43 protein-coding genes (2 of these 43 cut by a window edge) are annotated in these 57671 nt (G+C 64.3%); 15 read left to right on the top strand and 28 right to left on the bottom strand.

Going from position 1 to position 57671, the window contains the following annotated elements; translation table 11 throughout:
* The 8 genes from GSQ89_RS09755 to GSQ89_RS09720 all read right to left on the bottom strand — a co-directional run.
* Positions 1-921, bottom strand: partial view of an LLM class flavin-dependent oxidoreductase gene (locus GSQ89_RS09755; RefSeq protein WP_158924450.1) — the 5' portion only. The gene continues 174 nt to the left of window position 1, outside the view; only the first 921 of its 1095 coding nucleotides appear in the window; it begins with the start codon at positions 919-921; its stop codon lies beyond the left edge, outside the window.
* An 85-nt stretch (positions 922-1006) separates the two neighbouring features.
* Complete coding sequence (locus tag GSQ89_RS09750) at positions 1007-2626, bottom strand: AMP-binding protein (protein WP_158924448.1); 1620 nt, start codon at positions 2624-2626, stop codon at positions 1007-1009.
* 42 nt (positions 2627-2668) lie between these two features.
* Positions 2669-3547 (bottom strand): enoyl-CoA hydratase, encoded by an 879-nt coding sequence (locus tag GSQ89_RS09745; protein WP_158924446.1) that lies wholly within the window; start codon positions 3545-3547, stop codon positions 2669-2671.
* A 213-nt stretch (positions 3548-3760) separates the two neighbouring features.
* On the bottom strand, positions 3761-4255 hold the full coding sequence (locus GSQ89_RS09740; RefSeq protein ID WP_216856086.1) for a hypothetical protein: 495 nt from the start codon (positions 4253-4255) through the stop codon (positions 3761-3763).
* Positions 4252-4641, bottom strand: a complete 390-nt coding sequence (locus GSQ89_RS09735; RefSeq protein ID WP_254073138.1) for a hypothetical protein — start codon at positions 4639-4641, stop codon at positions 4252-4254. The genes GSQ89_RS09740 and GSQ89_RS09735 overlap by 4 nt, the downstream gene beginning before the upstream one ends.
* Before the next feature lie 334 nt (positions 4642-4975).
* The gene (locus tag GSQ89_RS09730; RefSeq protein WP_158924440.1) at positions 4976-8695 is read right to left on the bottom strand and encodes a hydantoinase B/oxoprolinase family protein; all 3720 of its coding nucleotides are present in this window, start codon (positions 8693-8695) and stop codon (positions 4976-4978) included.
* Positions 8680-10401, bottom strand: a complete 1722-nt coding sequence (locus GSQ89_RS09725; RefSeq protein WP_254073137.1) for a M28 family peptidase — start codon at positions 10399-10401, stop codon at positions 8680-8682. The genes GSQ89_RS09730 and GSQ89_RS09725 overlap by 16 nt, the downstream gene beginning before the upstream one ends.
* A 50-nt stretch (positions 10402-10451) precedes the next feature.
* The gene (locus GSQ89_RS09720) at positions 10452-11420 is read right to left on the bottom strand and encodes a hypothetical protein (RefSeq protein ID WP_158924438.1); all 969 of its coding nucleotides are present in this window, start codon (positions 11418-11420) and stop codon (positions 10452-10454) included.
* A 402-nt stretch (positions 11421-11822) separates the two neighbouring features.
* Here GSQ89_RS09720 and GSQ89_RS09715 point away from each other — a divergent pair, with 402 nt between their 5' ends.
* Entirely contained in the window at positions 11823-13088 is a 1266-nt protein-coding gene (locus GSQ89_RS09715; RefSeq protein ID WP_158924436.1) for an MFS transporter, read from the top strand.
* A 26-nt stretch (positions 13089-13114) separates the two neighbouring features.
* Here GSQ89_RS09715 and GSQ89_RS09710 read toward each other — a convergent pair whose 3' ends face one another.
* From GSQ89_RS09710 to GSQ89_RS09700, 3 genes are all read right to left on the bottom strand, one after another.
* On the bottom strand, positions 13115-13867 hold the full coding sequence (locus GSQ89_RS09710) for a molybdopterin-dependent oxidoreductase (RefSeq protein WP_158924434.1): 753 nt from the start codon (positions 13865-13867) through the stop codon (positions 13115-13117).
* The gene (locus GSQ89_RS09705) at positions 13864-14496 is read right to left on the bottom strand and encodes a cytochrome b/b6 domain-containing protein (RefSeq protein WP_158924432.1); all 633 of its coding nucleotides are present in this window, start codon (positions 14494-14496) and stop codon (positions 13864-13866) included. Before GSQ89_RS09705 ends, GSQ89_RS09710 begins: the two co-directional genes overlap by 4 nt.
* A 69-nt stretch (positions 14497-14565) precedes the next feature.
* Entirely contained in the window at positions 14566-15171 is a 606-nt protein-coding gene (locus GSQ89_RS09700; protein ID WP_216856085.1) for a hypothetical protein, read from the bottom strand.
* Between the two features lie 181 nt (positions 15172-15352).
* Between GSQ89_RS09700 and GSQ89_RS09695 the strand changes: the two genes are divergently transcribed.
* On the top strand, positions 15353-15862 hold the full coding sequence (locus tag GSQ89_RS09695; RefSeq protein WP_158924430.1) for an RNA polymerase sigma factor: 510 nt from the start codon (positions 15353-15355) through the stop codon (positions 15860-15862).
* Positions 15859-16644 carry an anti-sigma factor gene (locus GSQ89_RS09690; RefSeq protein ID WP_158924428.1) on the top strand — a complete coding sequence of 262 codons (786 nt, stop codon included), beginning with the start codon at positions 15859-15861 and terminating at the stop codon, positions 16642-16644. Before GSQ89_RS09695 ends, GSQ89_RS09690 begins: the two co-directional genes overlap by 4 nt.
* A gap of 365 nt (positions 16645-17009) precedes the next feature.
* Here GSQ89_RS09690 and GSQ89_RS39885 read toward each other — a convergent pair whose 3' ends face one another.
* The 4 genes from GSQ89_RS39885 to GSQ89_RS09670 form a co-directional block, all read right to left on the bottom strand.
* Positions 17010-17660: a hypothetical protein gene (locus tag GSQ89_RS39885; protein WP_158924426.1), complete on the bottom strand. Its 651-nt coding sequence runs from the start codon at positions 17658-17660 to the stop codon at positions 17010-17012.
* Positions 17661-18001: 341 nt separating this feature from the next.
* A complete protein-coding gene (locus GSQ89_RS09680; protein ID WP_158924424.1) occupies positions 18002-19603 on the bottom strand; it encodes an ABC transporter substrate-binding protein in 1602 nt (533 codons plus the stop codon).
* Positions 19604-19618: 15 nt separating this feature from the next.
* Entirely contained in the window at positions 19619-21223 is a 1605-nt protein-coding gene (locus tag GSQ89_RS09675) for an ABC transporter substrate-binding protein (protein ID WP_158924422.1), read from the bottom strand.
* A gap of 43 nt (positions 21224-21266) precedes the next feature.
* A complete protein-coding gene (locus GSQ89_RS09670) occupies positions 21267-21872 on the bottom strand; it encodes an isochorismatase family cysteine hydrolase (RefSeq protein WP_158924420.1) in 606 nt (201 codons plus the stop codon).
* Between the two features lie 286 nt (positions 21873-22158).
* On the opposite strand from GSQ89_RS09670, the gene GSQ89_RS09665 reads away from it, so the two are divergent.
* The 6 genes from GSQ89_RS09665 to GSQ89_RS09640 all read left to right on the top strand — a co-directional run bounded on the left by GSQ89_RS09665 (position 22159) and on the right by GSQ89_RS09640 (position 27684).
* Positions 22159-23097, top strand: coding sequence for an ABC transporter permease (locus GSQ89_RS09665; protein ID WP_158924418.1), 939 nt, complete (start codon positions 22159-22161; stop codon positions 23095-23097).
* A 14-nt stretch (positions 23098-23111) separates the two neighbouring features.
* The gene (locus tag GSQ89_RS09660; protein ID WP_158924416.1) at positions 23112-24017 is read left to right on the top strand and encodes an ABC transporter permease; all 906 of its coding nucleotides are present in this window, start codon (positions 23112-23114) and stop codon (positions 24015-24017) included.
* The gene (locus GSQ89_RS09655) at positions 24014-25054 is read left to right on the top strand and encodes an ABC transporter ATP-binding protein (RefSeq protein WP_158924414.1); all 1041 of its coding nucleotides are present in this window, start codon (positions 24014-24016) and stop codon (positions 25052-25054) included. The genes GSQ89_RS09660 and GSQ89_RS09655 overlap by 4 nt, the downstream gene beginning before the upstream one ends.
* A complete protein-coding gene (locus tag GSQ89_RS09650; RefSeq protein WP_158924412.1) occupies positions 25047-26027 on the top strand; it encodes an ABC transporter ATP-binding protein in 981 nt (326 codons plus the stop codon). Before GSQ89_RS09655 ends, GSQ89_RS09650 begins: the two co-directional genes overlap by 8 nt.
* A gap of 77 nt (positions 26028-26104) precedes the next feature.
* Complete coding sequence (locus GSQ89_RS09645; RefSeq protein WP_158924410.1) at positions 26105-26281, top strand: hypothetical protein; 177 nt, start codon at positions 26105-26107, stop codon at positions 26279-26281.
* Entirely contained in the window at positions 26281-27684 is a 1404-nt protein-coding gene (locus GSQ89_RS09640; protein ID WP_158924408.1) for an amidase, read from the top strand. Before GSQ89_RS09645 ends, GSQ89_RS09640 begins: the two co-directional genes overlap by 1 nt.
* An 83-nt stretch (positions 27685-27767) precedes the next feature.
* Here GSQ89_RS09640 and GSQ89_RS09635 read toward each other — a convergent pair whose 3' ends face one another.
* Positions 27768-28856 (bottom strand): mandelate racemase/muconate lactonizing enzyme family protein, encoded by a 1089-nt coding sequence (locus tag GSQ89_RS09635; RefSeq protein WP_158924406.1) that lies wholly within the window; start codon positions 28854-28856, stop codon positions 27768-27770.
* Between the two features lie 509 nt (positions 28857-29365).
* Between GSQ89_RS09635 and GSQ89_RS09630 the strand changes: the two genes are divergently transcribed.
* Positions 29366-29539, top strand: a complete 174-nt coding sequence (locus GSQ89_RS09630) for a hypothetical protein (RefSeq protein ID WP_158924404.1) — start codon at positions 29366-29368, stop codon at positions 29537-29539.
* Positions 29540-30210: 671 nt separating this feature from the next.
* Here GSQ89_RS09630 and GSQ89_RS09625 read toward each other — a convergent pair.
* From GSQ89_RS09625 to GSQ89_RS09595, 7 genes are all read right to left on the bottom strand, one after another.
* Positions 30211-33615 carry a carboxyl transferase domain-containing protein gene (locus tag GSQ89_RS09625; RefSeq protein ID WP_158924402.1) on the bottom strand — a complete coding sequence of 1135 codons (3405 nt, stop codon included), beginning with the start codon at positions 33613-33615 and terminating at the stop codon, positions 30211-30213.
* A gap of 151 nt (positions 33616-33766) precedes the next feature.
* Positions 33767-35359 (bottom strand): alpha-N-arabinofuranosidase, encoded by a 1593-nt coding sequence (locus GSQ89_RS09620; RefSeq protein WP_254073147.1) that lies wholly within the window; start codon positions 35357-35359, stop codon positions 33767-33769.
* The gene (locus tag GSQ89_RS09615; protein WP_158924400.1) at positions 35331-36446 is read right to left on the bottom strand and encodes an amidohydrolase family protein; all 1116 of its coding nucleotides are present in this window, start codon (positions 36444-36446) and stop codon (positions 35331-35333) included. Before GSQ89_RS09615 ends, GSQ89_RS09620 begins: the two co-directional genes overlap by 29 nt.
* Positions 36443-37519, bottom strand: a complete 1077-nt coding sequence (locus tag GSQ89_RS09610; RefSeq protein WP_158924398.1) for an amidohydrolase family protein — start codon at positions 37517-37519, stop codon at positions 36443-36445. The genes GSQ89_RS09615 and GSQ89_RS09610 overlap by 4 nt, the downstream gene beginning before the upstream one ends.
* Positions 37516-38370 (bottom strand): carbohydrate ABC transporter permease, encoded by an 855-nt coding sequence (locus tag GSQ89_RS09605; protein WP_158924396.1) that lies wholly within the window; start codon positions 38368-38370, stop codon positions 37516-37518. The genes GSQ89_RS09610 and GSQ89_RS09605 overlap by 4 nt, the downstream gene beginning before the upstream one ends.
* A complete protein-coding gene (locus GSQ89_RS09600; RefSeq protein WP_158924394.1) occupies positions 38370-39194 on the bottom strand; it encodes a carbohydrate ABC transporter permease in 825 nt (274 codons plus the stop codon). The genes GSQ89_RS09605 and GSQ89_RS09600 overlap by 1 nt, the downstream gene beginning before the upstream one ends.
* A gap of 124 nt (positions 39195-39318) precedes the next feature.
* Positions 39319-40560 (bottom strand): extracellular solute-binding protein, encoded by a 1242-nt coding sequence (locus tag GSQ89_RS09595; RefSeq protein WP_158924392.1) that lies wholly within the window; start codon positions 40558-40560, stop codon positions 39319-39321.
* 539 nt (positions 40561-41099) lie between these two features.
* Here GSQ89_RS09595 and GSQ89_RS09590 point away from each other — a divergent pair.
* Both GSQ89_RS09590 and GSQ89_RS39880 read left to right on the top strand, forming a co-directional pair.
* Positions 41100-41876, top strand: coding sequence for a helix-turn-helix transcriptional regulator (locus tag GSQ89_RS09590; RefSeq protein WP_158924390.1), 777 nt, complete (start codon positions 41100-41102; stop codon positions 41874-41876).
* Positions 41877-42221: 345 nt separating this feature from the next.
* Positions 42222-47816, top strand: a complete 5595-nt coding sequence (locus tag GSQ89_RS39880; protein WP_158924388.1) for an AIDA repeat-containing protein — start codon at positions 42222-42224, stop codon at positions 47814-47816.
* Positions 47817-48400: 584 nt separating this feature from the next.
* On the opposite strand, the gene asd is transcribed toward GSQ89_RS39880, so the two are convergent.
* Positions 48401-49261 carry an archaetidylserine decarboxylase gene (gene asd, locus GSQ89_RS09580; protein ID WP_216856084.1) on the bottom strand — a complete coding sequence of 287 codons (861 nt, stop codon included), beginning with the start codon at positions 49259-49261 and terminating at the stop codon, positions 48401-48403.
* 71 nt (positions 49262-49332) lie between these two features.
* Between asd and GSQ89_RS09575 the strand changes: the two genes are divergently transcribed.
* Positions 49333-51024, top strand: a complete 1692-nt coding sequence (locus tag GSQ89_RS09575; RefSeq protein WP_216856083.1) for an aminotransferase class III-fold pyridoxal phosphate-dependent enzyme — start codon at positions 49333-49335, stop codon at positions 51022-51024.
* 496 nt (positions 51025-51520) lie between these two features.
* On the top strand, positions 51521-52795 hold the full coding sequence (gene rho, locus GSQ89_RS09570; RefSeq protein ID WP_158924382.1) for a transcription termination factor Rho: 1275 nt from the start codon (positions 51521-51523) through the stop codon (positions 52793-52795).
* Between the two features lie 558 nt (positions 52796-53353).
* Here the strand turns inward: rho and GSQ89_RS09565 are convergent.
* The 3 genes from GSQ89_RS09565 to GSQ89_RS09555 form a co-directional block, all read right to left on the bottom strand.
* Positions 53354-54079, bottom strand: coding sequence for a hypothetical protein (locus GSQ89_RS09565; RefSeq protein WP_158924380.1), 726 nt, complete (start codon positions 54077-54079; stop codon positions 53354-53356).
* Positions 54080-54199: 120 nt separating this feature from the next.
* Positions 54200-54616: a hypothetical protein gene (locus GSQ89_RS38430; protein ID WP_216856082.1), complete on the bottom strand. Its 417-nt coding sequence runs from the start codon at positions 54614-54616 to the stop codon at positions 54200-54202.
* A 194-nt stretch (positions 54617-54810) separates the two neighbouring features.
* Positions 54811-56415 (bottom strand): acyl-CoA synthetase, encoded by a 1605-nt coding sequence (locus GSQ89_RS09555; RefSeq protein ID WP_158924378.1) that lies wholly within the window; start codon positions 56413-56415, stop codon positions 54811-54813.
* An 83-nt stretch (positions 56416-56498) separates the two neighbouring features.
* Between GSQ89_RS09555 and GSQ89_RS09550 the strand changes: the two genes are divergently transcribed.
* Positions 56499-57266 carry an enoyl-CoA hydratase/isomerase family protein gene (locus GSQ89_RS09550; RefSeq protein WP_158924376.1) on the top strand — a complete coding sequence of 256 codons (768 nt, stop codon included), beginning with the start codon at positions 56499-56501 and terminating at the stop codon, positions 57264-57266.
* 131 nt (positions 57267-57397) lie between these two features.
* On the opposite strand, the gene GSQ89_RS09545 is transcribed toward GSQ89_RS09550, so the two are convergent.
* A protein-coding gene (locus GSQ89_RS09545; RefSeq protein WP_158924374.1) for an alpha/beta hydrolase crosses the window boundary here: on the bottom strand, positions 57398-57671 show its 3' end. The gene runs 689 nt beyond the window's last position; the window shows 274 of its 963 coding nt (coding positions 690-963); its start codon lies beyond the right edge, outside the window; its stop codon occupies positions 57398-57400.

The raw sequence follows: 57671 nt of genomic DNA, 5'->3' as shown, positions 1-57671 counted from the left end.
CAGGATTTTCTCGGGGGTTCCCCAGCTTGCCGCCTGCATGAACCCGTTCACTGCCCCTTCCAGCCCGCCCTTGCGGGCGATCTCGGCCTTCTGCTGGTAAGAGTCGTATCCTTTCACCGTCTTGAAGTGTTCGCCAAGAAATTCGTAATGATAGAAATTACTCTCGACGAATTTGCCCTGATAGCGGCGGGCTTCTTCCTCGGTTTCGGCCAGGTCGGCGCCGCATACGCAGAATTCCGTCAGCATGACATGCGGCGGTTCGGTGCCGTGGAATTGCCGGTGCAGGTCCTGTCCGTGCTTGATCACGGGCGCTCGCATTTCCCATGGCCGGTCGGCGAACATCACCATGTGGGCACCGAGTTTGGCCGCCGACAGCACGGAATCCTCGCTGGACGCCACGGCGTAGATACGGCCGTCAAATGAATGTTGCGCACGCGGGCGGATTTCGACGCGTGGCTGCTTGTAGAACTGGCCGTCGCCTTCGATGAACCCGGTCTTCAGCGCGTTGACGATCATCGGTGCCGCTTCGTCGAAGCGAGCGCGTGATTCATCCATGCTGAGGCGGAAGGCGGCGAATTCACGGCGTGCGAGGCCGCGCCCCATGCCGAAACGAAACCGGCCCTTCGACAGATTATCCAGCACGGCGGCTTGTTCCGCCACGCGCAGGGGATCGTGCCAGGGCAGAATCACCGCTGCGGTGCCGAGGTCGATGTTCGGGCAGATCCCAGTCATATAGCTCATCAACTGGATATTGTCGGGTACGAACGAATAGTCGTTGAAGTGGTGTTCGGCGGACCACAGACAGTCGAAGCCCAGATCGGCGGCCAGCCTGGCGAGGCGGATCTCCTCCTCCCAAACCCGGCCGTCGGAGCAGTTTTCCCAGCCGTAGCTGGCGAAAACCATCATCATGCCGACATCCATGGACTTTCTCCCTTTTTGCGTGCGCGTTGGCCACGATGGGAAATGCTTCCATGGTCCGGTTGCCGGCGCAAGCCGGACGCCATGTTCACGACGGCGCCGACGCGATATCCAACCGCCCGTCGGCCAGCCACCGCCGCAATTCCTGCTTGTCGAGTTTTCCGGTCGGGCCATGCGGCAACGCATCGACAAACGCGATCGCATCGGGCAACCACCATTTTGGCACCAGTGTGAGCAGATGCGCCTGCAATGCCGCCTGCGTCACCGGGCGTGCGGCGACAACGATCAGCAATGGACGTTCCTGCCAACGCGGGTGAGGCATTGCGATGACGGCGGCCTCACGGACGGCGGGATGGTTCGTGGCGGCATCTTCCAGCGCCTGGCTGCTGATCCACTCGCCGCCGGATTTGATCACGTCCTTACTGCGGTCGACCAGATGCAGCGTATTGTCCGGGTCGATCTTGGCGACATCCCCGGTTCGTAGCCAACCGTCCGCGGTTGTCGCCTCAACCTCGAGCCGCTGGAAATAGCCGGCGGCTGCCCAGTGGCTGCGTACCTCCAGGTGGCCCGGCGTGATGCCGTCGCGCGGCAGTTCGGTGCCATCGTCGCCGCTGATACGAATGGCCGCGCCAAAAACCGGCCGGCCTTGCGTGCGCATCGCCCGCAGCGCCTCGTCGGGCGGCAGGTCACGCGGTGCGAAGGACATCGTGGCACCGCTGGTCGTTTCGGTCATACCCCAGCCATGGATCGTGCGCACGCCATAGTCGCGCAGATAGGCCTCCATCATCGCCAGCGGTGGTGCCGCGCCACCGGAGAAGATGCGATTGAGCCGTCCCAGGCCCCCACCGGTCTCTCGGCAGTGCCGCAACAAATCCAGGAAGATCGTGGGCACGCCGGGTGCGACGGTGACACCGTGCTCAACGATCAACGCGTGCAGGAACGCGCTGTCCGCGCGTCGGCCCGGCAGCACCAATTTTGCCCCGTACATGGGTCCGAAGAACGGCACCCCCCAGCCATTGCAATGGAAGAAGCCGGGAATGGCCAGGATCGCATCATCGGCATTCAGTGCCCAGGCATTGCCGCCGCCGGTGGACAGCGCATTCAGCACCGTGCCGCGATGCGTATACAAGGCGCCCTTCGGCATCCCGGTGGTGCCAGAGGTGAAACACAACAGGCAGGCGGATCGTTCATCCAGCACCGGCCAGGTGAAGCCGGCGTTTCCGCTGGCCAGCAAATCTTCGTAGGACAGCAACGGCAGAGACGTTGGCGGCCATGCGCCGGGCGGTGCCATCATCACATAGCGCTGCACGGTATGAAGTTGCGGCGCCAACTGTTCCGCCAGCGCCAGCGTATCGGTGTCGATGAAGAGTGTCTCGTAGCCGGTGAAGTTGATGGTATAGGCGATCTGTGCCGGCGGCAGCCGCGGATTGGCGGTATGCAGAACGGCGCCGACACCCGTTACGGCATAGAACAATTCCAGATGCCGATGCGTGTTCCACGCCAGGGATCCGATGAAACGATCCGGCCCATAACCCAACCCGAACAACGCCGACGCCAGTTGCCGTGCCCGCACTTCAAGCCGGACGTAGTCATAGTCGATCGCCTCATTGGCATGGCCGCCAATGACCTCTACGGCACCATAGGTCGTCGCACCGTGTTGCAGGACACTGGACAGCAACAACGGCAGATCCTGATTGAGGCCTTGCATGGCTCGACACTTTCTCCCATCACGCCCGACGGGCGATCAGGCTTATTCCGCTGCCCGCTCGATCCGCCGCAGATAGTGCTGCCTGATATTTTCCGGCAGCGTATCGGGATCGACATTGGCGCCCACGGTCAATTTTCGATGGGCATGACCGAGCTGATGCACGGCGAACGCGTACTGCATCGAGCTGCGGCGTCCCTGGGCATCCTGTGCATGATTCACTTGGGACTTCGTCATATTCAGTGTCCACGACGTGTGCTTGGTCAGCCGTTCGGCAAGCTCAAGCGTGTGCTGTTCAAGGTCCGCACGCGGTACCACGTCGTTGACCATGCCGTATTGCTGGGCTTTTTCGACCGATAATTCGCCGGTCAGCAACCACATCTTGGCTTGGCGCGGGCTGATTTCCCACGGGTAGGCGTAATACTCGATTCCCGATCCGCCCATCTTGCCTGATGTGCAGATGAATTGGGCGTCGTCACTCGCGACGATCAGATCGCAACACCAGGCCAGCATCAGCCCGCCGGTGACGCATTTGCCCTGCACCTGCGCGATCAACAGCTTGGAAATGTTCCGCCAGCGTTCGGTCATTTCGAGGTAAATTTCCATCTCGCGGGCGTACAGCCCCTCGGCCCCCGGCTGGTCGAAGTTGGCCCAGGTTCCCAGAACGGGAAAATCCTTCCAGGTCTTGCTGCCATCACCCGAAAGATCGTGACCCGAACTGAAATGCTGGCCCACGGCGGCGAGCACGATGACCTTCACGTGCGGCTGTCGCACAGCATGGTCAAAGGCGCTGTTGATGTCGTAGGTCATCTGCATGTTTTGCGCATTGCGCTTCTCGGGGCGGTTCAGCGTGACACGAGCGACCCCGGGGCGGGGTTCGTCGTAGAGGACGGTCTGGAAGGTGGGGAATTCGACCTGCGACAAGGGTTCCTCCTGGGTGATTATGCGAATGGGTCCGAACCATCGGTGGACCACGGCGCAGTGTTACATCTTTGCCGGCGGACAACCACCTTCGGGGGTTGGCAGACTGCTCGGCGGTCGCCTCGGGCTGGCCCCGCGCGGCCAAAGCGTGTTCCGTGCGTATGCCTGATCCCAGCAGCCAAGAGCGCCGCCAGAACCCTCAGCGGCTACGTCATCCTACTGCAGAAAGCCCCAGCGCTCCACCGCCGGTTCGGCGGCTGCCCACTTCCACCCTTCGGTCTGCTTGCAGATGTCAGTCGTGAACCACGCCCGCTTCAGGTCTTTGCCTTTGCCTTCATCGACCGAAAACGCCACTTCCCTACAATCCGCCAACGGCGAGTCGATCGTGCGGACGATCCGAAGCTGCCCGTGTTCATTGCCAATCGGTATGGTGTGCTCGATTTTCCATGCGGCCTCGGTGCCGATCGGTAAGGCCCCTGCGATCTGGGCGATCGCATCCTGCTCCGCGCCCTGCCGGCTGCGGCCGTAGTAGCGAACGGCGTAGTTGGCGCCGGCGTCGACCGCCACCGCGACGGCGAACCCCACGGCCGGATTGGCGGTCGCCGCCCCAACGGCTCCACCCGTCACGGCCGCAGCGATCTGCGGTGTCGAAGAGCAGCCAGCCAGCAGCAAAGCCGTCACCAGGATGGCAGCCGACGACGGCGTCTTCACTGCAGCGATCCCCATCGCTCCGTCGCCGGTTCGGCCGAGGCCCACTTCCAGGCCTGGCCATCCTGGCAAACGGTCGCTGTATAAAATGCCCGGTCGGGCATTTTCTCTTTCACCGTATCGACCGAGAACACGATCTCCTTGCAGCGAAAATCCGCCGCGCCAATCAGGCGGGTGACGACGAGGTCGCCATGCTCGTCATCCTCGATCGGGATGCGATGCGTGACGCTCCAGCGTCCGATCACACCGGGCGCCAGTGGTCCCGCGGCCTCAGCGATCCGATCCTGTTCGGCCTGGTGAACGTTACGTTCGACGTACTGCAACCCGGCATTGGCACCAGCCGCGACGCCCAGGCCAATTCCCGTGGCGGCCGCAGGGCTTTTGGTCACGGCGCTCGCCACGCCCGCCCCCGCGATACCTGCAACGTCCGCGGTCGAAGCGGTCAAAACAGAGCCACAGCCGGACAAAGCGCCGGCCGACACAAGCAAGAAGAGGAAACGAGTCAACATCGCGACCGACCCTATTCAGGACCTTCGTGACCGGTCCAATCACAGAATTGTTTTTTTGGAGTCGAATCAATAATTTCGGCCAGATCGTCGAGACCCCAGATCGTCGAGACCCCAGATCGTCGAGACCTGGGTCGAAGTGACCTGCGCTGCCGCGATGGCATAGCCATCAGCTACTTTGGCGCGCGCCCACCCACCTCATTGCGTTCGCGGTCGCTCAAGCTGACGGTGCCACGGTCTTCCCGTCCGCCATATCCAGCGCCTCGCGGTCGGCTGTTCGGCGGATCGGATCGCCATACCCGCCGCCGCCCGCGGTCTGCACGACGACCCGGTCACCCCGACCCAGCCGCGTGACGATCTTCGACGGAATCACCACCTTCGTGCCATCCGAACGCAGGATGGTTCCATGGGCCAGCCCGCCATCCCCGCCACCCGCCAGGCCCCTCGCTCGGCTGAAATGGCGCTCGCCGCGATGGGTGAACGCGACATCGCCCACCAGCATCTCATACTCGCGGATCGTCCCCAGGCCGCCGCGGTATTCACCCGAACCACCGGATCCCGAGGCGAGCGCCACGCGGTTCACCCGGATCGGCGTTTCCATCTCCATCGCCTCGGCCGGCAGGTTCATGCAGTTGGTGGCGTCGGTTTCGATCACGTCCACCCCGTCGCCGAACCGCGAGGCGCCACTGCCGCCGGCGACCAGGTCGCCGATGACGAAGGCCTTGCCCTGGTCGGTCTTGCCGCCGAACGCCACCATCAGCATCTCACAGGCCGACGCAGCCGGTGCCCGGTCCGGCAGCGCGGGCGCCAGGGCCGAGATGATCGACCCGGTGACCCGCTTGATCGTGGATGTACGGGCGTTGACCGGCGCGGGTTCGATGGGGTTGAGCAGGCTGCCGGCGGGCAGATGCAGGGAGATCGGCCGGAAACACCCGCCATTCGTCGGAATCGATGGATCCGTCAGCGCTCGTATCGCGAAGCAGGCGGCTGCCATCGACCCGGACGGCACGCAGTTCAGCGGACCGCGCACCTGCTGACTGGTGCCGGTGCAATCGACATGCATCGCGCCGTCGCGGATGGTGACGGCCACCACGATACGAATGTCCTTGTCGAACTCGATCCCGTCATTGTCGAGGAAATCGACGAACCGGTAGGTCCCGTCCGGGATGGCGGACAACGCCTGGCGGGTCATGGTCTCCGATCGGTTCAGCAGTTCTGCGAAGACCTGCGTCAACATGCCGGAGCCGTAACGGCCGGCAATTTCCGTCAGCCGCCGCGTGCCGATGCCGCAGGCGGCGACCTGGGCGTGGATGTCCCCCATCACCGTATCGGGAATGCGCACGTTCTGTCGGATCATCGCCACCAGGGTTTCGTTGATGACGCCCCGGTCGCGAAACTTCAGCAGCGGGATGCGCAGGCCTTCCTGGAAGATCTCGGTGGCGCTGGTGGGCACCGATCCGGGCGTCAGGCCGCCCATGTCCTGGTGATGCGTCATCGCCGCAGCGAAGGCCAGAACCTTGCCCTCGACGATCACCGGCTGGACGATGGCGATGTCCGGCAGATGCGTGCCGCCGCAATACGGGTCGTTCATCAGGAAGATATCACCCGGGTCCATCGTCTCCGGGGGATATGTGTCGATCACCCGGCGCAGCACCGGGATCAAGGTGGCCAGGTGGATCGGGATGGCAACGGCCTGCGCCAGGGTGACCCCGTCGGCGGTGAACAGCCCGGCCGAGGCATCCAGGCCCTCTTTCACGATCGGCGAAAAGGAACTGCGCAGCAGCGTGGACTGCATCTCATTGGCGATGCCTTCCAGCTTGTGACGAATGACCTCCATGGTGATCGGATCGAAGCCGCCCGCGACAGCCGGTGCGGCCACGGCCAAGGGACGTAGCAGCAACTGGCCGTTCTCACCCGGTTCTGCGGTCCATCCGGGTTCCACCAGCGTTGTCGTGTCGGCCTGCTCGATAATCGCCGGCCCCGGCACCGGCCCTCGCAGGTCTTCCCGCTGCCAGATGGATGCCGCCACCGGTTGGTCGGACTGCCTGACGCGGATCATCCGCTGCACCGTTTCCCTGCCTGAACCGGTTGCCAACGCCGCCGCCGTCGCTGGGCGCCCCGTCGTGGCCCGATGCACGGTCCGCAGGTTGACGATACGCGCGGGGTTGTCGGTTTGGTGGCCGTAGACCCGATCATGCGCGATCTGAAAGTCGCGATAGGCTGTCGCCAAGGCGTCGGGGGCGGTCGCGTCCAGCCCGACCTGCAAGTGATAGGACTGGCCGATATAGCAGATGTCGGCATAGTGGCTGATGACGGCGTCAGAAGCGCCTTCCTGCCGCATCAGCTCCGAACATTGGGCGTCGAGCGTCGCCAGGGCCGCCTGCACCTCCGACAGGTCCAGACCCTCCAACGCACGCGGGAAGGCGGCGGCGACCTCGTGCTCGACCGGCGCGCCCAGCAGGCCGGTGGCCGCCAGCACCCCGGGATGCGGCGGCACGACGACGGCCTGGATACCCAGTTCCTCGGCCAGTGCGGTGCCGTGCATTGGACCGGCGCCACCCAGCGGGATCAGCGCATAGCCACGCGGGTCGATGCCGCGCCCGATCGAGACCAGCCGGATCGCCTCCGCCATCTGTGCGTTCAGCACACGGTGGATGCCCAGTGCCGCCGCCTCGACCGACAGGCCCAGCGGTTCGGCGATGTGGAGGGCGATGGCGGCTCGCGCAGCCCGCGGATCGAGTTGCATCGTGCCGCCGGCAAACCGGCCGGCATCGATATAGCCCAGCACGACAGAGGCATCGGTGACCGTCGGCAATTCCCCGCCGCGGCCATAGCAGGCCGGCCCAGGCTCCGACCCGGCGGATTGCGGACCGACCCGTAGCGTGCCGGCGGCGTCCAGCCAGGCGATGCTGCCACCGCCCGATCCGATGGCGGTGACGTCCACCATCGGCACACGGACGGTGAAGCCGTCGATCACGCCTTCCGAACGGATCAGAGGCTGGCCGTCGCTGATCAGCGCGATGTCGCAGGACGTGCCACCGACATCGACGGTGATCTGGTCGCGGAACCCGGCGGCCAGACCTGCCTCCAGCCCGCCGATCACGCCGGCGGCGGGACCGGACAGAAACAGCCGCACCGGCCGCTGCCGGGCAACCGGGGAGGAGGCGAGGCCACCACGCGATTGCATGACCTGAAGCGGCGCGCGCACGCCGATGCGGTCGAGACCGGCCTCCAGGTTGGCGAGATAATCGGACACCACCGGCTTGATGTAGGCGTCGAAGGCGGTGATGCAGGTGCGCTCATACTCACGGAAGGCCGGGTCCACGTCGGAGGACAGCGACACCGGCACGTTCGGCAACACCTCCGCCGCGATCTGCCGGATGCGCTGTTCGTGCGTGGGGTCGAGGAAGGCAAACAGCAGGCACACCGCGATCGCCTGGACGTCCTGGTCCCGCAGTTCCGTCAGGGCGGTGCGGACCGTGGCCTCATCGAGCGGGATGACGACTTCGCCGTTGGCGCCGATGCGCTCTTTGACTTCCTTGCGGAAGCAGCCGGGGGCGAGGAAGACCGGTGTTTCCGGCTTCAGCACCAGGTCGTACATCTGGTGCCGCATCTGGCGGCCGATCTCCAGCACGTCCTTGAAGCCCTGTGTCGTGATCAGGCCGATGCGTGCGCCACGGCGTTCCAGCACCGCGTTCGTGGCGGCGGTGGTGCCATGGGCAAACCGCGTGATACGAGCGAGATCGACGCCCCATTCATTACGGGCGGTTTCCAGCGCCGCCAGCACCGCGAGGCTGGGATTGCCGCGCGTGGTGGGAAGCTTGGCGAGCCGGACGGCGCCGTCGGAGGACCGGCAGACAACATCGGTGAAGGTACCGCCGATATCGATGCCGAATTCATAGGAAGGCGGGGCAGCTTCCATCATGCCGCCAGACATGCGGTCAGGGCCTCGGCCGCCTGATCCAGCGCATGCCCCAACCGGTTGCAGGCTCGGCGTGCCCCGCCCGTCAGGAACAGCGCGTCATCCGAACCAGGTGCGGCCGCGGCCAACTGCCGCACGACGTCGAGCGCGGGATATTTCGACTGCGGCAGCGCCGGATCGTGTTCGAACCGATCGCCCGTCGTGTAGTCCATCGGCACCATCGCTCTGCCGACCGCCATCAGGGCCTGGTTCACGCGGGCCGCCGCGGCGCCATCGGTCAGACGGGTAATCCTCTCCGCCTTGTCCCGCAGCACCTCCGCGCGACCGATCAAGCCTGAGAGGTCGAAGACGCCGCCCAGTGCCTGCTGCACCTTCGTCAGTTCCGCGCTCAGCGCCGATGCGGCCGCCGCGTAGTCCAGCGGCAGGACCCGATCCGTCAGCAGGCGCCCGATCGTATGGACATAGATCTGCGTATCCCGCACCAGCAGGTCAGGATCCATCTTGTCCAGCGTATCGTCAGGTGTATGCCACCACCAGCCGAAGCCGGCCCCCTTCCGAGCGCCGCCGCCAAATACGGAGCGTGTGAAACTTTCCGCCGAACCGGCCGGCTGCTCACCCGTGCCCATGAACATCGACGGCAGGCCGATGCCCCAGAACGACTGGTCCCCTGCCCTGCTCATGCGGTGGCCGTCGTGTTCCTGGCCGCCTCGTTCAGCGATCGCCTCGCGCGCCAGCCCGCACAGTTCCGCCGAACACGGTGCATCCGACAGGACGGTGTTGCCCCTTGCGCCGGTGGAATCGACATTCACGTGCACCACACAGCGTTTCGCGAGTTCGTGCCAATGCGTATCGGCATACCAGGTGGACCCGGCATAGCGCCCATGCGAATGGCCCGACCAGAAGCACAGCCGCAGCCCGCGCCGCCACGCCGCCCGCTGCGGCGCGAACAAGCGAGCAATCTCGAGCATGGTGGCGTTGGCGCCGCCGTTGTCCATAACGCCGTAGTACCAGGTGTCATGATGGCCGGAGAACATCACGAACGGCTCGTCGTCATCCGAACCGGGTAGTTCTGCCACCAGGATGGGGGTCTTGCGCCAACGCGTCTCCACCTCGGCATGGAGCGTCACCTCGACAGGCGCGTTTCCCTGCACCCGCCGCTTCAGCGCCTCGCCATCCGCCTGGCGCAAGGTCAACACCACCGTGGATGGCAGCGCATCCCGCGTCGCCTGCGTCGGGCTGCCCCAGACCGGGGAGACGCACATCTCATGCAGGTGTTCATGCGGGCTGATATGCACCTGCCCGATCGCCCCCGCCAATGACGCCTGGCGGCTCGCGCTAGGGTTGGCCATCCCGTCCAGCAGCACGATCTTGCCGCGCACATCGATCGACGCGAAATCCTCGGCTCGGCCGTTGCCGCCATACACCACGGTGCCACGCAGGCCACCGGCCGGTGAGGACCTGGAGAAAGAATGCGTGATGCAGTCAGGCGTGTCCGCGTCCACCTCGAATTTCGCCTTTCCGGGCAGGCTGATATACGCGTCATGCAGGATAAGGTCGGTTTTGTAACCATATCCGTCCAGCGTCGCCCGCAGATAGCGGAAGCTTTCCAGTTCCTCCGCCGTGCCGGATAGTTTCACGCGCTTCGCAAATTCCTCCAGATGCCGCATCATCGCGCCGGCATCGACAGATGCGCACAAGCCGCCGATCCAGTCTGTTGTCATGGGACGATCCCCTTCCCGTTCAGGAGGACATGATTTCGGTGGTGGACGGTCTACATCGACTCCAGATACTCGGCAAAATAGTCGTCAACCGAAACCAGTTTTGGTGTCAGACCCAGCGCGAAGCCCATCTCGCAGAACAGTTCCATGGTATGGCGGTTCGGCTCCAGCCCATCGGCGTGATAGCCGGTCGCACTGAGCTCGTTTTCCAGGTCGTGCCAGGGGGTCACGTAGGGAAAGTTGCGTTGCTGGGTCTCGAAATATTCGGTGCTGCGGATGAAGGCATCGGTCAGTCGGCGTGCCAGGGACTTGTCACGCTCCCACACCTCGCGGCGCATGACCACAAGGTGCTGCGGCGGATACACACCGGTTTCGGCGAAATAGCGCTGCTCCGTCCCGCGCACATCGGAAACCAGGCGCACGATGGGGCCATTCTTAGGGTGGTACTTGGTCGGCCGCGGCGGGCTGTAGAGTGCATCGATCTCGCCGGCGATCAGCATCTCGGACAACGCGCGGCCAGCCGGCGCGGATTTCACATGCGGCGGAAAATCGCTGCCGGGCTGGGAGATCTGGGGCACATCGACATCGCCGATCAGCCACTGGATCTGGTCGGCCTCGACACCGCACCACCGCAGGAAATGCCGGTACCAGATCGATCCGCTGGCGGCCCAGCTATACATTCCGACGCGCTTGCCGATCAGGTCCTTCGGTGTCCGCAACGCGCTGTCTTTCGCCACATACAGGTCCCGCGCGGTGAAATTCCGCAGCGGAAACGCCGGCAACGCGATGAAGCGGCGGTCGCCCTTGCCGATCCGCGACAAATGCTGCCCCATCGAGCCTTCACCGGCATCGACCGACGGATCGGTCAACGCGCGCCCGAGCAGCTTGGCCCGGTCGGGCCAAGATCCCGCCTTGCCCGTAATGACATTCAGCTTGACGCCCTCGGGCGCCACCGCACCGACCGCCAGCGGCATGACACGCGCGTAGTCAGCCAGGGTAAGGGTGAGTGTAGCGTCTGCCATCTGCATCTCCCGCAATGATGTGCCTCGAAAGGGCGGTTTTTGTCCGGGTTCGGCGTCCCGAAGGTCGTCAACATCAGGCCTGCTCAGTCCAGCCCACCACAAACCGACGACGACGCAAAGCCCCGACGTCGGTCAGGTCCGTACCGGGTTCAGCAGCCGGCCGGAGAGGGCTTTGGTGGCAACGTCCGCTCCCGGGCAGCCAAGATCAGCCAATCACTGGCCGACATGGGACGGAGCCGTGGATCGGCGATATCCCGGGATTCCGGGTCGACGCGGGGGCTCTCGTCGGCGGACCTTTCAGCGCCTTCGCCACCGTTCACGTCGACTTCTGATGGTTGGTCCTTCTCGCATCTAGCGCGGCGCGGGACATCCGTGGTCCAGTCTCCGGCAGAGGAGATGTCGATGAAAAGCCGCCTGAAGATGCCGCGGGGTGCGATTGCCCCGAGGAGCATCGCCGCGTCCCCTGCGCGGACCCGATCGATGCAGCGGCTGACGCTGGCGGGATGCCCCGATTTCTGGCGGCTCTGGTCCGTGGGACTCGTGGTCTTCACCGTGCGGTGGCTGGAGACCATTGCCGTCGGCGTTTTCGTCTACCAGCACAGCGGGTCCGCTTTTCTCGTTGCCATGATGACCATGCTGCGACTGTTGCCCATGGGTGTGTTCGGCGTCTTCATCGGCGCCTGGGCCGAGAAGATCGATCGGCGCATCACGCTGATCGCGGTTGTCATGCTGATGCTGACGACCTCGGCCTCTTTGGCACTGCTCGCATACAGCGGCCAGCTTGCGATCTGGCATCTCGCGGTCGCCAGCTTCCTCAACGGCCTGGGCTGGGCCACCGACAATCCTGTGCGGCGGGTGATGATCGGCGACGCCGTCGGCGGCGATCAGATGAGCACCGCCATGTCACTCGATGTGGGCGCCAACAACGCCAGTCGCATGGTAGGACCGACCATCGGCGGCCTGCTGTTGGCCAGCGCCGGCATAGGCGGCGTTTTCACGCTCAGTGTCGCGCTGTACGCTTTCGCATTGTACGCGGCGTTCCGTGTGCGTTATCGCAACGCCGCCCTGGTCGGCATCGCCCCGGTCTTTACCCGAATCGCCGAGGGCTTCCGGCTGGTCCGCGGCGATCGCCGGCTGATCGCCACCTTGGTGGTGACGATCATCTACAATTTGTTCGGCTGGCCGTTCACCAGCATGGTTCCCGTCATCGGCCAGAACCAGCTTGGGCTGGGCGCGGGAGGAATCGGCATCCTGGCCAGCATGGACGGGATCGGCGCGTTCTGCGGCGCCCTGCTGCTGACGCTTTTCCTGCGTCCCGCCTGGTACGCTCGTGCCTATGTCGGCGGAGTGACCATCTACATGGCAATGCTGATCGTGTTTGCCCTGGTGCCGTCGCCTGAAATCGCCGGCAGCGCGCTGCTGCTCACCGGGTTAGGCGGCGCAGGGTTCAGCACCATGCAGGCGACCTTGGTCTATCTCGCAGCACCACCGGAGATGCGCTCACGACTCCTCGGCGTGCTGTCAATGTGCATCGGTACGGGGCCGATCGGGTTCGTCGCGCTCGGTCTGCTGGCCGACGCGATCGGCGCACCATGGGCCACCGCTGCGTCGGGATCGATTGGTCTGGTGTGCCTGGCGCTGGCGCGGCCGCTCTGGCGGCATATTTGAGGCCTACGACCTCAGGCGACAACGCTCTACGACCCGCTGAACCAGTTGTACCCCTGGTCCTCCCAATACCCCCCCGGATAGTCGTTGGTCACGAACACCGCCGCGACGTGCTTCGGGTTTTTGAAACCAAGTTTCGTAGGAACCCGCACCTTCAGCGGAAAGCCATACTCGGGGGGCAGCGGCTTATCGCCGTAGTCGACCGCCAGAATGGTCTGCGGATGCAGCGCGGTGGCCATGTCCAAACTGCCATAATAGCGATCGGCACATTTGAAACCAACATAGCGAGCCCGCGTATCCGCGCCGATCCGAACGAGAAAATCGCTCAAACGAGCGCCGCTCCATTGGCCGATCGCGCTCCATCCCTCGATGCAGATGTGGCGGGTGATCTGCGCGTATTGCGGCAAGCCGCGCAACCGCTGCAACGTCCATGGGGTGCGATCCTGCACCAGGCCGGAGACTTCCAGTTTCCAGTCGGCGCCGTCGATGTCGGGAACGCTGTCCTCCGCGTAGAACGCGTTGAACGGAAATGGCTTGGTGATGGCGCTGACCGGATAGGTCGGCGCCAGGCGGTTCGGGTCGAACATCCAGGCCTGCACCCGATCATTGAAGCGCGACATCGCCCACAACACACGGTCGACCGCATCCCCGTCCTGCAGATTGCAGCCGGTCAGCAGCCCGAGTGCCCCCAGCGACAGACCGTTTCGCAGGAACAGGCGGCGGCGAACCGCTTCCAGCCGCGGGGCATGGTCGGCGGCATCCACGACGAACCGGCGGGTCATCGCGAGACGTCCGCGCCGGCATGGACCCGACCGGTCAGCATGGCCAGCAGAGTGCGCGGCACCAGCGCGACCAGTGTCAGGTGCAGCACGACAAAACCGACGATTCCGGCCATGGCCAGGAAATGGATCCGCCGAACCACCTCATAGCCGCCCAGCAACGACGCCAGCGTTTGCAGTTGCACCGGCTTCCACAGTGCAAGGCCGGACAAAACCGCGACCGCCCCCAGTATCAGCACGCCGACATAGGCCAGGCGCTGCACGGCATTATACGTCCCAGGCGTATGCGACAGCCGCAGCGACAGGGCATCCACCAGGTCACGCCAGACCAGTCCCGGCGTCAGCGGCAACAGCATCCGGACAAAACGCCCGGACAGAAGTCCATACGCAACGTAGATCGCCGCATTGGCCACCAGCACCCACAGCATCGCCAGATGCCAGGCGATGGAACCGCCAAGCCAGCCACCGAGCGTCGCCCAGACCGGGAAGTGGAAGGCAAAGAGCGGGGATGCGTTGTAGATGCCCCATCCGCTCATCACCATGACCACGATGGAAGTGGCATTCAGCCAATGGGCAAGGCGGACCACCATCGGATGGATGACGATCCAGCGCCCCTGCCGTTCGTAGGGCATTGGGTATTTCCTGCATGGAGGGGACAGAAGCGGCGGCTTCACCCGCCGCCGCTGCAAAGCCAAAAAAACTCACATCGGCGGGGTCAGGCCGTTTTCCCCAACGTTGACGGAGATCGCGCTCAGCGACCCGTCATCACCCTTCTTCGCGAAAACGATCACATGCGCGCCCGGCTTCAGCAGATCGCGCGTGCCCGGCTCGATGCTGACGATCGGCACGTCCTCGGGCACGATCACGGTTTTCTCGCCGCCCTTGTATTTCACCGTCAGGGTACGCCCCTTGGACCCGACCAGGTCACCCACGGTGCCGTTCGTCATCGTGCTGTTGGGCTGACTGTCCCATGGCCGGAAACCCTCGCCAGCACCGACCATGCTGGGCGGGAACACATGCACCTCCAGCGCCTTCTGCGTCCCGTCCGGCTGCGGCGCGGCGGCGGTGCCGATGTAGCTGCCGGGTTTGATGTCGCTGATCTTGGCGATCGAAATGCCGGAGATATGCACGTCCGCCGGCAGCGCGATCGTGGTGGGGCTGCCGTTGCGCGGGGTCACCGTGATGGCCGTGGGGCTCACGCTGTCGATCGTGGCGCGCACCCGGGACGGCGGCGTCTGGGCGATGGCGCTGCCCATGGCGCCGACCACCAGGCCCAGCGCCAGGCTGGCAAGGAGAGTTTGTCTCATGATCTGATCCATCCGTTGTTGACGTAGGCCGCCGTCCCGCACTGTCGTCAGCAGGTGAACGCCGGTTGCCCCAACAGACGCGCGAAGTTCGCCGCTATTCCGATGCATGGAAAAATAATTCCTGGCGGAATAGATCGGCGGTTCAGGCGTCAACCGCACTGACAAGCCCGCAGGAGACCTGATGACGCTGATGGGTGAGATCGAGGCCTCGATCCCCGCGTTGCGCCGCTACGCATGGAGTTTGCTGCGCGATACGGACGACGCCGACGATCTGGTGCAGGATTGCCTGGTGCGGGCGCTCGACCGCGTCGCGGCGGACCCGGCGGTCGCCGCTGTCCGGCCGTGGCTGTTCACGATCATGCATAATTTGTTCGTCAGCCGGTGGCGAACGAAGCGCAAGCGGCGTGTGACGATGCCGGACGAGGCGACGGATAACGCCGAGGTTCCCATCGGCCCCGAACAGGATGATGCCCTGATTCGGCGTGACCTGCTGGCCGGCCTGGACCGGCTGACCGAGGACCAGCGGCAGGTGCTTCTGCTGGTCAGTGTCGAGGGGCTGGAATACCGCGAAGTCGCGTCAATCCTGGAGGTTCCCGTCGGCACGGTGATGTCGCGCCTCAGCCGGGCGCGAGACAATCTGCACGCATACATGGACGGCACGAAGCGGCCGATACTGAGAAGGGTGAAATGACCGATCCGATCCGCCCCGTTCAGGAGGATGATCTGCACGCCTACGCCGACGGCCGGCTCGACCCGGTGCGGCGTGGCGACGTGGAAGCGCATCTGCAGGCGAACCCGGCACTACGGCACCGGGTGGAGGGCTGGCGCGAACAGTCCGAGGCGCTGTGCGAGGCGCTCGCGTTCAAGCTGCGTGAACCCGTGCCGTCGTCGCTTCACCTCGGGCACCTGCAGGAGCAGCGTGCCGTTCGGCACCGCCAGAGCCTGTTCAGCAGCCCCTGGCGCGTTGCCGCCGCCTTGGTGTTGACGCTGGGCCTGGGCGTGGGCACCGGATGGATCGCGCGTGGTTCGCAGCGCATGGGCGAAGTGACGCGGCTGGGATTGGAAGCCGCGGCGGCGCATTCGGTATTCGCAGTGGATCCCACCCGGCCGATCGAGATCGGGCCGGAGAACCGGACGGAACTGGTGGCATGGATCGATCGCAAACTGCACCGCAGCGTGAACGTGCCGGACCTCAGCGCACAGGGCTACCGGTTGATCGGCGGACGGGTCCTGGCCACCATAATCGGCCCAGCGGCGATGCTGGTCTATGACGACGGCCAGGGCGGCCGCATCACATTGTTCCTGCAACCCATGCGATCCGATGTCGCGCCGATGCAGCCGGTCAGTTCGGGGACGGCGAACGGGTACGCCTGGATCGACGGGCATATGGGTTACGGCGTCATCGCAGATGGCGACGGTTCGATCCATGGCCTGGCCAACAGCCTGCGGCGGGCCATGCTGTCGAAAAGCTGATTTCTGTGAGCGACGGTGCGACCTTCGAATGGGAGCCGCCTGCGAAACGTTCGGTCTCGTCAGCTTTCTCGGTTCGCGGCGCGCCCATGCACGGTCTGATCAGACCGTCCAGAAGCTGGGGGGTCTACCCGGCGGTTCGTGTGGACGGCCCGGCCGGGTGGAGCACAGGGAAAGCGGGATATTCAAGGTCGCGATGACTTACCGGCTTTGATCTCCCCCAGGTTCTGAACGGTCTCTGGAACCCAAGTCCTCTGGCCCGCGAATCCTCTGGTCCGCAAATCCTCTGGCTCGTCGTAGGGCATCGGCGCAGCCGGCCCTCTGTCCTCTACCCGTGATACGTCGGTGTGTCGTTTACGGAGGGCGCCTCAGCGGTGTCCGCCGCCTCCATGAAAACCTCCGCCATGGAAGCCCCCTCCGTGAACGAACCCCTGATGCAAGCCCGCCGCGTGGAAGAACCTTCGATGAAAGTCCCTGTCGTGAAAGCCGCCGCCAAATACACCAATGAAGCCAGCACCGTAGAAGTCGTAGGGATAGCCGTAGCCATAACCGTAAGGGTACGGATACGAATAATCATAGGGATACGGGTAGCCGTACCAATTGGCCGCCTCGACGTCCCCGGTGGGTCCCGGCCTCACCGTGTCACCTCGCGCTGCCATACATTGCAAATATCCCAATTGGTTGGGGACGGCCTCACCGTTAGGTTCTGGAATGGATGCACCGGCGGCATTCGCGGCGGCAGCGCCTGAGCCGGTCGGCGCTCCTGCTGCCGCGCCCGCATCTCCTGTTGGGCCACTGATTGCGGCGTTCGACCCCACCGTGTGCGGCAGCGCGAGATCGCCGTAACCTGTATTCGCCGCCGCATGGCGCCGGCAAACGGCATCGTCCTGCTGGAACGCCGCGAAATCCTTGCCTGCTCCGGGCATCACGATGGCCGCGGGACCCGGCGGCGGCCTCGAAACACAAGCGCCGAGCATGAGCACAGCGCCAAGTGACAGCATCCTTATGGCGGCAATCATTGTGGATTCCTCTTGCGTTTCGGGTGCGCTCCGCAATTTGACGCTCCTGCGCTACGTCCAGTTTGCCGGGTCGACTTTCCACAACCAGACTGGGTTAGGCTGCACCCCAGGCCCCCAAGAAGACCTACGCTCCGCGCACCGTGACATCCAGGGACGGTTGCAGGACGCCCCGCACAGAAACGGGTGCCGCACGAGACCCATCATGGACATTGACGTCGCGCGCCGCCGGTTATTCCCGGCCGTCTGCCCAGGCTCGATCACATGCGCGCGATCAGCCCACCGCCCGCGGTGCCTGAGGCGAGTCGCCGGTCAGGTTTCACGAGGGGCAGCGCCCCTCGCCTTTACCCCAGCGAAATCTGCGTGAAGTCGATGAACCAGCTTTGCACCGGGACGAAGCCCTGCACCTTCTTCGACATGGCCCGAGGATTCAGGTCATGCACGATAAAGACCCAGGCTGCATCATCGACAATCTTGCCGTGCGCCGCGGCCAGCACCTTCGTTTGTTCCGCCGCGTCGAAGCTGGCCTGCGCCTTCTTCAGCATCGCGGTGACCTCAGGATTGTCCCAGTGCCCCCAGTTGTAATTGGTGGGCGAGAAGCTGTCCTTGGCATAGTACCGGAACATCGTTGAGGGATCGACCGAACTCAGGCTGATATTGATGCCCTGCACGCCATGCGACTGGGTCGCGGTGGGATCGCTGCGGATCGCCACCAGCATGGTGCCCCATTCGACGACGTCGAAATCGATATCCATCCCAACCGCGGTGAAATTCTGTTGCAGGAACTCATTCATCGGGATCGGCAGCATCTGCCCCGACCCCGATGTCGAAATCATGATCTTCGCCTTCGCCGGCTTCCCAGGCCCATAGCCCGCCGCGGCCAGCAGCGCTTTCGCCTTGGCCGGATCATAGGTGTATTTCTCCGTCGGCGTCCCGAACAGCGGATGACCCGGCGGGTACAGCCCGACCGCCGGCTTGGCGGTGCCGCTCAGCAGCTTGCACAGACCTTCCCGGTCGATCGCATAGTTCGCCGCCTGGCGCACACGCACGTCGCTGAAGATCGAACCCGGTTCGGTATTGACGACATAAGGCCATGTGTGCGGATACGGCCATAACGTCACGGTATAGCCAGCGTCTTTCAGCGAGGCGATGGAATCCGGCGCCGGCACCTCGATCCAATCCACCTGGCCGGACCGCAATGCCGCGATGCGCGTCGTGGCCTCGGCCATCGGACTGACCACAAGCTTGTCCAGCTTCGGAATGCGGCTCTTGTCCCAGTAGTTTTCGTTCCGGACCATCTCGATATACTGGCCAGGCACCACCCGCGTGATCTTGAACGGACCAGTGCCGGACGGATTTTTGCCGAACGCCGCCCAGGTCTTTCCCACCGTATCGTATTGCGCCGGGCTGACCATGAGCACGCGGGTCAGCAGATACGGCAGGAAACTGAACGGATATTTCGTGGTCAGGATGATCGTCCCATCCTCGGCTTTCTCATAGGTATCGACCATCGACACCGCCGCCTTCACGATCGGCGCCGCCGGCGCATCGTAATGCGGCGACTTCTCGTCGTAGATGCGCTGCAGGTTCCAGATCACCGCATCGGCGTTGAAATCCGATCCGTCATGGAACTTCACCCCCTGCCGCACGGTGAAGATCCAGCGCAGCGGATTGGCCTCATCGATCTTCCACGTGGTGAACAGGCCCGGCGTGATGTCGGCCGGCTTGTCCGGATTGCTCCGAAGATCCCAGTTCACCAGGGCATCGTAGGGCGGGTACCCCAGGAAACGGTATCCCTCGAAACCATTATTCGGAATCCCGTGCGCGCTGGGCAGGTCCGCCGCGGTCATGGCAATGCGCAGCGTGCCACCGCCGGCGGCCAGCGCCGGAAGACCCGGCACCAGCACACTGGCAGCCACACTCGCGAGTAGATGTCGACGAAGCATTCTGTTGTTAGCCTCTCATGCCATGCTGATCTGGGTGAAATCCTGGTACCAGCTCTGCGCCGGCTTGAACCCGGTAACTTTCTTCGACATCGCCCGCGGATTCAGGTCGTGGACGATGAACAACCAAGCCCCGCCATCGACAACCATCGCATGTGCCTCTGCCAGAAACTTGTCCTGCTCGGTTTTATCAAACGTAGCCTGGGCTTTTTTCAACAGATCGGTCGCCGGCTGATTGTCCCAGTGCCCCCAGTTGTAGTTGATAGGTGAGTAGCTGTCCTTCGCATAATACCGGAACATCGACGAAGGATCGGTAAAGCTCAGGCTGATATTGATCCCGTCATCGCCATGCGATTGCGCTGCTTTCGGATCGCTGCGCACCGCGACCAGCATCGTCCCCCATTCGACGACATCGAAATCGATGTCCATGCCGACAGCCTTAAAGTTTTCCTGCATGAACTCGTTCATCGGGATCGGCACCATCTGCCCCGAACCCGACGTCGAGATCATGATCTTCGCCTTCAACGGCTTATCCGGCCCATATCCCGCCGCGGCAAGCAGAGCCTTCGCTTTCGCCGGATCGTATTTGTAATGGTTCTCCGGCGTGCCGAACAGCGGATCGTCCGGCGGATACAATCCCATGGCCGGCTTGGCGGTGCCGTTCAGCATCGCGCACATGCCTTCCCGGTCGACCGCGTAGTTGATCGCCTGTCGGACCCGCACATCCTTGAACGGCGAACTGTCGGTACAGTTCAGCACATAGGGATACGTATGTGGATACGGCCACAGGCTGATCTGCAAGCCCGCTGCCTTCAGCGACGGTATGGAATCCGGCGGCGGCACCTCGATCCAATCCACCTGACCCGACCGCAGCGCGGCAACGCGCGTGGTCGCCTCCGGCATCGGATACACGATCATTTTGTCCAGCTTGGGAACCCGACCCTTATCCCAATACCCATCATTCCGGGACATCTCGGCATACTGCCCAAGCACCACCTTGGTGATCTTGAACGGCCCAGTCCCCGACGGGTTCTTCGCGAACGACGCCCAGTTCTTGCCCGTCGCCGCCCACTGCGCCGGACTGACGATCAGAATGCGAGTCAGCAGGTAAGGCAGGAAACTGAACGGATATTTCGTCGTGATCAGAATCGTCTTGTCATCCAGCTTCGCGTAGCTGTCGATCATCGACACCGTCGCCCGCACGATCGGCGCCGCCGGCGCATCGTATTGCGGGGATTTCTCGTTGAAGATCCGGTCGAAATTGAAGATCACCGAATCCGCGGAGAAATCCGAACCGTCGTGGAATTTGACCCCCTGCCGCACATCGCAGGTCCAGCGCAGCGGATTACCCTCGTCGATACGCCAGGCGGTGAACAGGCCCGGCGTGATGTCCGCCAGCTTGTCGGTATGGGTAAAATCCCAGTTCACGACGGAATCGTACGCCGGGTAGCCCAGGAACCGAAAACCCTCGCCGCCGTTGTTCGGAATGCCATGCGTGGTCGGCAGGTCCGACGCCGTCATGCCGATCCGCAGTACCTGCGGACTGGCCGCCTGTCCGGGAATGGCGGGAAGCACCGCGGCCCCCGCCGCGGATGCGAGGAGGCCACGTCTCGAAACTGTCATGCCGCATCCTTATCCGTGTGGATACGACGTGACGCTGCAAAGCCTATGCCACCCGAACTTCAGGCACCGCTGCGTCCTGCTTGATCAGCGCAATCAGCGCCGCCGAATCGATAACATCACAGAACGTGTGGGCCATCGCCGACAGCGTCGCATTATGCTCCTCATCGTTGAACGTCGCATTGCCGTCCTCAACGAAAAACACCTTGTAGTTCAGCATCATCGCATCCCGAGCCGTCGACTCGCAGCACACCTGCGACGCGGTGCCGGTCACGATCAGCGTATCCACGCCGCGCGCCTGCAAGATCGCATGCAGATCGGATGCCCCAGGCGCGAACGCACCGAAGCGCCGCTTGCGAACCTTCAGATCCTCCGCCCGCACATCCAGGCCGGCCCACAGCGCGTGACCCTCGGCCCCTGGGGTAAAGGCCTCGATCATCAACTGCCGGCGGGCAGGGGAGCAGAAATGGTCGAAGAACGTGGACCAGGTCCGCACCGCGATCTCATCGAACGTGTTCTGGATGTAGACCACCAGCCCACCGGCCTCGCGCAACGTCGCGCTGATCCGGTTCACCGCGGGCACGATATCCCGGGCAACGGGGATTTCGGCGACCGCGCCGGGCGCCATGAAGCCGTTTTGTAGATCGACCACAATATGGGCAGTCCGCCTGGAATCGAGGCGATCAAACACCCGCAATCCGCCTCTTCGCTGCTCAACACGCTCAACAACAGATGGATAGACGCGACTTGCATGCATGACGACCTCCAGAAATGCCTAACAAACATCCAACAAAGCGGCGTGAAGCTAAGAAATTGACCCAATAAATGCAACAGCACATAAAATATCCAACAGCCCCCTGGACAGCCATAACCACTGTGCTAGGACTCATCGGAATTGCTGCATCGCAGCATCGCCGCATACGGAGAAACCAGACCGCATGCTCATCTTCGCCATCCGCCGCCTCCTCCAGGCTATCCCCATCCTGCTCGGTGTGTCTCTCGTCGTCTTCGGCCTGGTCCACATCGTGCCCGGCAACCCCATCGACATGCTGATGCCGCCCGAGGCCTCCCCCGAGGTCATCGCCCAGATGAAAGCCGCCTTCGGCTTCGATAAACCGCTTTACATCCAGTACACCCTCTGGCTGTGGCGCGCCCTGCACGGCAATTTCGGCCTCTCGGTGTTCAACGCCACGCCGGTCTGGGGCCAACTCGTCGAGGCCCTGCAAAACACCTTCGTCCTCGCCATCCTCGGCGCCGCGCTCGGTTTTTCCATGGGTATCTTCTGCGGCATGGTCTCGGCGCTGTATCACGGCCGCTGGCCGGACAAGCTGTTCTCCGCCATCGCCACCATCGGCGTCTCCCTGCCGCACTACTGGTGCGCCATCGTCCTGGTGCTGCTGTGCGCCGTCCTGCACGACTGGCTGCCCGCCCAAGGCATGGGCGACGACTCGCTGCCACTCTACGACCGGCTGCAATACCTCGTCCTCCCCGTCGTCACCCTGTCGCTAATCCCTATGGGCGTCATCGGCCGCCTGGTGAGGGCAACCGTGCTGGACATCCTCGGCCAGGATTTCGTCGGCGCCCTGTCCGCGAAAGGCCTGACCCGCTGGCCGGTGATCCGCCACATCGCCAAGAACGCCGCCCCGCCGATTCTGGCCCTGATGGGCCTGCAATTCGGCTACCTGCTGGGCGGGTCGATCCTGGTAGAGACAGTGTTCAACTGGCCCGGTTCCGGCAACCTGCTGAACCTGGCGATCTTCCGCCGCGACATCCCGGTACTCCAAGCAACGATCCTGGTGCTGGCGACATTTTTCGTCCTGCTCAACCTGCTGGTCGATATCGCCCAGGCGGCGATCGACCCACGCATCCGCCGTTGAACAAGGAATCCGACATGTCGGACATCACGCTGCAAACCCAACTCGTATCGAGGGCGGAAGCCCCCGCCGCGCCCCCGCCGGGATATTGGAAATCAGTCGGCCAACGCCTGCTGCGCGACAAAACCACCATGGCAGTCTCCCTGCTGCTGGCCGCCATCCTGTTCATCACCCTGGGCGCGCCATTGGTCACCCATTACGACCCCTATGTCGGCAGCGTATTGACCCGTTTGAAACCAATCGGCACCCCAGGCCACTGGCTCGGTACAGATGAAACCGGACGCGACCTGTGGACCCGGCTTTGTTACGGAGGCCGCCTGTCGCTGCTCGCCGCCATCCTGCCGGTGACGATCTCCCTGATCGTCGGTGGCTTCCTGGGCATCCTGGCAGGCTACGCCGGCGGCTGGACCGGCACACTGATCATGCGAACGATGGATGTGTTCTACGCCTTCCCATCCATCCTGCTGGCAATCGCCATCTGCGGCCTGCTCGGCAACGGCCTGTCCAACTCCATCATCGCCCTCGCCGTCGTGTTCATTCCGCCCATGGTACGCGTGTCGGAAACCGTAACGACACAGGCCCGCAACCTCGATTTCGTCGAGGCCGCACGCGCATCGGGCACAACCACATTACAAATCATACGATACCACGTGCTGGCGAACGTGCTCGGTCCCATCATGGTCTACGCCACCAGCCTGATCAGCGTCTCCATCATCCTGTCCGCCGGCCTGTCCTTCCTCGGCCTTGGCGTGACGCCACCGCAGGCGGAATGGGGCCTGATGCTGAATTCGCTACGCCAGGCGATCTACGTGCAGCCCTACGTCGCCGCCCTACCCGGGCTGATGATTTTCGTGACCTCGATGTGTTTCAACCTCATGAGCGACGGAGTCCGTGGCGCAATGGATGTAAGGCTCAACAAATGAGTGCCGCTCTGGAACTGGACCCGCGTGACCGAGGCGGCCCCGCCCAGCCCCTGCTGGTCGTCGAAAACCTGAAAAAACACTTCCCCGTCCGAGGCGGCCTGCTGAACCGTCAGGTGGCAACAGTACAAGCCGTCGACGACGTATCATTCTCCGTCCGCAAAGGTGAAACGCTCGGCATCGTCGGTGAATCCGGCTGCGGCAAATCCACCACCGCCCGCCTGCTGATGCGCCTGATGGAACCTGACGCCGGGTCGGTGATCTTCGACGGCGATCCGGTGGGCGACCGGCATGGTATCACCGTCAACGACATGCGCCGGCAGATGCAGATGGTGTTCCAGGACAGCTACTCGTCACTGAACCCACGCATGACGATGGCTGAAAGCATCGCCTACGCCCCGCGCATGCACGGCCTTGGCCGCAAATCAGCGTACGACCGAGCGGAAAATCTGCTGTCGAGGGTTGGACTGAATCCGCGCCAATACGCTCGTAGATACCCACACGAACTGTCCGGCGGCCAACGCCAACGCGTAAACATCGCCAGGGCCCTCGCGCTGGAACCACGCATGGTGATCCTGGATGAAGCCGTCGCCGCCCTGGACAAATCCGTCGAGGCCCAGGTCCTGAACCTGCTGAGCGACCTCAAGCAAAGCCTGAATCTGACTTATCTTTTCATCAGCCACGACCTGAACGTCGTCGAATACATGAGCGACCGGGTCATGGTCATGTATCTCGGCCGCGTCGTCGAGGCCGGCCCCGTGGAATCCATCTACCGCCACCCGCGCCATCCCTACACGCGTGCATTGTTCGCCTCGAAACCAACCCTGGACCCCGATCGCCGCACCACGGAAATGCCGCTGACCGGCGACCCACCCAACCCAATCAACCCACCCTCCGGCTGCCGCTTCCGCACCCGCTGCGCCTTCGCCCAACCGCGCTGTGCCGCAACAACACCGCCACTGGCCGCACCCTTTGAAGCCGCCGCCCCAACACATGTCGTGGCATGCCACATCCCCGAAGCCCAGGTGTATCATGCCTAACGACCCCGTCCTGCGCGTCGAGGACCTGACAGTCCGCTTCACCCGCCGCAACACCAATGTCGCCGCCGTCAACGGCGTCGATTTCGCCCTGCAAGCCGGAGAAACCCTGACGATCCTCGGCGAATCCGGCTCCGGCAAAAGCGTCAGCCTCAAAGCCCTGATGGGCCTGCTGCCCGCCTACGCCGGCGTAACCGGAAAAGTCTGGCTGAACGGCCAGGAAATCCTCGGCCTGCCGGCAACGGCGTTGGCGAAACTGCGAGGCGGCGCCGTCTCGATGATCTTCCAGGAACCGATGGCCGCCCTCGACCCGGTCTATACGATCGGCGAACAAATCGCCGAAACCATCGTCCAGCACGAAGGCTGCGACAACCGCACCGCCATGAAACGCGCCCTCGGCCTCCTCGAACAAGTCAAAATCCCCTCCGCCGAACGCCGCCTGAAAAATTTCCCGCACGAAATGTCCGGCGGCATGCGCCAACGCGCCATGATCGCACTGGCCCTGGCCTGCAAACCCAGCGTCCTGCTGGCCGACGAACCCACAACGGCGCTGGACGTCACCGTGCAGATCCAAATTCTCCTGCTGCTGCGCCAACTTCAGGAAGAACTCGGCATGGCGATCGTCTTCGTCACCCACGATGTCGGCGCCGCGGCGGAAATCTCCGACCGCATCGCGGTGATGTATGCCGGCCGCTTCGTCGAAACCGGAACCACCCGCCAGGTGATGCGTCATCCCATGCATCCCTACACCCAGGGCTTGCTGTCCTCCACCGTCCATGGTGGCATGCGGGGACGCGCGCTGGAGACGATTTCGGGCAGCCCACCCAACCTGGCTGAACTGCCACCCGGATGTGCCTTCGCGCCGCGCTGCCGCTACGCCGCCGACGCCTGTCGCCAAGGCGACATCCCGACGGTAACGACAGAAACCGGAGCAACCGCCCGCTGCGTACGGGCAAAGGAAATGGCTGACGCGTAGACGGCTTAGCCGTCATGGCCGGGCCTGTCCCGGCCATCCACGCACGGACCGCACGGACAAAAAGGGGACGACACAACATGGACAAAAAAGAATTCAGCACGCTGGTCGATCGGACAGGCCTGACACTGACCGACGACCAGAAAGCCACCCTGTTCGCGTTCTATCCGACGTTCCAGGCCATGATCGCCCGCGCCACCCCGCCCCTGCCGAGGGAAGCCGAACCCGCGCACATCTTCCAGCCGGAGGTCCGCTGATGGAACCGTTCCTCACCATCGCCGAGGCCGGCAAACTGATCGCCGCCAAGAAGCTGTCCCCCGTCGAACTCACCCGAACCTGCCTGGATCGCGTGAAGAAACTCGACCCCACCCTGCACAGCTTCCTGCTGGTCACCGAAGAACGCGCCATGGCCGACGCCAAAGCCGCCGAGGCACGCATGATGGCCGGCGGCCGCAAAGGTCCGCTCGACGGCATCCCGATCGCCCACAAGGACATTTACAACACCGCCGGCATCCGCACGACAGCCCACTCGAAGCTGCTGGAACACAACGTTCCCACGGAAGACTCGGTGGTGGTGCAGAAATGGGCCGAGGCCGGCTCGATCATGATGGGCAAGCTCGCCACGCATGAATTCGCCATCGGCGGCCCGTCCTTCGACCTGCCCTGGCCGCCCGCCCGCAATCCCTGGAACCCCGATCATTTCACTGCCGGTTCGTCGTCCGGCACCGGCGCCGCGGTGGCGGCCGGGCTGGTCATGGGCGGCACCGGGTCGGACACCGGCGGCTCGATCCGCGGGCCGGCCGCGCTGTGCGGCCTCGCCGGCATCAAGCCGACCTACGGCACCGCCAGCCGCCGCGGAGTCCTGCCGCTGTCGCAGACCCTCGACCACACCGGCCCGCTGGCCTGGACCGTGCAGGATTGCGCGCTGCTGCTGCAGGCAATGGCCGGATACGACCCGCTCGACCCCGCCAGCGCCAACCGCCCCGTCGCCAACTTCACCGCCGACCTGGACAAAGGCGCCAAAGGCCTGCGCATCGGCGTGATCCGCCACTTCCACGAAGAAGACAATCCCGCCAGCCCCGCCACCCTGAAGGGCATCGAGGACGCCCTGACCCTCTTCCGCTCGCAAGGCGCCGAAATCCGCGACGTCAAAGTATCGTCGATGATGGACTACAACGCCCCCGGCTGGGTGATCCTGACCACCGAGGCCTACGCCGTGCACGAGCCCTGGCTGAAGGAACGCTTCAACGACTACGGCGAACTGATGCGCGACCGCCTCGCCTTCGGCGCCCTGATCCCCGCCTCCTCCTACGTGCAGGCCCTGCGCCGCCGCCGCGTCCTGTGTCTGGAAATGCGCGACGCCATGGCCGACCTGGACATCCTGATCACCGCGTCAGCCCCGGCCGAGGCTCCGAAAATCACCGAAGTGCCGAAATGGGGCACGTTCGAAAAACCCGGCTTCACCATGCCGTTCAACCTGACCGGCCTGCCGGCGCTCAGCGTCTGCACCGGCTACGGCGAAGGCGGGCTGCCCGTCAGCATGCAGATCGTCGGCAAGCCGTTCGCTGACGCAACGGTCTTCCGCGCCGGCCACGCCTACGAGGCAGCCACGACATGGCGAAACAAGCGCCCGTCGATGTCGACCGCCCTGGCCGGGTGATCGAGGCAGCGGGCATTGAAAACTATGGCGGTATCTGAGTAATTACCTCCGGAAAGTTTGCAACAAAACCGCTTTCCGGCCGCTCACGCGATCCGATAGGGTGCCAGCACGTTCTCATCCGGTTCGATGCCGATGCCTGGCGCCATCGGCGCGCTGACCGTGCCGTCGTCGTTCAGCTTCAGCGTCTCACGATAGATACGCCCCCACATCGGATCGACGGTGTCACGATAGAATTCCAGGATCAGCCCATTCGAGATCGCCGAGACAAGATGGATGTGGATGTCCTGTGAGCCATGCGGCGCAATGTCCAGATCATGTGCCTGTGCGAGCGCCGCCACCTTCATGAATTCCGTGACACCGCCAAGGATTTTCGCGTCCGCGTTCAGGATCGCGGCGCAGTCGTTGCGGATCAGGTCGCGGAAGCCATAACGGGTGTACTCGTTCTCGCCGGTCGCGATCGGGATCGACGTCGCCTGCGCCAGTTTGCGGTGGCCGTCGTAGTCGTCGGGCATCACGGGCTCTTCGAACCAGAACACGTCGTATGCCTCAATCTTGCGGGCAAACTGAATCGCTTCGTAAGAGCGATAGGCACAGTTCGCATCGACCAGCAATTTCACCCCCGGTCCCACCGCGTCCCGCGCGACGCGCACCCGTTCGGCATCCTCCGCGATCGGCACGCCGCCCACCTTCATTTTCACGGCGCGGGCCCCCATCCTGACGTTGTCTTCCATCTCTCGGGCAAGTTCGCGCAGGCCCTTGCCTTCCTCATAATAGCCGCCGGCGACGTAGGTCGGCACGCGGTCGCGAAAGCCGCCGAGCATCTTCCATAGGGGCATGTTCGCAGCCTTGGCACGAATGTCCCATAATCCTATGTCGATCGCGGAGATTGCCCGTGTGGTCAGGCCGCGGCGTCCGACGAGCTTCGGCTCCCACATCTTGTGCCACAGCCGTTCGACATCGATCGGGTCCTCACCCACCAGCATCGGCGCGAAACCGGCGATGATGGCGCGCTCGATCTCGCCGCCATGGCCGAGCCCGATACCGGTTATTCCCTGGTCGGTGGCGATCTTGACCAGCGCGTAGTTGACATGGGTATAGGTATGTTTGCCGTTGGCGATCGGCTTGCTGCGCGGCCAGCGATACTCCTGCATCGCAATCGAAGTAATCTTCACACGTACCTCCTCAGGGCGGGATCGGCTGGAGGAGGCCACCGTCGGCGGTCGTCGTCAATTGGGACCTCCCCCATCGTTTCGCGACCCACCCATCGATCCACGCAACGACGCCCCTGCGGTGCATTGTCACAAGAACATAAATAGAACATGCTGCGGCATGACCGCTCCATACCACACAGTTTGCCCATCATGCGGCAGAGCGATTCCACGGCCGTGGCCGCCGGCTTACGAGGCGGTCCCGTGCGAACGGTGCCGGGACGAACCAGGCGACAGGGCGCAACTGGAGCTTGACCTGTTCGCCGGATCGGCGGTCATCCCCCGTCCTGAAAGCCCCCAGTGACCGATGAGTTGACTTGGCAGCCGTCGCGGCGCCTGACCGTCGAGCATCCATTCCCCCAGACGACGCATAAATCCGATGCCCAGAAAGCGGATTATCGGTTCATCGACATAGGTCCAAATACGACCCATCGAAGCCGGACATCTCGCCCGACCGGAGATGGAGAATTTCGATGAAAAAGATGATCTTTGCTGCGTTCATCGCCCTCGCCGTCACCGCCGGTATCGCGTCTGCTGGTATCGCTTCTCTGGCCAGTGGTGCCGCTGTTCTGCTCGACGCGACCAGCCATCCGGGGTCACACGGCGACATCGCCTACAGCCCTGGCAAGACCGCCGTAGACATCTAGGGGCGCCGTGGCGATCCGGTATTGAGCGGAGCCATTCCAGGTCGGAAGGATGTGCTTGCTGCGCCCATCCCTGCGCAATTTTACGCACGCGTCATCGCTGCCACTTCGGCCAATCGCCAGTCAGTTTCACGGCGGACGCCGTCGAGCGTGACCCCATCCCACCACCAGCACCCTTCCCTCCCCGCGCCTTCCACAGTCACTTTTTCCGACCGGGCGCCGCTCACACGAACGTCACTTTTTCCAGGAAATGCCGCCATCCAATCGACGCAAAGACCCGGGATGCTTCGTGCTGTTACGACACGATAGAGGTTCTTAATGACCAAGATGCTCCTGCGCGGCGTCGCCATCGGTGCTGTAGTTGCTGGACTGTCTCTGCCCGCGGCAGCCGCACCCGTCCGGCCGCCCGCTAATGGCGTCACGCAACAAGGTCCTGACATACAGCAGGTCTATTGGCACCGTTGGCATCATCGGCACTACTGGCACCACCATTGGCGTCGCCATTGGTGGCATCATCACTGGCGCTACTATTGAGGTGACGGTCGGCTGCTGGCGCGAACGCGCCAGCAGCTCCGAAACGAGTCGGTCATCCTCGATAAATCTCGTAACGGCTGAGCATCCAACTGTCGTCGTCAGATACAACGCAACACCAGTGCCACGCTCTGCCAACCCGTTCACCACGGATCGATATACGGATACTTCTTCTCCGTCCGAGGCGGCACCGGCGGCACCCGCTTCAGCGCATTCGCGATCCAGCGCCGCGTCTCCGCCGGATCGATCACGTCGTCGATGCCGCCGCCCATCACCGCGTTCACCGCCTTGGCAGCGTCGTAGGCCGCTGCGGTGCGGCCCTCGAATTCGCGCCGGCGCGCTTCGGGATCTTCGATTGCCATCAGCTCCTTGCGATATCCCAGCTTGACCGCACCCTCGATGTTCATGCCGGCGAACTCCGCTGTCGGCCAAGCGACAGCGAAAAAGCCGACCAACGCCCCCGCCCCCAGCATCGCCTGCGCACCCAGCCCGTAGGCCTTGCGGACGACCACGGTGAACAACGGCGTCGTCATGTTGGCGCCGACATTGAACAGCCGTGTGCAATGCCGCACCAGCGCCGTCCGCTCCACCTCCGGCCCGACCATGATGCCCGGGCAATCGATCAAGCTCAGGACCGGAATGTCGAACGCATCGCATAGCTGCAAAAACCTGGCACCCTTGTCCGCGCCGGGCGAGTCCACCGCACCGGCCAGATGGTGCGGGTTGTTGGCGATCACGCCCATCGGCCGGCCTTCCACGCGCATGAAGGCGGTGATGACCCCAACGCCGAACTTCGGACGGATTTCCAGCACCGAGTCCTTATCGGCGATCGTATCGATGATCGTGCGCATGTCATACAGCCGCAGCCGGTTCTCCGGCACCGCGTGACGCAACAGGCGCTGATCGTGCGCCTCCCACGCGGCGACCGGTCCCTGGAAATACGACAGGTATTTCTTCGCCACATCCACCGCGGCGAATTCGTCCTTGACCAGGATGTCGACGACGCCGTTCGGCACCTGCACCGACATCGGGCCCACTTCCTCGGGCGTATAGATGCCCAGCCCGCCGCCCTCGATCATCGCCGGGCCGCCCATGCCCAGCGTAGACCCTTCGGTCGCGATGATGACATCGCTGCACGCCACCAGCGCGGTATTACCCGCGAAAGTGCGCCCGTTGACGATCGCGATCAGCGGCACCAGCCCGCTCAACCGGGAGAACGTGGTGAACGTCGTCGTGTCGATAGCAACGCGCGGCCCGATATTGTCCTCACCCGGCCGCCCGCCACCGCCCTCTCCGAACAGCACCAGCGGCAGCCGGAACCTGTGGACCAGCTCGAACATCCGGTCCTGCTTGTAGTGGTTGCGGTGCCCCTGCGTTCCGGCCAGCACGGTGTAGTCGTAATGCACCAGCGCCGCCCGAGCCCGCGTCGCATCGAACAGGTCGCCGTTGATCGAGCACATGCCCGCGACGACCCCATCGCCCGGCGTGTTCTTACGCAGCGCCTCCATCGAATGACGCTGATGCTGCCGCGCAACAAGCAGCGGCCAGTATTCGTCAAACGATCCGGCATCGACCAGCCGCTCGATATTCTCCCGTGGCATCCGATGACCGGTCTTGCGACGGCGAGCGACCGAATCCGGCCGGTTCTCATCCAGAGTCAGCGAATGGCGTTCGATACTTTCCCGCAGATCGCCACGGATGTGATCCAGGTCGCGCTCCACCGTCTCGGCAACGGCACCGCCCTCCGCCACCTCGGCCTGCTGGATGAAGACGATCGGGAACCCTTCCCGCACCACGTCCTCGACAGCCATGGTCACGCGGCGGACGATGCCACTGAACGGGGCGGCTATGACATGCTCCATCTTCATCGCCTCAACCACGGCGACCTGCTGGCCTTGCCGCACCTCATCCCCTTCGGCAACGCTGATCGAAACGATCATCCCCTGGATGGGCGACGCAACGCCAACCGAACCGTCGGGACCGGCCAGGTCCGGCGCTTCGTCATCCTCCTCCACGACGGCCGCCTGCTGTGCCTTGGCCGCGGCGTCATGGGCGAACAGCGCCAACGGATCGCGGCTCTTCACCCGAGCACCGGCGAATCCCGCATCACCAGCGCCCTGCCGCACCGGCTCCACGAACAACTGCCGATGTTGCTCCGAAGCCGCCAACGCACCGATCTGTTCGTCGATCCAGCGCGTATGGACGCGACCCGCAACGAAATCGGGATGGCTTAGGATATTACGCAGGAAACCAATATTCGTTGCAACCCCCTCCAGCCGAAACTCCGCCAGCGCTCGCGAAAGCCGAGCCACCGCGGCGGCAAAATCCGGCTGCGGCGCATGCGCAATGACCTTGGCCAGCAGCGAATCGAACGCGCCGGACGTCCGATACCCGGCATAGCCGAATCCGTCGGTTCGCACGCCCGGACCGTTCGGCGCCTCGTAGACGGTCAGCGTGCCGCCGCCGGGCCGCACGACACCATCCGCACCGATCGTTTCCATGTTGACCCGGGCCTGGATGGCAAAGCCGCGCGGCCGGGCTGCGTCCTGATGATGCAGCCCCAGCTCCTTCAGCGTCCTGCCTTCAGCCAGCATGATCTGCGTCTGCACCAGATCGACGCCGGTCACCGCCTCCGTCACCGTGTGCTCGACCTGCAACCGAGCATTGGTTTCAATAAAAACAAAGGGCTCCGCACCCGCACGCCCGGTGACATCGACCAGGAACTCGAACGTGCCAAGATTGGTGTAATCGACCCGCCGCGCGAACCGCATCGCCGCCTCGATGATACGATGCCGCAAATCGTCATCCATCGCCGGCGCGGGCGCGATTTCGATCACCTTCTGAAACCGCCTCTGAATACTGCATTCGCGCTCGCCCAGATGCGCGACGCCGCCGGACAGGTCCCCCAGGATCTGCACCTCGACATGGCGAGCGCGGGGGATGAATTCCTCCACATAGACGTCACCGCGGCCGAACCCCGCCTCGGCTTCCGAACGGCATCGTTCATACGCAGGCGCAACATCCTCTTCCGTCAGTACCGCCCGCGTGCCGCGGCCACCGCCACCGGCGAGCGCCTTGATGATCATCGCCCCGCCGTGCAGGCCGGCGAAAAACGCGCGCGCCTCGTCCAGCGACACCGCATGATCCAGCCCACGGATCACCGGCACATCCGCATCCAGCGCCGCCTTGCGAGCGCGGGCCTTGTCGCCGAACAGCGTCAGATGCGCAACGGACGGACCAACGAACGTCAACCCGGCCTCCGCGCATCGCACCGCGAAATCAGGCCGCTCGGCCAGGAAGCCATACCCAGGATGGATCGCGTCGCAGCCCGCCGCCTTCGCAGCCGACACGATCGCCTCGATGTCCAGATACGCGGCCGCACCACGCCCCGGCAGTTCCACCGCATCGTCTGCGATACGCAGATGCAAGGATCGCGCATCATCGGCGCCATACACCGCAACGGCACTCAGCCCGAGGTCGGCAGCAGCGCGCGCGATCCGTATGGCGATCTCGCCGCGATTGGCAATCAGCAGTCGCTTGATAGGCATCTTCTTCTTGTTTCCCCGTTTGCTTTACGCACGTACAGCCGAACGCGTACCGAAGGGGGCTGCGTCATGGCATGGCTCCTGGGATCAGGCACACGCACGGAACACGCTTTGTCCGCGCGGGTCCAGGTCCGAGGCGACCGCCTGATGGCAATCAGCCCCGCGGGAGCGCGACCAGCCTGATGACGCTCCAGGATGCAGGCGGCAGCAACACGCGCAGGCCGTCGGCGTTCTGTTCGACCCCGTCAAGCGCGACAGGTCTGATTCGATCCGGTGCATCGCGGTGGTTGATCGCCTCCAGGTCGGCATCGTGCAGGGTCAGCGCGTCGGCCACCCGCAACGGACCGAACCCCCGCAACGTCGCCTGCATCCGGATCGGACCTTCGAGATCGCGGTTCAGCATGAACAACGTCACGCCCCCATCGTCGTGGACGGCCGCAAGCTTGAGGTAGGAGACGGCCGGAAGCTCGACCGGCACATCCACCGGCCCGAGCGGGTCGTGATAAACGGCAGAGTACGTCTCGCAGTGGACCAGCGCGCGCAGCACCGTACCGCGGCCGAACCGGGTCATGTGGGCGAACGGCCAGAAAATCGTCTGCCGCCAGGCTGGACCGCCGGTCTCGGTCATGATCGGCGCCAGCACGTTGACAAGTTGCGCCAGGCAGGCCGCGCGGACGCGGTCGGCGTGGTTCAGCAGCGCGATGACCATGCCCCCGAACGCCAGGGCATCCTTCATCGTGTAGATCTCCTGCAGGATGTCCGGCGCGACCGGCCAGCCGGGCTTCACGCGCGTCGCACGCGGGCGCCGCGTGCGATACCAAACATTCCACTCGTCGAGGCTCAGCTTGATCCGCTTGCGCGACCGCCGCCGAGCGGCGACGGAATCCGCGACGGCGATCACTTCCTCGATGAAATGATCGACGGTGTCGGCGCTGGCCAGAAACGCAGCCGTGTCCCCGGCATAGTCATTCAGGTAGGTGTGCAGCGAGATCCATTCGACCTCATCGAAACAATGCTCCAGCACAACATCTTCCCACCGCCCGAAGTTCGGCATATTGCGCCCGCAGGAGCCGCATGCGGCGAGTTCGACGGTCGGGTCCACCCAGCGCATCACCTTGGCCGCTTCGGTGGCAAGCCGCCCGTACTCGTCGGCGGTCTTCGCGCCGATCTGCCACGGCGCATCCATTTCGTTGCCGAGGCACCAGAATTTCACCGCGTGCGGCTGCTCCCAGCCATGCGACCGCCGCAGATCCGACATCGCGGTCCCGGCAGGATGGTTGCAGTATTCGACCAGCCGTCCGGCCGCCTCGGCACCGCGCGTGCCCAGGTTGACCGCGAGCATCGGTTCGATCCCGGCCAGACGGCACCAGTCGATGAATTCGTTGGTGCCGAAACTATTCGGTTCGGCGGACATCCAGGCCAGGTCAAGGCGCCGCGGCCGTTGCGCCACCGGACCCACGCCATCTTCCCAGTTGTAGCCGGAAACGAAATTGCCGCCGGGATAGCGGACGATCGTCGGACCCAGTTCGCGGATCAACGCCAGCACGTCCTGGCGGTAGCCGGCCGGGTCCGCCGTCTTGTGGCCGGGCTCGTATATACCACCGTAGACACTTCGGCCGAGATGCTCGACGAACGCGCCGAACAGGCGCGGATCGGTCGCACCGATCTCGAACGCCCGGTCGATCAGGACCTCACTGTGGCGCATGGCGGCGCGGCCGTCAGGCCAGACGATAAAGCGCCTGGGCATTGCCAAGGAAGAACTGCCGGCGCTGCGCCTCGCTCAGCCGGATCGGCAGGGCCTGTTCGGGATCGTCATAATCCCAGTGCGGATAATCGCTGGCGAACAGCAGCCGGTCCCAGCCAATCCACTCGATGATGTCGAGCAGGTGCTCGCGGGTTTCCGGCTCCTCCATCGGCTGGGTGGTCAGCCAGACCTGCTGGCGGATGTATTCGGATGGCAGGCGCCGCAGCTCCGGCGTCTCATCGCGCATGCGCAGCCAGTGCTTGTCGAGCCTGCCGCACAACGCCGGCAGCCAGGCGAAACCGGCTTCCACAATGATCACCCGAAGGGTCGGGAAGCGCTCGAACACGCCGTCCAGCACCAGGCTGCTGAGCAACGCCTGGGCGTTCTGGGCATGCCCGGCCATCTCCTCGATGTAGTAGGACGGCCAGCCCGCGCTGGTGATCGGACTGCCACCGTAGCCGAAGGCGTGGATAGCGACCGGCAGCCCAGCCCGCACCGCTGCCTCGAAAATCGGCCAGTAGCGCCGCTGCCCCAGCGGCTCGGCGGTCCGGCTCAGCAGCAGCACCTGGGCGAAGTCGGTGTCGCCGGCGCGCAGGTCGATCTCCTGCACCGACGCGACGGCGTCCTCATACGGCACCACCACCGAGGCCCGCAGCCGCCCGTCCTCGGCGACCAGCGCGTGCTTCTGCCATTCGTTGGTCGCGTGGCACAGCGCGGCGCTGAGTTGCGCGTTGGCGAAGCCCTGGCCGCTGGGCATCAGCGGATTGCACATCGCGAACGTCACGTTATGGGCGTCCAGGTGTTGGAACCGCATGAAATCGAGGTCGGTGCCCGGATTGCCGCCGGGCGGCCAGGCATCGCGGCGGGCGGCATTCGGGAACGCCTTGGGATAAGGTGGCGCACCGTTCTGGTAGGCGACACGCTGGCTCATGCCATAGGTTTCAAGATGGTGCCGCCAGCGCGACGACAGATAGGGGTATACCGACTCCTGAAGGGAGCGGATGACCGGATGGATGTCGCAATCGGCGATCGCCAGCTTTGTGATGCCGGCCGGTACGATCGGGGTGCGGTTCAGCACGTCCACGGTCATGGCCCCGTCTCCTTCAGGCGTGTGTAGGTTTCCAGCGGATTGTCAACCAGGATGCGCCGGGTCAGTTCCGGCGACAACCCGTCCGGCATGGCGGCCGAACCGTCGAACTGCCAGTGCGGGTAATCGGTGGAAAACAGCAGCAGCCGGTCGGATCCCATATGGTCGATCATCCGTTGCAACTGCCCCTGACCAGCCGGCGCGTCCACCGGCTGAAGCGTCAGACGGACATTGCTGCGCACGATCTCGGCCGGCGTGCGGTCCACCCAGGGGATTTCCGGGCGCAGGCCGCGCCAGTATTTCGTCAGCCGCCACATATGCGGCGCCAGCCAGGTGAATCCGGATTCCAGCAGCACGACCTTCAACGTCGGAAACTTGCTGAACACGCCTTCGCAGATCAGGCTGGTCAGTTGCGACTGGAACGCCTGCGCCTGGCCGACATAATCCTCGGTGACGGTCGAGCCCCATCCCGCCGCGGTGTTCGGATTGTGATAGGCGCTGCCGGCATGGATGCCGATCGGCAGATCGTGGCGAACCGCCGCCGCGTAGATCGGCCAGTACTGCCGCTTGCCCAGCGGGGCGTCACCCGACGCCAGCACCATCGCCTGGACGAAACGCCGGTCCGGGGCCCAGTGCTCGATCTCGTCCACCGCCCGCTCCACGCTCTGCATCGGCAGGACGATGGAGGCACGCAGGCGAGGCTCGCGGTCGAGCCACTCGTTCGCCATCCATTGATTGACCGCCCTGGCGAACGCTGCGGCCATGTCCTCGCTGAACAGCGCCTGGACGCCGTAGAGGCAGTTGCAGATGGCGATCCTGGTGCCGAACGGGTCCAGCGCCTCCGACCGCAGCCGGTCCAGGCTGGCGGCCGCCTTGCCGCTGGCCGGCCGCCAGTCCGAACGGGATGTGATCGGCGCATTGGCCGGGTAGGCGATCGTCTCCAGGTCCTGCATGCCGCGCTGGACGACCTGTTCCCGCCAGGGGTCGGGCAGGTATGGCAGCAGCGTCGCCAAGCCGGCCACCGCCGGGTGGATGTCGCTGTCGATCGGCCCCGTCGTGGCTGTTGGCGCGATCATCCCTTCACCGCTCCCATCGACAGCCCCCGCACCAGGTGGCGTTGCAGCAGTATCATGAACGCGACGATCGGCAGCATGATGCCCACCGCGGCGGCTGCCGACAGCGTCCAGTAGTTGATGTCCTCGGCGCCGTATTCCGACAATGCCACCGGCAGCGTCTTGGTCGCCGGACCGGTCAGCACCAGGCCAAGCAGGAATTCGTTGTAGGCCAGCAGCAGGCTGAACAGCGCGGTGACCCACAGCCCGGGCCGGACCAGGGGCAGGCCGACGCGAGCGAACACCTGCCAGGCGTTGCAGCCGTCGATCTCCGCCGCCTCATACAGTTCGCCCGGCACGTCCAGGAAGAAGCTGCGCATCAGCCATATGGTGAATGGTTGGTTAATCGCAACGAGCGCCAGGATCATCGCCGGGTAGGTGTTGATCAGTCCCAGCATCCTGGCCAGGACAAAGAACGGGATGGCCAGCAGGATATGCGGGAACATCCGCATCGACAGGATGGCGAACAGCACCCCGCGGGACGTGTTGGAGCGCAGCCGCGACAGGCCATAGGCCGCCATCGTGCCGATCGAGACCGAAATCACGACGGTGCTGACCGAGATGACGACGCTATTGATCAGGTAATGCCAGAACGCCTTTTCCACCCAGACCTGGTAGTGGAATGTGAAGGTCGGCGTGAACACCAGTTCGGGCGGGACGGCGAAGGCATCCACCGGCTGCTTGAACGACGTCAGCACCGCCCAGACCACGGGCGTCAGGTTCACCGCGGTGAAGCCGCACAACAGCAGGAACAGCGGAACCTGCGTCCGCGCGTGCCCGCTCCACCATCTGCGTTTGGTCGTCGCCGCATCCATCAGAACGCTGCCCTGTCGCGCCGGTATAATGTCATGATCATGCCCAGGACCGCCGCGGCGACAATCAGCAGGGTGATCACACCCAGCGCGGAGGCTTTGCCGACCTGCAGCAGCCTGAAGGCAAGTGCGTAGGTGTAAAGCGTGATCGTCTCGGTCGCAGTGCCGGGTCCGCCGGCGGTCAGCACGTAGATCTGGTCGAAGAAGCGGAACGCGTCCATCAGCCGGATCGCCAGCACGAAGGCGATCAGCGGGCGGATGGCCGGCACCATGATGCGCAGCAGCAGCATCCAGGGTCCGGCACCGTCGATCTGTGCGGCCTCGATCTGGCTCTGATCGACCGTGTTGAGGCCGGCGTACAGCACCAGGATCATGAACGGCGTAAACTGCCAGGCGTCCGCCAGGATCACGACGGCTCGCGCCCAGTCGGGGTCGCCCAGGAAGTCGGGGGGGAATATGCCCAGGCCGATCAGGATGCCCGACAGCAGCCCCCACCGGCTGACGAAGATCCAGCGCAGGAACAGTGCCGCCACCACCGGCGTGATGACGTTGGGCAGGAACATCAGCAGGTTGAGCGTGCGCACACCATACGTCAGGCGATACAGGCCGTAGGCGACCAGCAGGCCCACGGTGAATTCCAGCGTCACGCTGCAGGCCACGATCACCACGGTGCGGCCCAGCGAGTCCCAGAACTGCTGGTCTGCAAGCAATGCGCTGTAGTTGCCAAGGCCGATGAACCGGTCGATCCCGGCGCCGATGTCATAGTCGAACAGGCTCAGCCACATCGCGTAGCCAAGCGGCACCAACAGCACGGCGAGCAGCGTCACACCGCTGGGCAGCAGGAACAGCCAGGCGCTGGAAGCGGAGCCAAGGTGCCGCTTGCGTCGCGCCCCGCGACGGACCGATTGCGCCGCGGCGATGACGTTCGTTCCCGCTACGGCCGGTTCGTCATCAGTAATAGCCGTGACCTTTGAGGTAAGCCTCGGTCTCTCCCGCCGCGGCGTCCAGCGCCGCCTTGACGGTCATCTGGCGCATCAAGGCCTGGTTGATCCGTTGCGTGATGAATTGGCCGACCGAGTAGAACTCGGGCAGCTTCGGATAGGTTTGTCCCACCTTCATCGCCGCCAGGGCGGCCGGGAAGAAGCGGTATTTCTGCCGCAGGTCCGCATCCTCCAGGATCGACGTGCGCGTCGGCACCATCATGCCGGCAGCCGGGCGCAGGTTCTTCTGGTTCGTCGCCGTCGCCAGGATACGGAACAGCAGATCGGGATCCTGCTTGGAGAAAGCGGAGATGCAGTATCCATCACCGCCGACGGTCTGATGACCCTGTGGCGGCACCGCCCAGTCGATCTTGTCGACGACGCGCGACTTGTTCGGATCGTCCATCGCCAAAGCGCGCGTCGCCCATTGCACGCCCATCGCCGCCGTGTCCTGCTGCAGGGCGATCATGCATTCATCGTTGGCGGCATTGGTGAAGCCCTGCTGGGCGTAATGGTCGATGTCCGCCAGCATCTCGATCGCCGCCACACCCTTGGCGTCGTTGAACACCGGATGCCACTTGTCGTCGAACCAGGCCGCGCCCATCGCGCTCATGTAGTAGTTGACCTCGTTCAGCGCGGCGTCCACCGGGCGCAGGCAACTGATCGTGCCGGCACGCATCGGCGAGTTGAACGACTTCGCCAGATCGCGATACTCGACGATCGTCTTGGGCGGCTGCTTGCCCGCCTTGTCGAACAGGTCCTTGCGATAGAAGAACAGCAGCGTATTGCTGGTCGCCGGTACGCCCCAGATCTTGCCCTGGTAACTGCGCTCCGCCACCACGGTCTTGGTGAAATCGTCGAGCCCGAACTCCTCCCGGTGCTTTGCCCAAAGGTCGTCGAGCGGCCGGATCCAGCCGTTCTTGGCAAAGGTCAGGAAAGTGCTGTCGTTGGCGTAAACGATGTCGGGGGACGTAGCTTTCGACGAAAACGCGATGGTGGCGAGTTCCAGCGCCTTGTCGAACGGCATAAGCTGCGTATTCACCTCAACCCCGGGGATCGCGCTGCGCATGTTCGCGGCCAGGACTTCAAGCGCCGGGAAGCGATGGCTGAGCATCTGCACCGTCTCGGCGGCGCGCGCCGGCCGGATGAATGGGAGTGCGAGACTGCCGATAGAGGCGCCGGCGACCAAACCACGGCGGGTGACGGGGGGCATCCGGCTCAGCCCCTGGTTCCGCGGGGACCGGCGCATCCGGCTTGCGGGTCGGACTTCGTCTGCCCTCCAGGCGGCGGCGACATGGCGCCTACAGTGGTCATTTCGAGCGTCCCTCCGTTTGGTCTTTTTTTCTCACGGGCACGCCCTACGGGCCGTGCCCCTGGCAATTACAACCGTCTTTTTGCCCGCCCCGATCCTAACGGGGAAATGCGAGGCGGCACAAGTTCGGCCGGCCACGTGTTGACCCAACATAGGAATATCCCCTCCGGCCGGTATTGGAATGTCCCCTTTTGAGCGCGTGAAACGGCTGCGCGAGACGCGGCCGATTCCTCCACGTCTGCCGAGTTGTGAAAAGCCCGCCCCAACAGAGATGGGACACCCTGGGATCCGGCTGAAGCGTTACTCCCACGAACGATTGCACCCTCTCGCGGCAAGGCGACCCACCGCCGCCTTGACGGCCTCGCGCCCGTAACGCAAGTGGACGCTCTGTTGCTTTTTGTCACACCGCAACGCGCCGGAATAAGCCGACGATGAGGCACATGAACACCGCTGGCAAGGAAGATATTCATAGTCTTTGGGACGACCTGGCTGATTTCGGGGCCGATCGGTCCGCCCAGGCCGCCGCGCATCTGATGTCGTTTCTCTGCGATGGAGGCGGCGCCTGGAATGCCACCTGGGCCGGCGCGACCCGGCTGGACGGTGGTCACGACGACGACCCGCTCCTGGGATGGCGCGTCGGTGCCGTGCAGGCACTCCACCCGGTTCCCCCCCACCCGGACGAAGGACATTTCAAAGAGATATTGAAGATCTGGGACAAGCGGGAAATCGACCCCTCGTTTCTTCTGCCGATGCGGGGCGTCGGCACCTTCAGAACCTATTCCTTCCGCCGGGAACTGCCCCCGGATTGGTTCGAATCCGCCTTCTACCAGCATCACTACGCCTCGGCCGGCACATTCGATGCCGTCTTCGTCGCATTTCCCCTGAATGAGGATTGCGAGTCTCATTTCGGTTTCTACGCCCGCACCATGTTCACGGACGAACAGATCGCCCTGTTCGCCGACACCCTGCGCGGCATCAAATGGTTTCACCGCAACCTGATGCTCAACCAGGGACTGCTGATGGCATCGGCACCACTATCGGGGGCCGAACGCAGGGTGCTGCCCTTGCTGCTGACCGATGCCTCGGAGAAAGACTTTGCGCCCCAGTTGGGCTTGGCGTCATCCACCGTCCATCAATATGTGGTCGGCATCTATCGCAAATTCGGTGTCCGCAGCCGAGCAGGCCTGACCAGACTTTGGTTGCGCGGTGGTGGCTGACGCTGCCGCTTGCATCGTTCCACCCCCCTACTAATCCGTAGGGGTGACAGCCTCACATCACTTCCGATACGTTAAGCTAATCTAACGGCTTAAGCGGTCAATCGCGGCTTGGCTCCGGTCGGTGTCCAAGGAGGCTGCATCGCGGAACGGAGCTCAATGGCACACGCCCTTTTGTTACGGCACATGCGGGCCGAGACGGCGCGCATCGGTCTTCCACCCGAATGATCCGGGCAGATGGAGAAGACCCATTCCCCGAACCGCCCACCCGGCTGAACCGGTGCCGCAACAGCACGCCGCGCCTCCCCCAACGCCGCCCGCCACACGCAGCCCACAGGATCTGACTCTGTGACCAACGTCACCACCGTATCGTCCGGCGTCACCTCCTCCGGTGTGCAAGTCGGCGCCAACGACGAACTCGAGATTGACCCAGACGCCATAGCTGTCGGCACGACAGCTTTCGCCGGCGGTGAGATCCAACTCTTCGCCGGCGCCGTCGCCAGCCTCACCGTACTCGGCAGCAGCGGCGGCCTGGATAACCCCGACGGCTTCGCATACAGCACCACCGTTCAGAGCGGCGGCCTGATCGACGCGGAATTCAGCGGCACCGACATCGTCACCCTGGTGCAATCCGGCGGCGAGGAACTCGTCCAATCCGGCGGCACCGTCATCAGCACGACCGTACAGAGCGGCGGCGAGGAACGTCTCTCCTCCGGCACCGCCACGTCCATCACCGTCGAAGCGGGCGGACAGCAATTCATCTTCTCCGGCGGCGCCGCCTTCGACACCGATCTGGCCGGCACCCAGGTCGTTTCGTCGGCCGGCAGCGCGACCAGCACCACCGTGCAGAGCGGCGGCTACGAACAGGTGAACGCGCACGGCTCCGCCATCGCCACCACGGTCGAAAACGGCGGTCTGTTCGTTGTCTCCTCCGGCGCCACCGCGCAGGGTACGACCGTCGACAGCGGCGGCATAGAGATCGTGGTTCAAGGCGGCACCGCCAACGGCAACACGGTCATGGCCGGCGGCCTGCTGATCGCGCTGCCCGGCAGCACGGTGAACGGCCTTGTCACCTCGGGCGCCGGCGACGTGGCCGCGACCGGCGTGGTCACCATCAGCCCGAAGTCCGGCCTGGTGTTCAGCGGACAAACCGAAACCGGCGCCGCCCTGACCAGCGGCCTCAGCCAATACGTCCTGGCCACCGGCTCCGCCATCGACACCACCGTCAGCAGTGGCGGCGACCAATATGTCTATTCCGGCGGCAGTGCCATCGACACCACCGTCACCAGCCGCGGTGCCGAGTTTGTCTATTCCGGCGGCATCGCCAGCGGCACGACCATCAGCAAAGGCGGCAGCGCGACCCTGTCCGCCGGTTCCGGCGTCAACTTCGCGATCCTGAGCGGCGGCAACGACGCCGTCTCCTCCGGTGGCGTCACTCTCAACACCACGATCGGCAGCGGCGGCACCGAAACCGTCTTCACCGGCGGTGCCGCCAGCGGCACGACGATCGAGAAAGGCGCCAACGAATTCGTTTCAAACGGCGGCACAGCTACCGGCGCCACGGTCGAAAGCGGTGGATTTCAAATCGTCTCCTCCGGCGGCCTCGCCGTCAGTACGACGATCGAGAACGGCGGAACCCAATACTTCTACTCCTTCGCCTCCGGCCTTGCCACGACCGTGCAAGACGGCGGCGAACTGGATGTCGACTACGGCACGCTCGTCATCAGCACCACCGTCGAAAGCGGCGGTTTCGACTACATCTCCGGCAACGCCATCAGCACCACGCTGGAAGACGGCGCCGTCGAGAACGTCCTGTACTCAGCCTTCACGACCGCCACCACGGTGGAGAGCGGCGCCCAGCAATTCGTCTATTCCGGTGCCATCACCAGCGACACCGTGATCGAGGGCGGCGGGCAGGTCTTCGTCTATTCCGGTGCCATAACCAGCAACACCACGATCGAGAACGGCGGCACCGAGGACGTTTACTCCTCCCTCAGTGCAGGGCTTGTCGGTTCGGCCACCTTCACCACGGTGGAAAGCGGCGGCTGGCTCGTTATCTCCAACGGCGCGGTCAGCGACACGCGGCTGCACGCTGGCGGTTCGATCCTGCTGGAGACGACCCCCTATTCCGCGGGCGAAACTGCCACCATCACCGGCGATCAACTGACGGTCAGTTCCGGCGGCAGCACCGTCTATTCGCAGACGCTGGCCGGCACCTACACCGATGAGGTCGTCTCGGTCACTTCGAACGCATCCGGCACGCTGCTGACGCTGGAACTGTCGCCGACCGCGTCCAGCCTGTACGTGACGGTGTCCGCCGGCGTGACATCCAGCCTGCTGCCGGTCCCCGACGACGGCGAACTGGTCGTGCTGCCCGGCGGCACCACCAGCAACATCACCGTGGAAAGCGGCGGCGTCCAGGTGGTGTCGTCCGGCGCCACCGCCGACACCACCACCATCGAGTCCGGCGGCTATCTGATCGCCCTGCCCGGCAGCACGATCGACACCCCCACCGTCGACGGTACCGTGATTTCGACCGGCGTCGCCGATGTCCGGGTCTACTCGGGTGTGACCTTCACCGGCGCGTCGCAAACCAACACCAGCCTGCTCAGCGGCGCGGTCCAATACGTGCTGTCCACGGGTTCGGCCAGCTTCACCACGGTCAGCAGCGGCGGCGATCAAGCCGTCTTCTCCGGCGGCACCGCCAGTTTCACCACGGTCAGCAGCGGCGGCCGGCAGGACGTCTACGCCGGCGGGTCCGCCATCAGCACGACGGTCGATCAGGGCGGCCAGCAGACCGTCTTCTCCAGCGGCACCGCCATCGCCACACAGGTCGGCAGCGGCGGCCAGCAGGATCTACGGTTCGCCGGCTCCGCCATCGATACGACCGTATTGAGCGGCGGGTTCCAGGTCATATCCGCCAGCGCCGAAGCCATCAGCACGACGGTCGACAGCGGCGCCACCGAAATCCTGTCCGGCGGCGTAGCCTTCGAGTCGACCGTGGCGCTCGGCGGCTCGATCCTGCTGGAAACCACCCCCTATTTCAGCGGCGAAACCGCCACGATCTCGTCGAACGACATGCTGACGGTCCGGGCGGGCGGCGTCCCGCTGTACACTCAGCAACTGGCGGGCAGCTACCTGGGTGACGCGTTCTCGGTCACCTCCACAGCATCCGGAACCCTGCTCACCTTGCAGGACGTGGCGAGCAGCGGCACCGAGATCGTCGCCTCCGGCCACACCTCCAGCGGCATCGCGTTCGGCGCCGGCGGCATCCAGGATGTCCTGTCCGGCGGCACCGCAAGCAACACCGAACTGATCAGTGCCGGCGTCCAGGTGGTATCGTCCGGCGGCACGGCCGATGGCTCGATCGTCGGCAGCGGCGGCGACCAAATCGTACTGCCCGGCGCCAACGTCACCGGCACCCAGACCTCCGGCGGGGCGGTGATTTCAACCGGCGTCGCCGTGGTCGTCACCCATTCCGGCGTGACCTTCAGCGGCGCGTCGGAAACCGGCTCCACGTTCAGCGGTGCCGACATCCAGTACGTGCTGTCCGGCGGCACCGCCACCAGCATCACGCTGGAAAGCGGCGCCCAACAGGCGGTCTTCTCCGGCGGCACCGCCACCAGCGCGACGGTGAGCAGCGGCGGCCTGCAATACGTCTCGGCCGGGGGCACCACCAGCCTGACCACCATCCGCAGCAGCGGCACCGCCACTGTCACCTCCGCCGGGTCCGCGGTCAGCACCACGGTGTCGGCCGGCGGCGTCGAGGCGGTCAGCTTCGGCGGTGTCGCGATCAGCACGATCGTCTCGAGCGGTGGCGCCGCCCAAGTGTCGTCCGGCGGAACGACCAGCGTCACCACGGTACACACCGGCGGCAGCGAACTGGTCTATTCCGGTGGCTCCGCAGTCAGCACCACGGTCAGCAGCGGCGGCAGCCAGGTCGTGTCCGGCGGTTCTGCCAGCTTCACCACGGTGGCCAGCAGCGGCACCGAAGCGATCTCCTCCGGCGGGTCCGCGACCAGCACCACGGTCTCGCTCGCCGGCACCCAAACCGTGTTCGCCGGCGGCACCGCCGAGTCGACCCTCGTACGCGGCACCCAGGCCATATCGTCCGGCGGCGTCGCCATCAGCGCCACTGTCAGCGGCAACCAGGAGGTGTTTGCCGGCGGCGTCACCAGTTTCACCACCGTCGTCAGCTTCCAGGAAACTCTCGAAGGCCCCGGTGCCAAAAGCATCAGCACGACGGTGAACACCGGCGGTTTCGAATACATCTCGGGCGGCGGGTCGGCACTCTACACGACCATCTCCAGCGGCGGCGTTCTGAACGTCGTCTCCGGCACCGCGATCTCCGCCACCGTGCTGAACAGCGGCTCCGCCGCCATTTTCGGTTCGGCCAGCTTCACCACCGTGGAAGACGGCGGCACCGTCCAGGATTCCAACTTCGCCGTCAGCACCACGGTGGAAAGCGGCGGGTTGGACCTGGTCGACAACGGCGCCACCGACAGCGGTGCCACGATCGAGGGCCAGCAATTCGTCTCCGGCGGTGGTTCCGCCATCAGTACGACGGTGGACAGCGGCGGCTACAGCTATGTCCACGGCGCCGCGAACTTCACGACGGTCGAGGCCGGCGGCCATGAAGACATCTTCTCCGGCGGCGTGGCCAGCAACACCACGGTCGAAAGCGGCGGATTCGAGGTCCTGTCAGGTACCGGCGTGGCCAGCAACATCACGGTCGATGTCGGCGGCTCCATTGTGCTGCTGAATTTCGCCTACGACGGCAGCGAAACAGCCATCATCGATGCCAGCGACGTGCTGTCCGTCACCTCCGACGGCAGCACCGTCTATACGCAGCAACTGGTAGGCGCCTACACTGACGAAGCGTTCGCGGTGACCTCGAACACGCTGGGGACGGAGCTGACGTTGCAAAACGGCTCCCCGGTGATCTGTTTCGTGGCCGGGACGCTGATCGGCACGCCCGCCGGCGAAGTGCGAGTGGAGAAACTGCGGGTCGGCGACAGCGTCATGACCGCCCACAACGGACCGCGCAAAGTCATCTGGATCGGCCACGGCAAAGTCCTGGCGACCCGCGGCAAGCGCAGCGTCGAGACCCCGGTCATCGTCCGTAAAGGCGCCCTGGCCGACAACCTGCCGCACCAGGACCTGCACATCACCAAGGCGCACGCGCTGTATATCGATGGCGCGCTGATCCCGGTGGAATTCCTGGTCAACCACCGGACCATCGTGTGGGACGACAGGGCGCAGGAAGTCGAGATCTACCACGTCGAACTGAAAACCCACGACGTACTGATCGCCAACGGCGTGCCGGCCGAAACCTACCGCGACGACGGCAACCGCTGGCTGTTCCGTAATACCAACGAATCCTGGTACCTGCCGCCGCAGGACCCCTACGCCCCCGTGCTGACCGGCGGCCCCGTCGTCGATGCCGCATGGCAACGCCTGCTGGACCGAACCGGCACAGGCGATACCGGGCCGCTGACCGACGATCCCGATCTGCACCTGATCGTCGACGGCACACGCGTGGACCCTCGGGAGCACACGGATTCCACTTACATTTTCCGCCTGCCCGCCACCCCGGCCAGCGTGGTCGTTGCTTCCCGCACCGGCGTGCCGTCCGAACTCGGCATCGCCCGCGACCCCAGGACCCTGGGCGTGGCCCTACGTCAGGTGACGATACGCCAGGGCGCCAGGTTCATGCTGTTCGACGCCGACGACGAACGCCTGGCCACCGGCTTCCACGGCTACGAGCCAGCCGACAACCTACGCTGGACCAACGGCCGAGCCGCATTGCCGATCGACGCCTTCGCCCGCTTCGACCAGGGCGCCGAGGTGACGCTGCGATTGGGTGCGGCAACCCGGTATCCGGACGACCGGGCAGCGGGCCTGCATCAAACACCGCACGAAGCCTCACGCCGCCCCGCCTGAGGCCCCCAGCCTTCCCGCCCGATAACGGTGTTGGTACCGGTAACGGCGTTGGTATAAGTGCCGGCACGCCTCGGTCGCCTTATTCGCCAGTCGATTCGTCATGGCCCGGCGAAGTCCGGGCCATCCGCCCCAGTAAGGCGCTGAACCAGATGTCCGCCGAACCGGAAACCAGTGTGGCGGTCATGACGTAGTCGCCCCGCAGGTGTTAAACACGCTGCGCACCCGTGCGCCCGACACCTTCGGCACACCGTCTTCCGCAACCCGATCCAAGGCACGTTCATGCGCATGCTCACGATCCTCATAGCGGCTCTATCCATGATCGCACTCGCAGCGTGCGGAACACCGGACGATGGTTCGGGGCAGTCTCACCGCGAGCAGGCTGGCCCCTACATCGGCGGCAGCGCTGGCATTGGTTTCTAGAGCATGATCGCGCTGGGCGGGACGTCCAGAGCGCGTGAATCATGCGATCAAACAAAGAGTTAGAACGTTTTCTCCCTGCACAGTCAGGGTGAAAACGTTCTAGTGGTCCGATCCCGACCACGCGGTCGGGTAGATCGCCCCACAAAATCAAGGCCTAGGCTGCCCTAATCCCCACGCGATCCCGGCATCTGCAACAGCCCCTGCCCGGCGCGAATCGTCATCCCCTCGGTCACCCCGTCGCAGCACCGGAATCCCTCCGGCGCGAGCACGACGATGGTCGAGCCATGCTCGAACCACCCCATCTCCTCGCCCTTGCGCAGCGATGCGTCGCAGGGAAACGTCCTTCGAGCTGGGGGAGACGAACGCAGCCCGATGTCCAGGAACCCCAGCCGGATGCCCGCCACCAGGATCGCCGCCACCGGCACCAGCGTCACCGCATGACCGCCCTCGGACAACCGCGTCCGAATCACCGCCCGCTCGTTCTTGCAGAACAGCCGATCCACACGTTTCAGCGCCACCGGGTTGACGTTCCAGGCATCGCCGGGAAAGTGCGACACCGACTCGACCCGGCAATCATGCGGCGCATGAAAGCGGTGATACATGCTCGACGTCAGCCGCAGGGTCACATAGCACCCATTCCGGAACGACTCGGCATGCACCGCGTCGCCCAGCAGGTCGTCCAGCCCATAGGGAAACCCCTTGACCTGCAAGACCTGCCCGTCCCGCACCACCCCCATGGCGCCGACGATCGCATCGCACGGGCTGACGACGATCGACGGATCCGTCTCCACCGGCCGCGCCCCATCCTTCAGTTCACGCGTAAAACACGCATGCATGCTGCGAAACCGCCTCAGTTTCGCCTCGCTGAGATCGAGATCGGAGAAAAACCCCCACACCGCCAGGGAGACATCGCGGATCAACGGCTGCTCGATCCGGCTGAACCAGCCCATGAACCGGGTCAGCGTGCGGCGCGGGATTCGATTGGTCAGCAGGAAGTTCAACGCATCCTGTTGCACAATCTTCATTATCGCTGAGCGGACTGTCATGAGATTCAGGTGGTTACCACAGAGGCAAAGCGATGTCCGCGCAGATGTTCATGACAGTTTTGTACACAGTCGGTGGCGCAGCCGCGTTGGCGTACCTGTTCACCAGACTGAAAACCCGCCTGGAATTATCCATGGCGAAGCACCGCTCGCTCACCGGCCACGCCCGCATGGCTCGGCGAATCGCCTCGCTGATCCCGTTCTACGACTACGGCGAGGACCAGTTCTTCCGCTCCGACGATGCCCCCGCCGATATCGCCGGCCGGCGGCGCGATAGCCTGACGCGCTTGTCGCAACTGTGGGGCCAACGCTTCGGCCAGACCATCGCGACCACGCGGCAGGCGACAGCCGGAATTTCCGACCTCCAGTTCACTGCCGCCTATCGCGTGCCGTTCCAGTTCAGTCGGGTCGTCCGCCAGCATCTTCCCACCGGCTCGTTTCTGGCGTCATCGTCCGGCGTAACGGTCACCGATCTCGATGGCAACGTCTTCTACGACCTGACCGGCTCGTATGGAGTCAATCTGTTCGGGCACGATTTCTACAAGGACTGCATCGATCGTGGCGCGGAACGGGTGCGCGACCTCGGCCCCGTCCTTGGCGCCTATCATCCCGCCGTCGCCGACAATGTCGTTCGCTTGCGCGAAATCTCCGGCCTGGATGAGGTTTCGTTTCACATGTCCGGCACCGAGGCGGTGATGCAGGCGGTGCGGCTCGCCCGCTATCACACCGGACGCTCGCATCTGGTGCGGTTTTGTGGCGCCTATCACGGCTGGTGGGGCGATGTGCAGCCCGGCATCGGCAACCCCATGCCCGCAAACGCCACCTACACCCTGTCGGAGATGTCCGAACGCACGCTGCATGTCCTGCGCCGGCGGCGCGACATCGCCTGCGTCCTGGTCAATCCGCTGCAGGCGCTGCATCCGAACGCCCCGGCCCCGGCCGATTCGTCCTTGGTGGACAGCGGACGGCAAGCCGGCTTCAACCGCCAGGCCTATGCCGAGTGGCTGAAGAAACTGCGCGGCGTATGCGACGAACGCGGCATCGTCCTGATCTTCGATGAGGTCTTCGTCGGCTTCCGCCTGGCGCAAGGCGGCGCCAAGGACTATTTCGGCGTCCAACCCGACCTGATCACGTACGGCAAAACCCTCGGCGGCGGCCTGCCGGTGGGCGTGCTCTGCGGCCGAAGCGCCCTGATGAAACGCTCGCGCGCCGATCATCCCGTGGATGTCTGCTTCGCCCGCGGGACGTTCAACGCCCACCCCTATGTCATGGGCGCCATGTCGGAATTCCTGCACCGTCTCGAGTCCCCCGAGATCCAGGACATGTACCGGGATCTGGACCGCACCTGGAACAGCCGAACCGATCGCCTGAATAGCCGCCTGCACGCGGCCAACCTGCCGGTTCGGGTCGAGAATCTCTCTTCGATCTGGACGATCTGCTATACGCGGCCATCACGGTACAACTGGATGCTGCAATATTACCTGCGCATCGAGGGCCTCGCGCTGAGTTGGGTCGGCACCGGGCGGCTGATCTTCAGCCTGAATTTTTCCGAAGCCGATTTCGATGCCGTGGCCGATCGTTTCGTCGCAGCGTGCGAGGCCATGCAGCGGGATGGCTGGTGGTGGACGGGCGCGACGATGACCAACCGGTCGATCAAGCGGCGGATCCTGCGAGAAATGTGGACCCACCGCCACATCCTGACCGCAAACCGTAATCGCCCGGTTGCCCAAACCACGGTCGCCTGACGCCAACGCGCGGTTGGTAAGGCCGCCGCGCGCCGAAAGAAACGCACGCCGACGGCCGCTGAGGTCGCCTCTTGAGCCGTTGAGGCACCTCCTGAGCCGTTGAGGCCGCCTCTCAATTCGTCATGGCCCGGCGAAGTCCGGGCCATCCGCCCCAGTAAAATGCCGAAACCGGCGGCCCCCGCACTTCGCCGGCCCCAAACAAGGCGCAGTGCCAACATTCACGGCCATCGGTATGAACCGGCCGCACCATCCGCAGACCCACCGCCCCGGCAGCACCGCACGCCACCCAGGACAAGAATCGCGGCTAACCCATTGACGGCCGGCTCCAGCGTTCCTAATGTAATGGCCCTCCCGGATTTCGGGCGACCATGCGTACGCGCACCACGCCCTGAACCAACATCTCCGACTGGCCACGAACCGCTGGGCATTCACGGCCAAAATCCGTTCCGGCTTCCTCCACGCCCTTATCGCACCCTCACGTCCAGGCATCCCCCTCATGCATCTTGCTGAACTAAAACAGAAAACGCCAGCCGAACTGGTGAATTTCGCCGAATCCCTGCAGATCGAGAACGCATCGTCGCTGCGCAAGCAGGACATCATGTTCGCGATCCTGAAAAACCTCGCCGACAACGACCAGGCGATCCAAGGCGACGGCACGCTGGAAATCCTGTCCGACGGATTCGGCTTCCTCCGCAGCCCGGAGGCGAATTATCTCGCCGGTCCCGACGACATCTATGTCAGCCCCAGCCAGGTCCGCCGCTTCGGCCTGCGCACCGGCGACACCGTGGACGGCCAGATCCGGGCACCCCGCGACGGAGAACGCTACTTCGCCCTGCTGAAAGTGGACACGGTCAATTTTGAGCCGCCGGACGCCGTCCGCCACCGCGTCAACTTCGACAACCTGACGCCGCTCTACCCCGAAGAGCGCCTGAAGATGGAGATGGAGAATTTCCAATCCGTCGCCAAAGGCCCGGTCAAGGATTTCACCCCGCGGGTGATCGACCTGATCTCCCCCGTCGGCAAGGGCCAGCGCGCCCTGATCGTCGCACCGCCGCGCACCGGCAAGACGGTGATGCTGCAGAACATCGCCGCCGCCATCGCCGCCAACCATCCGGAAGTCTTCCTGATCGTCCTGCTGATCGACGAACGGCCGGAAGAAGTCACCGACATGGCCCGCAGCGTGAAGGGCGAGGTCATCAGTTCCACCTTCGACGAACCGGCCACCCGCCATGTCCAAGTCACCGAGATGGTGCTGGAGAAAGCCAAGCGCCTGGTCGAGCACAAGCGCGACGTGGTCATCCTGCTGGACAGCATCACCCGCCTTGCCCGAGCCTACAACACCGTGGTGCCGTCCTCCGGCAAGGTGCTGACCGGCGGTGTCGATGCCAACGCCCTGCAACGCCCGAAGCGCTTCTTCGGTGCCGCCCGTAATATCGAGGAAGGCGGCTCGCTCACCATCATCGCCACCGCCCTGATCGACACCGGCAGCCGCATGGACGAAGTGATCTTCGAGGAGTTCAAAGGCACCGGCAACTCCGAAATCATCCTCGACCGCAAGCTGTCCGACAAACGCTCCTTCCCCGCGATCGACATCACCAAGTCCGGCACCCGCAAGGAAGAACTGCTGGTCGAACGCGGCACACTGACAAAAATGTGGGTGCTGCGCCGGATCCTCAACCCGATGGGCACTGTGGACGCAATGGAGTTCCTGCTGGACAAGCTGAAATACAGCAAAACCAACAATGATTTCTTCGACGCGATGAATACCTGACCACCTGGTTTGGTTTACCGCGCCAGACAATCAATCCCCATAAACATCAGGATAAGGGGTGGCTGGAGAATCCCTTGGCCCTATCCGCCACAGCCCATCCGTCATGGTCGGGCGTGCCCCTATAGGCATCAGGATAGCGACAGTGCGGAGAAATATTTGGCTAAGCGGCAGACTCTCACCGTCATGGCCGGGCGTGTCCCGGCCATCCGCGCTTCGTCCGCCGGTGCGAAGATGGCTGGGACACGCCCATGACTGCAATATCAGCCGACGTTGTCGTTGACCCATCGGCACTGCCGTGCACCCGTCGGCGCAGTCCCGCCATCCATGCCTTTGTCTTCGCATGCAAAAGGCATGGATACCGACCTCCGTCGGCATGACGGACGAGGTCGACCTCAATGGCGGTCGTTGGGGTGGACGGCCCGCCTGATCCTTCCGCCGACCGTCGCTATCCTGATGCCCGCGGGCCCCATCCCGTCCACCCCCGACTTTCCCACATAAAGTCGCGGATGGCCGAACCCGCCGCAGCGATGACAGAAGGGACAAGCCCGTCCCAATTCGCTACCGGACAAAAACCCGAGACCGCCCACCGAACCCGTGCCGGACAACGAAAACCGGCCGAACGCCATAGAACCCGCGGTGGACAAACACAGGGCGCGGGGCAAACACCGGCCGAACGACGAACCCCGGCCGCCCGACCACAACCGGACCCGCGACAACCACGGATGGCAACCCGACAACGACGGGTGGCGGCGCGACAACCACCGGCGGCGGCATAACCACCACGGACGCAGGCGATGCCTCGGCCACGTGCGGCGTGACCACGACGGGCAGCGGCGGCGACTCAACCGCGGCCGATGCACCAAGGGGCGGCAGCGGCGGAGGCGCCGGAACGCTGACCACGGCAGGCCGCGCGACCACCACCGGCGGCGGCAGCGCAACAACCGGCGGTCCAACGACGACCACAGGCGGTCCGATAATGACAGCCGGCGGGACATACCCGAAATCCTCGATCAGGACACCGCCGATACCGTAATGAAAATGATGGCCGCCGCGATAGAAGCCGCCGCCGTATCCGGCATGGAAATAGCCGCCATGGCCACCCCGGAAACCATCCCAGTGTCCGCCGCCCCAGTGTCCACCATGGAAACCACCCCGATGATCGCCACCATGGGGCGCGGCGAACGCCGAAGCGGCAACCGACACGCTCCCGATCGCGGCAAGCATCGCCACCCCACCCAGGAACCGGCCCAAACCGGCAAGACGGACGTTGGATTGCTGCGCCATGACACCATCCTTCACTCTACGGCAACGCCCGACTTACCGAACCAAACAAGGCAGAAATACGCGCGAGCGATGGCGCAGGACCATCACATCGGGGTGATCCTGCAACCATGCCTTGCCAGCCTACCGGACGTAAACGCCGAACGGTGCAACAACCACGGGCAGCGGTGGTGCGACGTAGACGGGAGGCGCGTAAACCGGGGCGGCATAGCAGCAGTCCTGGACCAGGACCCCATCGGCGCCATAGTACCACCAACGGCCGTTGCGATAGAAACCGCCGTGTCCATACCCGCCATGCCCGTAGTAACCACCATGGCCATACCCGCCATGCCCGTACCCGCCATGCCCGTACCCGCCGTGTCCGGCCTCCATATGGCCGCCACCAACATGCCCGCCACCCGCATGCCCGCCGCCGCCACCACCCGCTCGGGCGAACGCCTGGCCCGACACGGAAACCATGCCAATCGCGACGAGGCAGACCGCCGCCCCAACCAATCCCAAAGCGCGGCGAGCGGAGCGGATATCACTGTTCTGAGCCATGATCGTCTCTCCTGCCAGTGTCGGGGGCTGCTGTCCGGACCATTCCGGGGCGGGCCGTGCCGATCTGATGGAGAAAACTTAACAGTCGCCGGCCCGCCCCGCAGCAGGAAGTCCGACCCCTTATAATTCAATGATATAACGCGTCATTTTCCTGGATTCCAGCCACAGGACACCCACCGGATTTCCTGGTTTGTTCACCCCTTCGCCCGCTCCCGCAGGTCGAATTTCCGCACCTTCCCAGTGGACGTCTTCGGCAGCGGCCCGAACGTAACGAACCGCGGGCATTTGTAGTGCGCCAAATGCTGCCGGCACCACGCGATGATCTCGCCCTCGGTCACCGCCTCGACCCCTGGTTTCAACGTCACGAAAGCCTGCGGCGTCTCCCCCCATTTCTCATCAGGCCGAGCAACCACGGCCGCTTCCATGACGGAAGGATGCTTGTACAAGACTTCCTCAACTTCCAGAGACGAAATATTCTCCCCACCCGATATAATAATATCCTTCGCCCTGTCCTTGATCTCCACATACCCATCCGGATGCATCACCGCGAGGTCCCCTGTATGGAACCAGCCGCCGGCAAACGCCTCCTCTGTCGCCGCCGCGTTCTTCAGGTAGCCCTTCATGATGGTGTTGCCGCGCAACATCAGCTCACCCATGGCCTCACCGTCCGCCGGCACCGGCTGCATCGATGACGGATTCAACACCACAGCTTCTTCCAGCATCGGCGTATTAACACCCTGCCGCGCCATGAACGCCGATTTCTCCTCGATCGGCAGTTCGTCCAGCCCCGGCTGCCACAGACAGACGGTGGAAGGGCCATAGCTCTCTGTCAGTCCATACAAATGTGTTACGGCGAAGCCCATCGCCTCCATCTGCGCAATGACCGTAGACGGCGGCGCCGCACCGCCGGTGGCGATTTTCACCGTCTGATCGAACGCACGCCTGGCAGAGTCCGGCGCATGGATCAGCATCGACAGCACCACCGGCGCGCCGCACATATGGGTCACGCCGTGCTCAGCGATCGCCGCGAAAATCGGCGCCGGTTCCACTCGCCGCAGGCAGACATGGGTGCCGCCCGCCAGCGTCACCGCCCACGTATAAGTCCAGCCGTTGCAGTGAAACATCGGCAGCGTCCACAAATACACGCTGCGCGGCGACAATTCGAACGTCAGCGCATTGGCGCAGGCGTTCAGATACGCCCCGCGATGATGCGCCACCACACCCTTGGGGTTACCCGTCGTTCCGGACGTGTAATTCAGCCCGATCGCCTGCCATTCGTCGTCCGGCAGCCGCACCGGATGCGCCGGATCGCCGCCCTCCAGGAACGTTTCATACTCCACCGAACCGATCCGCGAGCCCCCCGCATCATCGATATCCACCACCAGCACCGACAGCCCAGCCACCGCCGGCCCCATCGCCGCGGCAAATTCAGTATCCGTCAGCACCACTTTCGTTTCCGAATGCCGCAGGATGAAGCCGATCGCCGCCGCATCCAGCCGGATGTTGATGCAACACAGCACCGCGCCCAGCATCGGCACCGCGTAATGCGCCTCCAGCATCTGCGGCGTATTGGCCGCCATGATCGCGACCGTATCGCCCTTGCCCACCCCAGCCCTGGCCAGCGCCGACGCCAGCCGCCGCGCCCGCTCCAGGAACTGAGCATACGTAAACCGCCGCTCGCCATGGATCACCGCCACGCGGTTCGGGTAAATCCGAGCCGATCGGGTCAGGAACGACACCGGCGACAACGGCACATGGTTCGCCGGCCCACGATCCAGGTCCTGTTCGAAGATCGACATGCTGTTCCCTCCCGGTCCGCCGCTGGACCACGCCGCGAAGCTATGGCACCACCCATGCGATTGCCAATCCGGGGGAAACCAACATGGCCGCGTTCATCAAGGTCACCGTACAGGACCACATCGCCACCGTGATGATGGACCGCCCGCCGGTGAACGCCCAGAACACCGCGTTCCGCGAGGAACTGATCGCCGCATTCGACGCCTTCACCGACCGCGACGACGTGCGTGTGGCCATCCTGACCGGCTTCGGCAAAATGTTCTCCGCCGGCGCCGACATGAAGACCAGACCGTCCAGCGGCGAGCCCGGCGAATACTGGGCCTTCAACCGCTATGTGCGGGAGATGTTCAATTCCATCCACGAGTGCGCCAAACCGGTCATCGCCGCGGTCAACGGCCCAGCGCTCGGCGCCGGCTTCGGCCTTGTCGCCGCGTGCGACATCATCCTGGCCTCCGACAACGCCGTGTTCGGCATGCCGGAAATCGATATCGGCCTGATGGGCGGCGCCGCCATGCTGCAGCAGTTCTTCGGCCGCTCCCGGTCGCGGCGAATGTTCTACACCGGCTGGCGCGTCCCCGCCGAGGAACTCTACCGCACCGGCGTCATCGAATGCGCTGTGCCGTTGGACCAACTGATGCCGGAAGCGATGAAACTGGCCACCGAGATCGCCTCGAAAAGCCCGCTGGCGATGCGTTACGCCAAGCAATCAATGAACGTAACGATGCACATGCCCGCCCGCGACGGCTACCGCTTCGAGCAAGGCATGACCGTCGCACTGGGCAAGTCGGAGGACGCAAAAGAAGCCCGCGACGCGTTCTTCGAGAAACGCAAGCCGGTGTGGAAGGGCCGCTGATCCACAGGCCGCCCTCGCCCTGCGGCAACCGCCGCGGCGTATCCGTCATGGCCGGAACAAGCCCGGCCATGACGGGGAGAGCGTGCCGGCCATGACGGGTGAGCAACAGTCAGGCCACCCCGATAACCCCCCTACCCCATCACCGCCCGCAAGAACGCCTCCGACCGAGCACCGGCTTCATCTGCCAACCGGTTCGGAAACAGCGTAAACCCATGCGCCCCGCCGGGATAAATCGCCAGTTCCGCCTCATTCCCCGCCGCGATCCAACGCGCATGCATGAACAGCGTATCGTCCAACAGCGCATCCTGAGTCCCAACGCTGAACAGCGCCGGACACAGCCCCTCCAGGTTCGCATATAACGGCGAAATATCCGCCACCCGCCGGTCCAAAACCGTCGGCAGGAAC

Origin of the sequence: Acidisphaera sp. S103 (assembly GCF_009765975.1) — a bacterium.
Classification (GTDB): Bacteria; Pseudomonadota; Alphaproteobacteria; order Acetobacterales; family Acetobacteraceae; genus Rhodopila.
The sequence above is the reverse complement of the archived record's forward strand: the minus strand, read 5'-3'. Positions and strand labels throughout refer to the sequence as shown.

What these genes read in the sequence shown, in the direction of transcription:
- GSQ89_RS09655 (WP_158924414.1), top strand. Translation starts at nt 24,014, where the DNA reads ATGAGTGCCGCTCTGGAACTGGACCCGCGTGACCGAGGCGGCCCCGCC.
- rho (WP_158924382.1), top strand. Translation starts at nt 51,521, where the DNA reads ATGCATCTTGCTGAACTAAAACAGAAAACGCCAGCCGAACTGGTGAAT.
- GSQ89_RS09720 (WP_158924438.1), bottom strand. Translation starts at nt 11,420, where the DNA reads ATGGCAGACGCTACACTCACCCTTACCCTGGCTGACTACGCGCGTGTC.
- GSQ89_RS09665 (WP_158924418.1), top strand. Translation starts at nt 22,159, where the DNA reads ATGCTCATCTTCGCCATCCGCCGCCTCCTCCAGGCTATCCCCATCCTG.
- GSQ89_RS09605 (WP_158924396.1), bottom strand. Translation starts at nt 38,370, where the DNA reads ATGGATGCGGCGACGACCAAACGCAGATGGTGGAGCGGGCACGCGCGG.
- GSQ89_RS09595 (WP_158924392.1), bottom strand. Translation starts at nt 40,560, where the DNA reads ATGCCCCCCGTCACCCGCCGTGGTTTGGTCGCCGGCGCCTCTATCGGC.
- GSQ89_RS09590 (WP_158924390.1), top strand. Translation starts at nt 41,100, where the DNA reads ATGAACACCGCTGGCAAGGAAGATATTCATAGTCTTTGGGACGACCTG.
- GSQ89_RS09650 (WP_158924412.1), top strand. Translation starts at nt 25,047, where the DNA reads ATGCCTAACGACCCCGTCCTGCGCGTCGAGGACCTGACAGTCCGCTTC.
- GSQ89_RS38430 (WP_216856082.1), bottom strand. Translation starts at nt 54,616, where the DNA reads ATGGCTCAGAACAGTGATATCCGCTCCGCTCGCCGCGCTTTGGGATTG.
- GSQ89_RS09660 (WP_158924416.1), top strand. Translation starts at nt 23,112, where the DNA reads ATGTCGGACATCACGCTGCAAACCCAACTCGTATCGAGGGCGGAAGCC.
- GSQ89_RS09675 (WP_158924422.1), bottom strand. Translation starts at nt 21,223, where the DNA reads ATGACAGTTTCGAGACGTGGCCTCCTCGCATCCGCGGCGGGGGCCGCG.
- GSQ89_RS09550 (WP_158924376.1), top strand. Translation starts at nt 56,499, where the DNA reads ATGGCCGCGTTCATCAAGGTCACCGTACAGGACCACATCGCCACCGTG.
- GSQ89_RS39885 (WP_158924426.1), bottom strand. Translation starts at nt 17,660, where the DNA reads ATGATTGCCGCCATAAGGATGCTGTCACTTGGCGCTGTGCTCATGCTC.
- GSQ89_RS09565 (WP_158924380.1), bottom strand. Translation starts at nt 54,079, where the DNA reads ATGGCGCAGCAATCCAACGTCCGTCTTGCCGGTTTGGGCCGGTTCCTG.
- GSQ89_RS09575 (WP_216856083.1), top strand. Translation starts at nt 49,333, where the DNA reads ATGACAGTTTTGTACACAGTCGGTGGCGCAGCCGCGTTGGCGTACCTG.
- asd (WP_216856084.1), bottom strand. Translation starts at nt 49,261, where the DNA reads ATGAAGATTGTGCAACAGGATGCGTTGAACTTCCTGCTGACCAATCGA.
- GSQ89_RS09555 (WP_158924378.1), bottom strand. Translation starts at nt 56,415, where the DNA reads ATGTCGATCTTCGAACAGGACCTGGATCGTGGGCCGGCGAACCATGTG.
- GSQ89_RS09710 (WP_158924434.1), bottom strand. Translation starts at nt 13,867, where the DNA reads ATGACCCGCCGGTTCGTCGTGGATGCCGCCGACCATGCCCCGCGGCTG.
- GSQ89_RS09700 (WP_216856085.1), bottom strand. Translation starts at nt 15,171, where the DNA reads ATGAGACAAACTCTCCTTGCCAGCCTGGCGCTGGGCCTGGTGGTCGGC.
- GSQ89_RS09725 (WP_254073137.1), bottom strand. Translation starts at nt 10,401, where the DNA reads ATGACAACAGACTGGATCGGCGGCTTGTGCGCATCTGTCGATGCCGGC.
- GSQ89_RS09750 (WP_158924448.1), bottom strand. Translation starts at nt 2,626, where the DNA reads ATGCAAGGCCTCAATCAGGATCTGCCGTTGTTGCTGTCCAGTGTCCTG.
- GSQ89_RS09695 (WP_158924430.1), top strand. Translation starts at nt 15,353, where the DNA reads ATGACGCTGATGGGTGAGATCGAGGCCTCGATCCCCGCGTTGCGCCGC.
- GSQ89_RS09640 (WP_158924408.1), top strand. Translation starts at nt 26,281, where the DNA reads ATGGAACCGTTCCTCACCATCGCCGAGGCCGGCAAACTGATCGCCGCC.
- GSQ89_RS09705 (WP_158924432.1), bottom strand. Translation starts at nt 14,496, where the DNA reads ATGCCCTACGAACGGCAGGGGCGCTGGATCGTCATCCATCCGATGGTG.
- GSQ89_RS09730 (WP_158924440.1), bottom strand. Translation starts at nt 8,695, where the DNA reads ATGTCTGGCGGCATGATGGAAGCTGCCCCGCCTTCCTATGAATTCGGC.
- GSQ89_RS09680 (WP_158924424.1), bottom strand. Translation starts at nt 19,603, where the DNA reads ATGCTTCGTCGACATCTACTCGCGAGTGTGGCTGCCAGTGTGCTGGTG.
- GSQ89_RS09625 (WP_158924402.1), bottom strand. Translation starts at nt 33,615, where the DNA reads ATGCCTATCAAGCGACTGCTGATTGCCAATCGCGGCGAGATCGCCATA.
- GSQ89_RS09610 (WP_158924398.1), bottom strand. Translation starts at nt 37,519, where the DNA reads ATGATCGCGCCAACAGCCACGACGGGGCCGATCGACAGCGACATCCAC.
- GSQ89_RS09690 (WP_158924428.1), top strand. Translation starts at nt 15,859, where the DNA reads ATGACCGATCCGATCCGCCCCGTTCAGGAGGATGATCTGCACGCCTAC.
- GSQ89_RS09645 (WP_158924410.1), top strand. Translation starts at nt 26,105, where the DNA reads ATGGACAAAAAAGAATTCAGCACGCTGGTCGATCGGACAGGCCTGACA.
- GSQ89_RS09615 (WP_158924400.1), bottom strand. Translation starts at nt 36,446, where the DNA reads ATGACCGTGGACGTGCTGAACCGCACCCCGATCGTACCGGCCGGCATC.
- GSQ89_RS09715 (WP_158924436.1), top strand. Translation starts at nt 11,823, where the DNA reads ATGAAAAGCCGCCTGAAGATGCCGCGGGGTGCGATTGCCCCGAGGAGC.
- GSQ89_RS09630 (WP_158924404.1), top strand. Translation starts at nt 29,366, where the DNA reads ATGAAAAAGATGATCTTTGCTGCGTTCATCGCCCTCGCCGTCACCGCC.
- GSQ89_RS09620 (WP_254073147.1), bottom strand. Translation starts at nt 35,359, where the DNA reads ATGCCCAGGCGCTTTATCGTCTGGCCTGACGGCCGCGCCGCCATGCGC.